Here is a 56,705-nt window from a genome sequence, read left to right as displayed (position 1 = left end):
GTCCCGGCCTTCCTGCTGAACCCCGTCGGCGTCGACAAGTCCAACTACCACAAGGTCCTCGTCGAGTCCGGGTACTACACCGACGACCAGCTCCGCTGAGCGTTCGTCACCACTGGACGATCACCGCCTCGTCGCCTTCTCGACCATGGCCACCACGGCGCGCGGGTCGTCCACCTCGACCACCAGCCGGGTGTAGGTCTCGTCGGCCAGCTCCACGACGACGGCCTTCTGCGCGTCCCGTACCGCCCAGAAGACCTTCTCGCCCTCGTGGTGGAACGTGCCCGCGGTGATCACCTTCGGCAGGTGCGTGCCCGGCGCCCGGACCCCCTTCGGCTCTCCCAGGATCCCCGGATCCACGGTGGCTCCGCGCACGTTCGCCAGAGGAATGGTCAACCTGCTCTTCAAGGCCCACAGCTTGTCCAGGCCCTCCATCTCCACGACCAGGTCCTGGCCCTGCACACTCACCACTGCCATGTCAGATCTCCTCACCAGGCGCCGTTTCCAGCGCGTCGTCCTCGGTCGGGACGTCGACGGAAGGCCGTCCGCGCAGCCACCGGCCCAGCAGCGCCTCCGTGACTCCCGGATCACCCGTGGCCGCGTCCAGCTCGGCGAAGACCGACGACACCAGCCCGGCCACCTCCGAGTCCTCCGGCGCGCGATCCACGGCGGCGAGCAGCAGCAGGTCCCACGTCAGGACGGCATCCGGCCGCGCCGCTAGAGCCAGGCGCGGTCGCACTTCCCGGTCGACGTGCCGGCGCAACGCCGCCAGGTACAAGCCGCGTTTGCTGCCGAACACGCCGTAGAGGCTGTTGCGGTGCACGCCGACCCACTTCACCAGGTCGTCGATCGAGACACCGTCGTAGGTGCGGCGGGCGAACAGCTTCGCGGCCGCCTCCACGACCTCGTCCTCGTCGAAAGACCGTCGTCGTCCCATGTCACGACCCTAGCGTTTTCAGGAACGATCAGTCAAGAACGGCCGTTCCTAAATATCCTCCGCGTTGCCTGGGTCACATCGGGTGGAAGTTGACACCTGTGTCAACGAATAGCTTCGAGTTGTCCCGAACAGACGGCGAAGGAGCAGGACACCATGGGCAAAGCGTTGGGGTACAAGGAATTCGGCGGCGCCGACGTGCAGGAGTTCTTCGAGCGGCCGGACCCGGCGCCCGGCCCCACGGAGGTCCTCGTCCGAGTCGCGGCGGCCGGGGTCAACCCGCTCGACCACAAGCTGCGGTCCGGCCACGGCACCGCCCTGAACGGCCACCTGCCCTTCCCCCAGGTCCTCGGGATGGAGGCGGCCGGCACGGTGCTGTCGGTCGGCGACGAGGTGACCGGGCTGAGCGTCGGCGACCGGGTCACCGGGTTCGCGCTGACCGGTGCGGGCACGTACGCGGAGACCACGCTGCTGCTCGGCGAGTCCACGGCGCGCATCCCGGACGCGCTGCCGGAGACCTGGGCGGCGACCATCCCCGTCGCCGGCACGACCGCGCTGGACGTGCTCGACCAACTCGACCTGCCCTCCGGCGCGTCGCTGCTGGTCAACGGCATCGGCGGCGGCGTGGGCAGCGCACTGGCCCAGCTCGCGCGAGACCGGGGACTGGTCGTCACCGGCACCGCCGGCCCGGCCAAGCGGGACCTCGTGACGGCGACCGGCGCGACCTTCGTCGACTACACCGAAGGCGATCTGGCCCGCCGGCTCCGAGCGCTCGCACCAGACGGCTTCGCGGCGGTGGTCGACAACGTGGGCGGAGAGTCCCTGCGCACTGTCGCCACGCTGGCGGCGAAGCAGGGCGCGGTCATCTCCGTCGGGGACCCGGCCGTGACCGAACTGGGCGGCGAGATGGTGCTCCGCCGCGTCGACCGGGCGAACCTCGAACGCGTGGCCGAGCTGATGACCACCGGTCGCCTGGATCCGCACATCACGCGGACCTACCCGCTCGCACGGGCCGACGAGGCACTGGCTCTCGTCGAATCAGGTCACGCCCCCGGCAAGCTCGTCCTCGACCTGAGCCTCTGACCCGCGCTCAGGCGGCGCCGGCCTGCTGCCGGTACCGCGTGTTGATGTCGATCAGCTCGTCGAGGACGGACCTCGCCTCGACGAGCCGGCCGATGTCGGCGGTCAGCCGATCGCGTTCCCCGAGCATGGTGGCGAAAGCGTCCTCCGCGACCTCGGTGTCGTCACTGTCGACGCAGGGAAGCAGCCGGGCGATCACCTTGCTGCTCAACGCGGCGTCGAGCAACCGCCGGATGATCTCGACCCGCGCGACCTCGGTGGCCGCGTAGTGACGTTGCCCGCCGGCCGACCGCGTGCTGTGCAGCAGCCCCTGCTGCTCGTAGTACCGCAGCGAACGCGCGCTGACGCCGGTCAGCCGTGCCAGTTCGCCGATCTTCATCGTGTGGGCGCCGGAACTTGTGGTCACGAATCCAGCCTACGGCGCGAGGACGCGCTTGACCGCGGGCCGTCGTGGCGAGCGCTCAAGGTTTTGCGCAAGGTTTTGGGCAAGGTCGACGACGCAGACTGGGGCGGCGCAAGCGAATTCGACCCTGAGGGGGGACGAAAGTGAAGATCACTTCAGTAGTCGCGGCCGTGCTGTTCGCAGCCTCGACGTCACTCGCGTTGGCAGGCACGGCGAGTGCCGCGGACGAGAAGCCGCTGCCCATCGCCACGGGCGCCGCGGACACCAACCAGTCCGGTGTCGGCATCCTGGCGTGCACCGGCCACGCGCACTCCAACAAGGACTCGCGGACCGGCCGGCTCTTCGACGGCAGCAACGTCAACATCCGCCGCGGCCCGCACACCTCGTGCACGTCCGACGGTCAGGGCCAGCTCACCCACAACGTGGACTACCACTGCTACGCCGTGGGTGACTCGGTCACCAGGAACGGCATCACGTACACCACGTGGACGTACCTGCGGAACACCACGACCGGTGTGCAGGGCTGGGTCAGCGACTCGTTGCTGGACCTCAACCCCAGCGGCGCGACGCGGGGCAGCCTGCAGCCGTGCTGACGCCGGCCACGACGCCGCACGTGATCAGCTGCGGGTGAGCTCGGCCAGCAGGGTCGCGGTGGCGTCGTGACCGAGGCGGTGGCCGGTGCCGAGGTGGATTCCCATGGCCTCCTTGCACCTGGCCACCGCCGCGTCGACGGCACCGCACGCGGACCAGGCGCGAGCCAGGGCCGTGAGAGCGCGGCCATGGAGCACCCGGTAGCCGGACTCCGCCGCCAGTGAGACGGCCAGCGAGGCCGGGGCGGGGTCGGGGGAGCCGAGTGCCTCCACCGCGACGCTCAGTTCGATCAGGGACTCCACCTCCCCGCGCCGGTGACCGTCGGCACGGGCGAGGTCGAGTGCGTGGCGGTGGCGTTCGGCGGCCTGGGCACAGCGGCTCCACCTGCGGTCGACGAGACCGAGCGCGTTGTGGGCGGCGAGCTCGGCGCCGCGAGTGCCGGTGTCGCGGGCCAGCACGAGGGCCTCCTCCGCGTGCTCGGCGGCCCGGTCGTGTTCGCCCTGTGCGCACTCGGCCAGTGCGAGGTGGGCGAGCGTCGTCGCCTCCAGGCCGCGCGCCCCGAGGTCCAGCCGAAGTGCGGTGGTGAAGAACGCGACGGAACGGGAGATCGCGCCCAGTTCGAAGCAGATCCTGCCGAGCAGGCTGAGACCTGTGAACTCACCGATCCGTGAGGCGTGCGCGCGGTGAACGGCAAGTGCGCGCCGGCAGTACCGTTCGGCGAGGCGGAGGTGGCCCATCTCGTAGAAGACGGTGCCGAGGTCGCCCAGCACCTCGGCCTCCCCGACCTCCTCGCCGACCGACCTGGCCACGGCCAGCGCCCGCGCGTGGCACCCGGCGGCGGCGCGCAGCCGGCCGCGGTGGCGGTGGACGACGCCGAGGTTGCCCAGCGCGGCCGCCTGCGCCTCGTCCCAGCCGACCTGTTCGCTGAGCGTCCTGGCGAGTTCGAAGTGCTTCTCCGCGAGCAGGTGGTGGCTCAGGCTGAGCCGCGCGGTGGCGATGCCGTGATGCATCGCGGCCTGCGCGCGAAGGTCACCGTCCACAACGGACGCCCGTAGTCCCTCGTACGCGGTGTCGAGCCAGTCGTCGTGGTGCTTGCGCAACCAGAAGTAGCCCCGGAGCGCGTCCGCCAGCCGCCACGCCACCGGGCCACCGGCGGTGCGGACGAGCGCGACCAGGTTGTGGCGCTCGGTCTCCAGCCACCGCAGTGCCTCGGCGCGATCGGTGAGCGCCGTGCGCACCTCGGGCCGTGGCAGGCGCAGCATCGCCGGGTTCACCAGCTCGGCGGCGGCGCAGGCGGTCTGCAGGTACCAATCGGCCAAGCGCCCCAACGCCTGTGGATCCGCGCCGAGCTGCCGTGCGTACAGCCGCAGCAGGTCGTGCATCACGAACCGGTCCGGCGCGGTCTGCTCGATCAGGTGCGCGGCTCTGAGCACGTCCAGCAACCGCCGCGCGGCGGGCAGGTCCGCTCCGGCCAGCGCGGCGGCGGCCGCGGCGCTGTGCTCGGCTCCGGGATGCCACCCCAGCAGGCGGAACAGCCGCGCGGCAGGCAGCGGCAACGCCCGGTAGGACCACGAGAACACGGTCCGCACCGACGAGGCCGGGTCACCGGGCACGTCCAACGCGGCAAGGTCACCCAGATCGTTCAGCCCCGCCAACAGATCCGCTGGCCCGGACGACCGCCGCGCGACGACGCGCAACGCGAGCGGCAGTCCCGCGCACCGCCGGGCCAGCTCGACCGCCGCCGGGAACTCCGCGTCGACCCGGTCCGCGCCGAGCACCTGCCGCAGCAGCTCCAACGCCTCCGGTTCGGTGAAGCGTCCCAACGTGATCCGATGCGCTCCGGTGCGGACCACCAGCCCGGCCAGATCGTCCTGGCTCGTCACCAGCACGACACCGCCGTGCCGGTCCGGCAGCAACGGCCGCACCTGCTCGGCCGACCGCGCGTTGTCCAGCACCACCACCATCCGCGACCCGGCCAGCGTCGAGCGGTACAGCGCGGCCCGCTCGTCCTCCCCCGGCGGGATCCGCTCCACCCCCAGCGCGCGCAGAAACCCTTTCAGCGCCTCGGATGCGGACAACGGCTCGGCGGCGTCGCAGCCGCGCAGGTCCACGTACAGCTGTCCGTCCGGGAAGTCGCGGCGGTGCAGGTACGCCCACTGCGCCGCGAGCGCGGACTTCCCCACGCCCGCGGTGCCCACGATCACCGACACCGGACGGCCGAGTTCCCGCAACGCCTCCGCGCGGCCGACGAAGTGCGGGACAACGCCTGGCACCTGCACCGGTGGCGGGACCTCCACCGGCGGCGCCACCTCGCGCGTCTGCCGCAGCAACGCGGTGTGCAGTCGTTGCACCTCGGGCAACGGGTCGACACCGAGCGCGTCGGCCAGCCGGTCGCGCAGCCCCTGGTAGGCCGCGAGCGCGTCCGCCTGCCGCCCCGACCGGTACAGCGCCAGCATGAACTGCCTGGTCAGCCGCTCGTCCAAGGGGTGCTCCCGCACCGCCGCGGCCAGCTCGGTCACCAGCTCACCGTGGCGGCCCGTGGCCAGCCGCAGGTCGACCCGGTCCAGCTCGACGCCGAACCGTTCCTTCGCGAGGTTCTCGCGCACGTCGTCGAGCCACGGCGTGCTCACCCCGGCGAACGCCTCGCCGCGCCACAGCGCCACCGCCTCGTCGAACAGCGCGAGGCGTTCCGCGAGACCGCTCTCAGCCCGCCCCTGTGCCAGCAGGCCGTGGAACCGGTGCAGGTCCACGGCCTGCGGGTCCACCGCGAGCACGTAGCCACCGGACCGGCGCGTGATCGCCACGTCCAGGCCGCGAAACACCTGCCGCAACCGGGAAAGGTACGTGTACAACGTGTCGCGCCCCTGCCGCGGCACGCCGTCTCCCCACGCCCGTTCGAGCAGTTGCTCCGCCGACACCACCTGGTTCGCGTCGACCAGCAACGCGGCCAGCACACACCGTCTTCGGCCGTGCCCGAGCTGGACGGCCTGTTCCCCACTCCAGGCCCCCACAGGTCCGAGCAGCCGGAACCCGACTTCCCCCACCCGACTGGGATAGCACGCCGGTGAGGCGCGGCGGGCCGGGTTGCCGCGCCGTTCGCCCGACCAGACCAACACCGCGGGGCGAGATTCGTGATCGTCCGACCGCGCTGAGTCATGGTCGGAACACGCGGGAACTGAACGGGCTTCGCGGACGACTACTGCTCCAGCCCCCGCATTCCGTCCCCACCACAGAGGTGTCCCCGATGTCCGCTCCCCCGCTCGAGCTCGAACGAACAGACGAGACACCCCGCACCAGCCAGATCTCGGTCGTACCGCTGCTGCGCAGGCTGCACTTCTACGCAGGCGTCCTCATCGGACCGTTCCTGGTCGTGGCGGCCGTGACCGGCATGCTCTACGCGTTCGCGCCCCAGATCGACGACGTCCTCTACGGCGACAAGCTGTGGGTCGAACCCGCGGGCACCGCGCGTCCCGTCTCCGAGCAGGTGGCGGCTGCCCAGGCGGCGCTGCCCGAGGGCACCGTGACGGCCGTGCAGCTCTTCGACGACCCCGAGGCCACGACCCGTGTCGTGTTCGCGGCTCCCGGGCTGGCGGAGGAGTACAGCAAGACCGTCTACGTGAACCCGTACACCGCCGAGGTGAAGGGCGAGCTGACCACATGGGCGGGCTCGACCCCGGCCGTCACGTGGCTCGACCAGTTTCACCGCGACCTCCAGCTCGGCGCGGTCGGCAACCTCTACTCGGAGCTCGCGGCGAGCTGGCTGTGGGTGCTGTCGCTGGTCGGTCTCGTGCTCTGGCTGGCCCGCCGCCGCACCGCCAAGCGCCGGGTCCGTGCGCTGCTCGTGCCGGAGAAGGGCGCCAAGGGCGTGCGCAGGAGCCGCTCCTGGCACGCGAGCCTCGGCGTCTGGGCGCTGGTCGGCGCGCTGTTCCTCTCCGCGACCGGCCTGACCTGGTCGAACTACGCCGGCGAGAACTTCAGCGCCGTGCTGACCGCCCTCAACGCCAAAGCGCCCGCCCTGGACACCGCGCTGCCCGGTTCCACGCCTGCCGCGACCACGCCAGGCGGGCACTCCGACCACGGCGGCACCGCCGGCACCGGTGAGCCCGTCGACGCCGAGACCTTCGACAAGGTGCTCGCCGCCGGACGTGGAGCGGGCCTCGACGGACCCGTCGAGCTCTCCCCCGCCGCCACACCGGGGTCCGCCTGGTCGGTGGGGCAGACCGACCAGCTCTGGCCGGTCCGCCAGGACAAGGCCGCCGTCGACCCCGCCACCGGCACCGTGACGGCCCGCGCGAACTTCGACGACCGGCCGTTCCTCGCCAAACTGTCCACTTTGGGCATCCTGGCGCACATGGGCCTGTTGTTCGGCCTGGCGAACCAGATCGCGCTCCTCCTGCTGGCCGCGACGATCCTGACGCTGATCTTCTTCGGTTACCGGATGTGGTGGCAGCGCCGCCCCACCCGGGCCGACCGCAAGGCGTCGTTCGGCACGGCGCCGAAGCGCGGAGGGTGGCAGCAGCTGCCGCTGTGGTTCGTCATCCCCGCGCCGCTCGTGCTGATCGCGGTCGGCATCGCCATGCCGTTGCTCGGCATCAGCCTCGTGGCGTTCCTGGTCCTGGACGGGATCATCGGCATCGTGCGGTCCCGCAAGCAGGAACGCACACCGGCGGCCGCGGAGAACTGAAGTTCAGAGGTCGCGCGTCTCGGCGTGTCGGGGGTGTCCGATCACCTCCGCCACGCGGGACGCCGTCACGAAGTGCGGCCTGCCGGTCAGCGGATGCGGGACGTGACGAAGACGCGGTCACCGGCCCACCGCATGCGCACGCGGTCCAGCGCGTTCTGGACGATCCGGCGGTCCGACGCGGTTCCCCGGTCCAGCACGACCAGTGTTCTCTGTGCGCCCACCACTTCAGTGGTGACGACGTGAGGAGATCCCGCTCCGTCAGGAGATCCGCCGTCCGGAGCGGTCGTCGGCCAGCAGGGCGACCAGGTCCTCACGTGCCCTGGCCAGGCGGGACCGGATCGTGCCGACAGGACACCCGCACACCTCGGCGGCATCCACATAGGACAGACCGAGCTGCTGGGTGAGCACGAACGCCGTCCGCCGTTCCGGGTCGAGCGTGCCGATCACGTCGTCGAGCACGACGCGGTCCGCGAAGCCGGGCTCCACCTGCTCCGGCACCTCCGCGCTGCGGTGCAGCCGAGGCCTGATCCGCACCGACCGGATGTGGTCGGCGACCACCCGGCGAGCGATGGTGAGCAGCCACGTGCGGGCGGGAGACCGTGCTTCGAAGCGCGACAACGACGCCAGGGCCCGCAGGTAGGTCTCCTGCGTGAGGTCGTCGGCAAGGCGCACGTCGGCGGCCAGGTGCGCGACGAACCGCCACACGTCGGCCTGGGTGGCGCGCACGAAGTCCTCCGCGGCGGTGCGCTCCCCCGCTCCGGCACGCAGCGCCAGAGCGGTGATGTCCGCGTCGTCGCAGCGCAGCATCCTCACAAGAGGGATTACGGACGCGGCACCGAACGGGTTCAGCCCACGTCACCGCCGAGCATCCGGTGCCTCAGACGACGTCGACGTCCTCGTGGTCACGGCCGTTGGTCAGGTCTTCTCGCGCTCGCGCCACCCTGGACCGCATGGTGCCGACCGGGCAGCCGCAGACCTCCGCCGCCTCGGCGTAGGACAGTCCCAGCACCTGGGTGAGCAGCAGGGCCTCCCGGCGTTCGGGGGCGAGGCCTGCGAGCAGGACGTTGAGCTCGACGACGTCCTCGAACCCGGCGGACCGCGCGTGCTCGGTGGCCTGGCCGGTCTCCGAGGCCAGCTGGTGGTCGGCGGACCACGCGATCGACGGCCGCACGACCGCCGCCCGGATGTGGTCGACCACGGTGCGGCGCGCGATGGACAGCAGCCACGTTCGCGCCGAGGACCTGCCCTCGAAACCGGGCAAGCTGCGCAACGCACGGAGGTAGACGTCCTGCGTCAGGTCGTCCGCGACACCGACGTCGGCGAGGTGCGCGCCCAGGCGCCAGACGTCGCGCTGCGTCGCGCGGACGAACCGCTCCACCGCGTCACGATCACCGGCGGTGGCGGCCAGCGCGCTCGCCGCCACCGCGTCGTCGTCACGCCTCGAGGTCGACACGGTCGGGGAGCGCAACCCGGAGTTCGCCGGGAACTATCGACACCTCTGGGCCGACAACCCCTGTGTGGACTGCTGCACCTGCCGCGAGGCTCTGTCCGCGCGACTCGACGGCGAACCCGGAGGCGCACCCGCCGGCGAGGTCGACGCGCACCGGGAAACCTGCACGTCGTGCCGGGCCTGGCACGACAACGCGGCGTCGCTCACCCGCACCCTGCGCGTCAGACCGGCCACCCCGGTTCCCGACCTGACCGCCGCGATCCTCGCCGCCGCACCCCCGTCCGCACCGCGGGGCTGGACACCCAGGGCCCTCCTCGGTGGCTTGGCGGTCGCGCAGCTCACCCTGGGCATGGCCCAGGTCGTCGGCACCAGAGGCGCGTCGGCGCACGGCAGCCACACGACCGGCGTCGACAGCGCCCACCTGTTCAACGAGAGCACGGCCTGGAACCTCGCCGTCGGACTCGGTCTGCTCTGGACCGCGCTCCGCCCGGCGGCCACGTCCGGGATGCTGCCCGTCGTCGGCGCGTTCGTGGCCGTGCTCATCCCCTACTCCGCCAGCGACCTGCTCAGCGGCACCGCGACCGCGGGCCGCGTGTTCAGCCACGCGCTCCTCGTCGTCGGCCTGGGTCTGCTGGCGCTCGTGCACTTCGCCGACAGCGGCCCCAGCGGCCGCACACCGCTCGCACGCGGCGACTCCGACGACACTGCGGGCGACGCCCCGGCCACACCGGAACGCGCCGAACTGCCTCAGGCCCAGCGTCGCGCGCGGCTGCGTCCGGTCAGCAGGCGGCGCGCCGCCTGACTCCCGTCAGTGGCAAGTGGACGTTCGGGAACCGGCGCGCCCTTGTGATCGACTACTTCAGTGCCGGTGTAGCTCCTGTGCCGGCGGCTTGGGAGGGTGGGAGGTGGCGCGTCGGGGGACTCGTCGCCTCCCACTCCGCTGCCCGCGAGCAGCTCTCCGGTCCACTTCGGACACAGTCGCGTCCGTCACACGAGCGGATCAGGCCGGGTTCGCCGGGAACCACGGGACCCGATTGCACGACTGCTCTCTGTGTGAGGGTGAGCAGGGCCGCTGTTGTCGCGTCGGTCGTTTCCGTTGTGTGCGTTGCCGTTGTCGTGTTCTGGGCAGGCGACGTGCACGCCGCGCTGGGCGACAGTGATCCGGGCAGACTCACCTCGCTGGCGTTCGGGCTGGTGCGCACGCTCGCCAACGCCGCCGCCACGGTCACGCTGGGCGCGCTGGTGTTCGGTGTCTTCGTGGTGCCGGCCCGTCGCACGAAGCTGACCGCGCACGCCTACGCCGCCGTCCGCATCGCGGCGACCGCGGCGGCCGTGTGGGTCGCCGCGGCGGCGTTCGCCGTGGTGCTGTCGGTCTCCGACGCCACCGGGCAGCCCGTGAGCGTCGCGCTGAGCCACCTGCCGAGCCTCGTGGCGGCCACGGAGGAACCGAAGGCCTGGCTGATCACGACCGTGGCGGCGGGGCTCGTCGCGGCCGGCACGCGGATGACGCTGACCTGGGTCACGTCCGTGCTGTGGCTCGTACCGGCGTTGGTCGGTGTACTGGCCCCGGTCATCGCCGGGCACGTCGCCAACGGGGCCTGGCACGACGTGGCGACCAACGCCGTGGTGTGGCACGTTCCGGCCGCCGCCGTGTGGGTCGGCGCGCTCGTCGCGTTGCGCGGCTACCTGCGCCACTCCCCCGGCGACACGTCCCCGGACGAGGTCATCAGGCGCTACCACCGGCTCACGACGGCCTGTGCGGTCGTGCTCGTGCTCAGCGGCGGTGTGGTGGCTGCGGTACTGGTCGGACCGGCGGCGCTGACCGGCGGATACGTGGTGCTGCTGCTCATCAAGCTGGCCGTGGTCGCGGTCGTCCCGCTCCTGCGGGCGCGGTGGGGCACCCGTCGGCCGCTCGGCGTCGAACTGGCCGGACTGGGCCTGGCGCTGGCCGCCTCGACCGGTCTCACCCACCTGGTGCCGCCCGCGTGGGCGTTGTCGCGGGCCTCACCGCAGGAGACCGTGCTCGGCTACGAACTCCCGGACGGCCCCTCCGCGGCGGAGCTCGTCCTCGGCTGGCGGCTCGACCTCGTGCTCGGTCTCGGCGCGGTCCTCGCCGCGGCCGTCTACCTGGCCGGCGTGCGGACTCTGCGGCGACGAGGAGACGGCTGGCCGGTCGGGCGGACGGCAGCCTGGACCGCCGGGTGCGCGGTGGTGCTCGTGATGACCTCGTCCGGCCTGGGCCGGTACGCGGCGGGCATGTTCAGCACGCACATGGTGGCGCACATGGCGTTGAACATGCTGGCGCCGGTGTTGCTGGTGCTCGGCGGGCCGATCACGCTGGCACTGCGGGCTTCGCCGCCCGGACCGCGCCAGTGGGTCACCGCGCTCGTGCACTGCCGTGCGGCCCGCGTCGCCGCCCATCCGGCGGTCGCGGCGATCGTCTTCGTCGGCTCGTTCTACGTCCTGTACTTCTCGGACCTGTTCGGCGAGATGATGCGGTTCCACTGGGCGCACCAGCTCATGAACATCCACTTCCTGGTCAGCGGGTACGTGTTCTTCTGGCTCGTCATCGGTGTCGACCGGGCGCCCCGCGCGCTGCCGCACCTGGCACGGCTGGGCCTTCTGTTCTCGGTCATGCCGTTCCACGCGTTCTTCGGCGTGATCCTGATGAACAAGCAGGCCGTGATCGCCGAGGACTTCTACCGCACCCTCGGCCTGACCTGGATGCCCGACCTGCTCACCGACCAACGCCTCGGCGGTGGCATCGCCTGGGCCACCGGGGAGATCCCGATGCTCGTCGTCGTGATCGCCCTGCTGCACCAGTGGGCACGGGCGGACCGGCGGGAGGCCGTGCGGTTCGACCGTGCCGCCGACCACGGCCACGACGACCGGCTGGCCGCCTACAACGCCATGCTCGCCGAACTCTCCGGACGAAGGAACTGAACTCACCATGACCACCACGACGGACCTGTCCGTCGAGCTCTCGGTGTCGGGCATGACCTGCGCCGCGTGCGCGACCCGCATCGAGCGCAAGCTGAACAAGGTCGACGGCGTGCGCGCCACGGTCAACTACGCCACCGAACGCGCGATCGTGCACCTGCCCGACGGCATGCGCGCCGACGACGCCGTGCGGGTCGTGCGCAACGCCGGCTACGACGCGACTCCCGCCGGACAGGACGGGTCGAACGCCGCCGACGTCGTGACGGGGCTGCGCCGCAGGCTCGTGGTCGCCGCCGTGCTGGCGATCCCGCTGGGCAACCTGTCGATCACTCTCGCGCTCGTGCCGGCGCTGCGGTTCCCCGGCTGGGAGCTGTTGTGCGTGCTGCTGGCGTTGCCGGTCGTGGCGTACTCGGCGTGGCCGTTCCACCGCGCGGCGCTGCGCAACCTGCGGCACGGAGCGTCCAGCATGGACACCCTGGTGTCGCTGGGAGTGCTCTCCTCGTTCGGCTGGGCGGTGTGGTCGCTCGTCGCCGGGTCGTCCGGTGGCGGCTACTGGCTCGGCTTCGGCGTCACCGACGGCGGCGCGGACGCGGTGTACCTCGACGTGGCCGCGGGCGTGACCACGTTCCTGCTCGCCGGGCGCTACTTCGAGGTCCGGTCACGGCGCAGCGCCGCCGGGTTGCTCGAAGCGCTCGCGGGCATGGCGGCCAAGGACGCGCGGGTGCTGCGGGACGGCGTCGAGACCGCGGTACCGGCCGCCCGGGTCGTCACCGGTGACCTGCTCGTGGTGAAGCCGGGCGAGGCGCTGCCGGCCGACGGGGTGGTGACCGACGGCTTCTCCGCGGTCGACGCCTCCTCCATGACCGGCGAACCGGTCCCGGTCGAGGTCGGCCCCGGCGACCCGGTCACCGGCGGCACGATCAACCGTTCCGGCCGCCTGGTCGTGCGGGCCACGGCGGTGGGCGCCAACACCCAGCTCGCCCAGATGCGCGCACTGGCCCAGCAGGCCGCGGAACGCAAGGCCCGCGTGCAACGGCTGGTCGACCGGGTGTGCTCGGTGTTCGTGCCGGTCGTGCTGGTGCTCTCGGCGCTCACGCTCGCCGGGTGGTTGCTCACCGGGCACACCACGCGCGAGGCGTTCACGTCCGCGGTGGCCGTGCTGATCATCGCGTGCCCGTGCGCCCTCGGGCTGGCCACCCCGACCGCGTTGATGGTGGGCGTGGCACGGGCCGCGCAGCTCGGCGTGCTGGTGAAGGGGCCGGACGCCCTGGAAGCGAGTCGCGCGATCGACACCGTGGTGCTCGACAAGACCGGCACGGTCACGACCGGCCTCATGCAGGTCACCGGCACCACCTCATTCTCCCCGCACACCGAGCACGACGTGCTGCGGTGGGCGGCGGCGGTCGAGGCGGCGTCCGAGCACCCGATCGGCGTGGCGATCGCGGCGGCGACGGAGGCTCGCCCCGCCGTGACGGAGTTCGAGGCACTGGTCGGCGCAGGCGCACGGGGGCAGGTGGAGGACGGGCTCGTGCACGTCGGCTCCCGCGATCTGATGACCCGGCTGGAGATCACGCTTCCAGCCGGGGCACAGGGTTGGTCAGCGGCACTCGGGTCCGCGACAGGGGTGTTCGTCGCCCGCGACGGCGTGGTGATCGGCGGAATCACCCTGCAGGACGCGGTCCGGCCCTCCGCTCGTTCCGCCGTCGAACGCCTGCACGCGCTCGGCCTGCGCACCGTGCTGCTCACCGGCGACCACGAGCAGGCCGCCCGCGCGGTCGCCGACGACATCGGGATCACCGACGTGATCGCCGGAGTGCGGCCCGCGGACAAGGTCGCGACGATCGAACGGCTGCGCCGCGAGGGGCACCGGGTCGCGATGGTCGGTGACGGCATCAACGACGGTCCCGCACTCGCCGCGGCGGACCTCGGGATGGCGATGGCACGGGGCAGCGAGATCGCCGCGCACGCCGCCGACATCGTGCTCGTGCGCGACGACCTCGGCGTGGTCGCCGACGCGATCACGTTGTCCCACCGGACCCTCGCGACGATCCGCGGCAACCTGGTGTGGGCGTTCGCCTACAACGCCGCCGCGATTCCGTTGGCCGCTCTCGGTCTGCTCAACCCGCTCATCGCCGGTGCCGCGATGTCGTTGTCCTCGGTGCTGGTCGTGGCGAACAGTCTCCGGTTGCGCGCCCACGGCTGAATTCTCTCTGACGGGATGTAGACACGGCACGGCCGGCTCCGACGTCCCACGCGAGGATGTGGCCGACCGGCCGCGTCCACGACGAAGACCAAGGGGCCGATGGTGAAGTACGTGCTCATGATCCACTCCAACCCGCAGCCGTGGGGCCACCCGACCTCCGACTACCTGCCCGAGTACCAGGTCATGTCGAAGGAGCAGCTGGAGCGGCTCAACGCCGACTTCGAGACGATGCTCGGGGAGCTGCGGGAGAAGGGCGAGCTGCTCGGGGGCGAGGCGCTCGGAGCGCCCGAGTCGTCGCGGCTCTACCGCTGGAGCGACGGGAAGCCGCTGGTCACCGACGGCCCGTACTCGGAGGCCAAGGAGCACCTGGCCGGGTTCTTCCTCATCGACGTCGAGAGCCAGGCGCGCGCGGAGGAGATCGCGGCACGGTTCGCGGGGCCGGGCGAGACCGTCGAGCTGCGGCCCGCGATGTGGCCGGGCGGTTCCGACCAGTGAGCGCACGGGTGGTGGAGGACGTGTGGCGGCGCGAGTCCCCGCACGTCCTCGCCGCCCTGCTGCACCGGTACGGCGACCTGGGCGACTGCGAGGACGCGGCGCAGGAGGCGGCCGAGGCGGCGGCGCGGCAGTGGGATCACGACGGCGTGCCCGAGAACCCCCGGGGCTGGCTCATCCGGGTCGCGTCCCGGCGGCTGATCGACCGGGTGCGGGCCGACGGCGCGCGGACGGGGCGGGAGAACGCGCTCAGCGCCGCACTTCCCGTCGACGCCCTCCTCTCCCCGGCCGCCGACCAGGCACCTCGTGACGAAGGCGACGACACGCTGCGGCTGTCGTTGCTGTGCTGTCACCCGAGTCTGAGCCGGTCCTCGCAGGTCGCGCTGACGTTGCACGCCGTCGGCGGACTGAGCACCGCGCAGATCGCCGCCGCGTACCTGGTGCCGGAGCGCACGATGACGCAACGCCTCACCAGGGCGCGGTCCACGTTGCGGACGGCGGGTGCGGTGTTCGGGCTCCCGGCCCCGGCCGACCTGCCCGCGCGCATCGCCGCCGTGCTCGACGTCTGCCACCTCATGTTCACCGAGGGACACACCCGATCCACCGGCGACGCGCTGGTCGACTCCCCGCTGGCGGAGGAGGCCATCCGGCTCACCCGGCAGCTGCACGCGGTCGTCCCCGACCACGACGAGGTCGCCGGCGCACTGGCGTTGATGCTGCTGACGCACGCCCGCGCGGCCGCCCGGACCGAGAACGGCGACCTCGTGCCGCTGGCCGAGCAGGACCGGTCCCGGTGGGACCACCGGCGGATCGCGGAAGGCGTGCGCATCCTCGAAAGGGTGCTGCCACGAGGGCACGTCGGCAGGTTCCAGCTGCAGGCCGCGATCGCCGCCGTCCACGCGGAGGCCGGGAGCGGGGAGGAAACCGACTGGCGGCAGATCACCCTGCTCTACGCCATGCTCGCGCGGGTGGCGCCGAGCCCCGTCGTGACGCTGAACCAGGCGGTCGCGCTCGGGATGGCGTTCGGTCCCGAGCACGGCCTGGCCCTCATCGGCCCGTTGCTCGACGACCCTGCGATGCGGCGTCACCACCGCACTCACGCCGTGCGGGCGCACCTGCTGGAGATGAGCGGCGACCTGCCGGGCGCGCTCGAGAGCTACCGGCAGGCGGCCGGGCTCACGGCGAGCCAGCCCGAGCAGCGCTACCTCAACGGCCGGATCCGCCGCCTCGACCCGAGGTGACGGCCGGCCAGGACGCGTTCGACGTCACCGTCCGGGCTGGAGCACCTGCTCAGCCCTGGTCCGGGTCGTCGGCGGCCGAGTAGTCGGAGATGCCGACGTTGCCCGTCGGGTTCGGTTCGGGGTGCACGGAGCCGGACCCGCTCCGGCCGGGAACGGTGTCCGCGTCGTCCGCGCCCGCCTCCTCCAGCGAGGTGCGGCTCTCGTCGTCGTAGGCCTGCTCGGAGTCCTGGCGTTCCGTGCTCATGCCGGTCGGCTACCCCGGATCAGCCCCGGCGAACGTGGCAGGAGCGGCCTGGTCGAGAGACCGCCGCCCTGGGCGGGCCCGGCTCCGTTTGTGCGGGCAGAACGCGGGTAGCCGGGCTCGACCGAAGAGATTTCCTGCTCTCCTTTGGAGTGGTCATGTCCCGAACCGGAGTCGAGGTGCGGACGCCCGTGCAGAAGGCCGCGCTGGCCGTCAGCATCGTGTTCGCGCTAGTCGGCGTCGCCGGATTCATCCCGGGCGTCACGACCAACTACGACACCATGATGTTCGCCGGCCACGAGTCGCAGGCCATGCTGCTCGGCGTGTTCATGGTGTCGATCCTGCACAACATCGTGCACCTGGGGTTCGGTGTCGCCGGGTTCCTGATGTCCCGCACGGCACACGGCGCCTACTGGTACCTCATCGGTGGCGGCGTCGTCTACCTGTTGTTGTGGCTGTACGGCCTGTTGATCGACCACGACAGCGCCGCCAACTTCGTGCCCCTCAACACCGCCGACAACTGGCTGCACCTGCTGCTCGGTGTCGGCATGGTGGGCCTCGGGCTCGCCCTCGGCCGCGGCGCCGGGGCTCGCGGGCGCCGGGTGTAGAGCTCACCGGTGATCACCGCCAGCGCGGCCGCGCTGGCGGTGCGCTGTCATTCACGCGCCACACCGAGGGCGGTGGGCGGCGGCAGATGCCCAGCACCTCGTGGTCTTCGGTGTCCGCGGCCAATGCCCGCAGCACGCCGGTCCCGACGTTGCCCGACGCTCCGGTGATCACAACTCTCACGACAGCTCGTCTCCTCGGTGGCCGGCCTCGCGCTCGGCTATCCGGCGATCGAGCCGCCAACCTCACCGCAGCGGATCCGGCAGCGAGAGGCTCCAGCGGCCGGCGTGCTCGGTGGCGCTGGGCACGACCACCACCGGACCGTGGGCGTCGCCGGTGAGCAGCCGCAACCGTTGCCCGGCACGGCGGTAGAAGCGCAGCTGCGTGCGGCGGCCGAACCAGCGCCATCCCCGCTTCATCCACCACGGCGCGAGCGGGTGCAGCTGGGAGTAGCTGCGGGCGAAGAACTCCACGGCACCGGTGTCGTGGGTCTTGACCAGTTCGTAGTCGACCCTGCCGCGTTCGAGGTGGCCTTCCAGCGTCTCGTAGCTCCAGCCCCACCGGGGTGCGGCCGGCGGAGGACTCGTCGAGCACCTGCGTCACGCGCACCCCCATCAGGAACCGGAGACCGGGCAACCGGGCCTGCAAGAGGATGTCGCGTCCCATCAGCTCGGTACCGGCCTCGTAGAAGCCGCGGATGATCTCCGGCGGGGTGAACTCGTAGTTCGCCACCAGGGTTCGCGCGCGGTGCCACAGCCCGTTCTCCTCCGGCGGTCCCACGGCTTCGGTTCCCAGTTCGTGCCGATGCACGTCGAACGTCCACGCGGGCCGCTTGACCTCGTCCGGCGAGTAGTTGAACCCCTTCTCGCGCAACCCGTGCAGCATCGACCTGACGTCCACCCGACCGGACGGAATCACTCGCACGACCACTCCTGGGTCTTGACGGCAATGGGGCGCGCAGGGCGGCCATTGCGGCGGAGTTGCCCACCGCGAGGCGGTGAAACCAGCGGTGGCGTCACATCTCGGCGGCCCGCGTGCGGTCCTCCTGCGCGTCGGCCCGGTGCCGGCGGGCTGCGGCGAGGTGTCCCGCGGCGCCGCGGCCACCCAGCGCCGCCGCCCGCGTGTGCGCCTCCGCGGCTCGTTCGTGGGCGGTGGCGGCGTTGGCGAAGCTCCGGCGCAGCCTCTCCCGTGCTTCCGCGGCGTGGCGCCGGGCCAGGGCCAGCGCGGCCGCCGCGGTCTCCACCTGGCAGGCGGTCGACGCCCTGCCGGCGTGCGTGCGCAACTCGGCTCGGCGCGACTCCAGCAGCCGGATGCGTTCCGCCAACTCCCACGCCCGCTTCTCAGACGCCATGAGCACATGGTTTCCCTTGTGACGACGACGGCACAAGCACCTGGCAGCCTCTTCATCCTGGTGGCTCGTCGCGCAGGGGTCACGGTCGCGCCTGGGCCGTCGGGCATGCGCACCAACGGCTGCGACGCAGCTTCACACCGTACCGGCGGTGCGCGGCCGCCCGTGTCTTCTCACGGGGCCAGTTCGCCGCGCTTGATCCACCGGGCCAGCAGAACGGTCGCGTCGTCCTGCAGGACGCCGTTCTGGTGTGCCAGCACGGCCTTGGCCAATCGGCGCGTGGTCTCCGGCGGCGGGTGCGCGGCCGCGGCCTCCCGCTCGAGGAAGTCCGTCAGCCGCGTCTCGCCGAAGAACTCCCCGTTGGCGTCGCGCGCCTCCGTGACGCCGTCGGTGTGCAGGAAGAGCCAGTCGTCGGACTGCAGCGGCTCCTCGGCGATGGTCAGCTCACCGGTGCCCAGCCCGAACGGCAGCCTGCGACCGCCCGTCAGCTGCTTGACGACCTTGCCCGACCGCATCAGCAGAGGCGGCGGATGGCCGGCGTTGACGTAGCGCAGGCGACCGCTGAGCAGGTCCAGCTCGGCCAGGACGCCGGTGGCGAACGCGCCGCGCGGGAACTCGCCCGCGATCGTCTCGTCCATGGCCCTGGCCTGCTCGTACAGGCCGTGCCCCGCGCGGCGGCTGCTGCGGCAGGCGGCCAGTGCCGCAGCGGCCACAAACCCGCTGCGCATCGTGTGCCCGACGGCGTCGAAGATCGCCAGGAACGCCGTGGTCTCCGACAGGGCGTAGTCGAAGGCGTCACCGCCGACCTCGTAGCAGGGTTCCAGGACCCCGGCGATGGCGAAGCAGTCCGTCGCGGCGGTGAGCGGTGGCAGCAGCTGCCAGATCAGGTCGGCGGCCGGGGTCCTCGGCCTGTTCAGGCGCAGGACGTCCAGGCCGTCGCCGTAGTGGGTGGTGATGGTGACGAGGTGACCGATGAGGGCGGACAGCCACCGGCACCGCTCGCGCAGGCCGGCGTCGTGCGGGTCCGTTCCCTCCGGCAGGGTCACGCCGAGCACGCCGAGCCGTTCGACGCCGTCGAGCAGCGGCACCCACAGCCGAGGCCGTCCGTCGGCGCCGGAGAACACCGTCTCGATCATCCGGAACGCCCTGCCGGGCAGCGTGGAGTCCACCCCGAGCGGCACGAGGCCCTGGTCCGGCCGATCGCTCAACGGGTGCAGCACGCCCTGCTCGTAGTCGACGAGGTAGATCGTGATCTCCAGGCCCAGCGCCCTGCCCGCGGTCGCCGCGACGAGCGGCAGGCGTTCCGGGGGCGCCTGGTGCATGCCGTCGAGCAACCTGACCAGTGCCGCCAGGGAGCCGGTGCGCGGACTGCTCGCGGGCGGGCGGAACGTGTAGGGGACGCGGTGCGGCCAGGTGAGCTCGTCGAGTCGCTCGTTGATCGCGTGCGCCAGGACGTCGCGCTGCGACGGTGGTAGCGGCATCAGTCCGTGCAGGTAGGCCTCGACCTCGATCAGGCCGCTGTTCCCGCCCAGGGCGAAGTACCGCGTCCACAGGTCCTGCGCGGTCAGGCCGGAGCGGGCGAGGGCGAGCGAGAACGCCCGGAGCTGCTCGTCCTGCCCCGCCGACTGCTGGTCGTAGGACATGGCGGTCAACGATCCCGGCGGGCGGTCGACCGCACCAGCACCGCGGCCAGGTCGCGCAGCCTCTTGTTCTCGTCCAGGGAGTCACGCGCGAGCAAGGCGAACGCGGTTCCCTCGTCGACGTGCTCACGCGCCATGAGGATCCCCTTGGCCATGCTGATCACGTCCCGGCCGCGCAACTGCTCGGCGAGCGCGTCGCTGAGCCTGCGCGCGTTCTCGAACGAGCGCACGTTGGCGACCAGGATCGCCGCCTGCGCGGCGAACATCGTGAGCAGGTACTCGTCGCGTTCCCCGAACGTGGAGGGCTTGCGGCCGTACACCTTGATCGCACCGAGCGCGTCGCCCCCGGCCACCAGCGGCGCGCTCAACGCCGCCCGCATCCCCGATCCGAGCGCGGCCCCCGCCCAGCGCGGCCAGCGCGGTTCCCCGGCGAAGTCGTCGACGCGCAGCACCCGCCGCTGTTCCCACGCGCTCAGGCACGGGCCCTCGCCCAGCTCGTACTGGAGCTCGTCCAGCCCCAGCACGAGCGGGTCGGTGGCCGCCGCGGTCACCCTTCGGCCGTGCTCGTCGAGCAGCGTCACACCCGCGCCCGCGGCGCCGGGCAGTGCTTCCCCCGCCAGCGACGTCACCAGGCTCAACGCCGTGTGGACCGTCTCCCGGGACAGCAGCAGGCCCGACATCCGCGCGGACACGGCCGCGAGCTCGTCGGCGAGCGGCAGGTCGTGGTCCATGTGCCTGACTTCCCCGCGAACACCGCCGCAAACGACGCGCAGGTACTGGCCGAGGCGCTCCTCGGTGAGCGGCCACGCGCCGACGACCGACCGGTGGTCCCGGCGTCAGTTCACGCGGCGCAGCACGACCAGAGACCGCGCCGCCAGGAGCAGCTGGCCGCACGCGGTGATCGGCTTCTCCGCCTCCCCGACCTCGCCGGTCGCGGTGTCGGCCACGACCACCCACTCCGCACCGTAGGTCGCATCGGGCAGCGTCACCTCGATGTCCTCGTGGTGGGCGTTGAACGCGATCAGGAACGAGTCGTCGGACACCCGCTGGCCGCGCTCGTCGAGGTCGGGGATGCCGTCGCCGTTGAGGAAGATGACGATCGACCTGCCGAAGTCGTCCTCCCAGTTCTCGTCGGTCATCTCGTCGCCCGACGGCGTGAACCACGCGATGTCGCGCAGCTCGTCGGCCTTGCGGATCGGCCGCCCGACGAAGAACCGCTTGCGCCGGAACACCGGGTGCGCCTTGCGCAGCGCCGTGAGCCCCGAGGTGAACTCGACCAGCTCGGCGTTCTCGCCCAGCAGCGACCAGTCGACCCACGCGATGTCGCTGTCCTGGCAGTACACGTTGTTGTTGCCGTGCTGGGTGCGGCCGAACTCGTCGCCGTGCAGGATCATCGGCACTCCCTGCGACAGCAACAGGGTGGCGATCAGGTTGCGCCGCTGCCGTGCCCGCAGCTCCAGGACCCCGGGATCGTCCGTCGGCCCTTCCGCACCGCAGTTCCAGGACCGGTTGTGGCTCTCGCCGTCCTGGTTGTCCTCGCCGTTGGCCTCGTTGTGCTTCTCGTTGTACGACACCAGGTCGTTGAGCGTGAAGCCGTCGTGCGCCGTCACGAAGTTGATCGACGCGTACGGGCGGCGCCCGTCGTTCTGGTAGAGGTCGCTGCTGCCGGTGAAGCGGGAGGCGAACTCGCCGAGCGTCGCCGGCTCGCCGCGCCAGAAGTCGCGCACGGTGTCGCGGTACTTGCCGTTCCACTCCGTCCACAGTGGAGGGAAGTTGCCGACCTGGTAGCCACCGGGACCGACGTCCCACGGCTCCGCGATCAGCTTGACCTGCGACACCACCGGGTCCTGCTGCACGACCTCGAAGAACGTCGCCAGCCGGTCCACGTCGTAGAACTCCCGCGCCAGCGTCGCCGCCAGGTCGAACCGGAAACCGTCCACGTGCATCTCGGTGACCCAGTACCGCAACGAGTCCATGATCAGCTGCAACGTGTGCGGCGACCGCACGTTCAACGAGTTGCCCGTACCCGTGTAGTCCGTGTAGTACTGCGGGTTCTCGTCCTCGAGCCGGTAGTACGACTCGTTGTCGATACCGCGCATCGACAACGTCGGCCCGAGGTGGTTGCCCTCCGCCGTGTGGTTGTAGACCACGTCGAGGATGACCTCGATCCCTGCGGCGTGCAGGGCCTTGACCATGCCCTTGAACTCCTGCACCTGGTTGCCGGAACCGGCCAGCGAGGCGTAGGCGTCGTGCGGGGCGAAGAAGCCGATCGTGTTGTAGCCCCAGTAGTTGGAGAGCCCCTTCTCCTGCAGGGTGTGGTCGCTGACGAACTGGTGCACCGGCATCAGTTCGACCGCCGTGATCCCGAGCCCGGTGAGGTGGTCGATCATCGCCGGGTGCGCGAGACCCGCGTAGGTGCCCCGCAGCCGCTCCGGGATCTCCGGGTGGGCGATGGTGAGCCCGCGGACGTGCGCCTCGTAGATGACGCTCTGGTGGTACGGCGTCTTGGGCAGCCTGTCGTCCGCCCAGTCGAAGAACGGGCTGACCACCACCGACTTCGGGATGTACGGCGCGGAGTCGTCGTCGTTGCGCTCCTCCGGCGACCCGAACCGGTAGCCGAACAGCGACTCGTCCCACTCGAGCCCGTCGCTGATCGCCTTCGCGTACGGGTCGATCAGCAGCTTGTTCGGGTTGCACCGCAGGCCGCGCGCGGGGTCGTACGGCCCGTGCACGCGGTAGCCGTACCGCTGTCCCGGCCCGACGCCGTGCAGGTACCCGTGGTGGACGAAACCGTTCACCTCGGAGAGCTGGACACGCGTCTCGTGGCCGTCGTCGTCGAACAGGCACAGCTCGACGCGGTCGGCGACCTCCGAGAACAACGCGAAGTTGGTGCCGACGCCGTCGTAGGTGGCGCCGAGGGGGTAGGAGGTTCCAGGCCAGGCTTTCACGGGCGAGGTATGCCCAGATCGGCTGGTTTCAACCGGGTTGTGCTCATGGTCACCGCGGGCACGGACGCCCCAGCGCCGCCCCTGCCGTCGTCGCCGCCGCGGTGGCTCTGGTGTGAGCCGCGGACCCGCTTCACCGGCGGATCGCCTGCACGGCGGTGTCGTAGAGGTCGAGCATGTCGGCCTGTCCGCCCAGGCGCACCCACTCCTCGTTGGCCGCGTGCAGGCACACGATCGCCGCGGCCGCGATCGCGCGGGCCTGCAGTGTGCGGTGGCCGGAAGCGGGCAGTCGTGGCTCGATCAGCGGGGCGAACAGGTCCTGCCAGCGAGCCTGCTTCACCGAAGAGGACCCCGACCGCCTGCAGAGCATGATCGCGCTCAACGTCAGCGCGCTGGTCGACCTCAGCCGCGCCTACATCGACCCGCTGAGCCGCACCGACTCCGGCATCCTGGTCAACGTCGCGAGCCTGCTGGGCTTCCAGCCGACGCCGTACCTCAGCGTCTACGGCGCCACCAAGGCCTTCGTCCTCAGCTTCACCGAATCACTGTGGGAGGAGACCCGCGGCACCCGCCTGCGCGTCCTCGCGGTGTGCCCCGGCGCCACCAGCACCGAGTTCTACGACGTCGCCGGCAGCCAGTCCGCCGACTATGGCACGAAAAGGGCGACCCCCACGCAGGTCGTGAAGATCGCCCTCGACACGCTCGACCGCCGGTCCGCTCCCCGTCGGTCATCACCAACGGCCGGCCGCTCGCCGTCCTCGGCAAGCTCCTGCTGCGCCGCAAGATGGTCCGGCTCATGGGCTGGATGGCCCGCCGTCAGACCGCGATCAGCGCTGCCTGACTCCCGGCGAAACGCATGAGGAGCGAGCGGGTCAGCAGGAGACCTTGACGGTCGCGTTCGCCTGGAACGATACGTGCACGTGGTCCATGTGGTTGGCCGTGGGACTACCCCGGTCCTCCATCACCGACCAGCCGCTGCCGTCGTTGTAGCGCTGGCGCCAGATCACGTAGGTGACCCCGAACGCCTTGCGGTTGGCCAGCACGTAGTCGGCCAGGGGGTTGCCGGTGGCGGTGTCGACCATGAAGTCCAGCGCCAGACCGGTGGGGTGGTCGCCGGAGCCGCCACGGCCGGCCGCGCCGCCGATGTCGTCGACGCCGAACTTGCCCGCGATGTGGTGACCCACCTGTGCCACGTGCGGCTTCACTCCGTCCAAAGTGGTCGGACAGGGCGGCGGCGGCGGCGGTGGTGGCGGCGGAGGTGGCGGTGGCGGTGGAGTGGTCGTGGGGACCGTCGTGGTCACCGGAGGCTGCGAGGACGGCGGCGTGCTGGCCGACGACGACGGCGCGGCGGACGACGGGTCCTGGCTGGCGGAGGTCGACGGGGCGACCAGTTGGGCGGCCGCTCCGGTGGGATCGACCTGCTGGTCGGTGGTTCGGACGACCCAGAAGGTCGCGACCAGGCCCACGGTCAGGGTGGCGGCCACCGCGATGGGCAGCTTTCGACTGGCTGTCTGCTCGGTTCTATGTCGGCCCGGCATTCGGGAACACCTTGCGTTGGGGACAGGGCATGCTCACACGGGCCGCCACATTACGAAATGAACACGGGAACGTCACAGGCGAGTGTTCATGGTCACATCTCTGCTGGTGAGCGAGCCGCTACACAAGGTGAGGTCTCCACGTCCGCCGAGGTCACCGGCCCGGCCTCGCCGGGGTCGATCGGGGACAAATATTCGTGAATTCGGCGGAATGACCGCCCTGCGGCCCTGAAGCGCCGCACACGCGTCGGCCGATCACCTCCCGAGACCACCAAGCCCCCGCACCCCGTGCCGGCCCATCACCGTCCCCAGAAATCGCGGAGTCAGCCCGCCACCCACGCGAGACCCGAGCCGGGCCACGGCGCGGGGCTACGCTTCGCGGGTGGAGCCTGCCGACCGAGACGCGGGGATCGACCTGGCCGAACTGCTGGCCGCGTTCTCGCTGGCCACCGACCTCGGGCTGGGTCAGCCGATGGAGCACGTGCTCCGGTCGTGGCGGATCGCGGAACGGCTCGCGCAGCACGTGGACGTGCCTGAGGAGCAGCGGCGCTCCCTGTTCCACGTCTCGATGCTGGCCTGGGTCGGCTGCGTCGCCGACTCCCCCGAGGTGGCCGCGTCGTTCGGGGACGACATCGCGTTCCGCGCGGACAGCTACACGGCCGACCTCGCCGGGCTGGCCGGGATGGGCTTCTTCCTGCGGCGTGCCGGGCGTGGCGGGCCGATGTGGCACCGGTTGCGGGTGGCGACGACGCTGGTGCGGACCGGCGGCCAGAACGTCGTGCGGGGCATGCAGTCCCACTGCGTCACGACCTCGACGCTGGCGGAGCGGCTCGGGCTCGGGCAGGACGTGGTGACGGCGCTGCGGCAGTTCTTCACCCGCTGGGACGGGCGCGGTGTGCCGAACGGGGTGGGTGGCGACGACATCGCGCCGGCCGTGCGCCTGCTGCACTTGGCCGACGTCGTCGAGGTCCGGTATCGGACCGGCGGGATCGAGGACGCGCTCGAGGTCGCCCGCGCACGGCGTGGCCGCCAGTTCGCGCCCGGCGTGGTGGACGCGTTCCTCGCGCACGCGCCCGAGGTGCTGGCCGAGGCCGGCACCGGGATCGACCCGCTCTCGGCGGACCCGCGGCTGCGCCGTCCGCTGACCGGGGGTGAGCTGGACGCGGCGCTGGAGGCGTTCGCCGACTTCACCGACCTGCGTTGCGCCTCGCGGGCCGGGCACTCCCGCGGTGTCGCGGAGCTCGCCGCCGCGGCGGCCGGGTCGATGGGGCTCCCGGCCGGTGACGTCGTCGCCACGCGGCGTGCGGGGTTGTTGCACGACATCGGGCTGCACGGCGTACCGGTGACGGTCCTGGACCAGGCCGGACCGCTGTCGGCCACCGACCGGGAGCGCGTGCGGCTCAGCTCGTACTACACCGAGCGCGTCCTGGCCCGGCCTGCGGCGCTCGCCAGGCTGGGTGCCATCGCGGCGACGGCCCACGAGCGCATGGACGGCAGTGGGTACCACCGCGGCCTGTCCGGGGCGTCCGTGCCGATGACAGGGCGGCTCCTGGCCGCGGCGTGCGCCTACCGGGCGATGCTCGAGCCGAGGGCGCACCGGGCGGCGCTGAGCACCAAGCAGGCCGTCGACCTGGTCCGGGACGCGATCAGGGGCGGCGCGCTCGACGGCGACGCGGCCGAGGCCGTCCTCGCCGCCGCGGGCAACGGCAGCAGGCGGCGCGTGACGGGTCCGGCCGGGCTCACGCCGCGCGAGGTCGAGGTGCTGGTCCTCATCTCCCGCGGCGCGCGGACCGGCGAGGTCGCGGAAAGGCTGAGGATCTCGCGCAAGACGGCGGGCTCGCACATCGAGCGGATCTACACGAAGACCGGGGCGTCGTCCCGCGCGACCGCGACGTTGTTCGCGCTGCGCAACGGCCTGCTCGACCCGCTCGATCTGTAGGGAGAACGCCCGACGACACGGCCCCGGCCCGCTCCTAACGTCCTGTTCCCGACGAATAAGGAGCAGATCATGCCGAACAAAGCCGTCATCAGCCTCTGCACCGGTCTCGAGGACGCCGAGAAGGTGACCGTCGCGTTCCTCGTGGCGATCGGCGCCGCCGAGACCGGGCGGGAGACGCTGATGTTCCTGTCCAAGGAGGCGGTGCGCCTCTCGCTGATCGGCACCGCCAAGGGCACCGCGTGCGAGGGCTGCCCGCCGCTCGCGGACCTGCTCCAGCGCTACGAGGCGGCGGGCGGCCGGTACTTCGTCTGCCCGCTCTGCTTCAACGCGAAGCAGCTCGACGCCGACGCGCTGATTCCGGGCGCGGAGATCAACGGCACGATCCCGATGTGGAAGTGGATCGGCGACGAGCCCGCGACCACGTTCAGCTACTGAGACCGGTCACGGTCCGCCGTAGCCGAGCCAGTCGAGGTTGACCGCCCCGGTGTCACCCGCGCCGTAGGACAGCGTGACCACCGGGTCGCGGCCGCTCAGCGGGACGTCGTCGAAGGTCACCGTGCCCCAGGCGTCCCAGCTGTCGGAGACCTTCGGGAAGCTGACCTGGCGCACGGCACGCCCGTCCACCGACAACGTCATCGTGCGCGCGTCGTCGTGGGCGTTCGCGTACCGCAGGGTGAGCGCGCCCGAGCCTGGTGCCGCCGACGCGCGGTGCAGTGTGAACGACGACGCGGCGCCCTGCGCCCAGAGTCCGTCGACGAACGCCCGGCCGGAGTAGCCGGTGTGGTTCACGTTGGTCTTCACGCCGCCGGTGTTGCGCGCGTCCTCGGCCTCCAGGCGGCCGGGGGCGGGGCAGCCGGAGACCGTGCCCGCGGTGTCTGCGCAGCGGTCCCGCGCGTCGGTCACGCCGTCGCCGTCCCGGTCGCCGCCGGTCGCTCCCGTCATCGTGATCTCGACGGTGTGCGCGCCTGTGAGCGTCGCGGGGATCTCGGCGCGGGACGGGCGGCCGTCGACGGTGACCGAGCGGACCGTGCTGCCCGCCCCGCGCAGCGCGATCGTCAGGTCGGCGCCGCGGTAGCGCACGTCGCGCAGGGTGACGTCGCCCCAGCCCGCCGGCAGGTTCGGCGCGAACGTCAGCCCCCGGTCGGTGTACCCGAGCCCGAAGAGTCCGGTGTGGACCATGTCGAGGAACGCCGTGGCCGACCAGGTCTGGTCGGGTTCGGAACCCCAGTGGAACTTCACCGTGTCGCCCAGTCGCTGGAAACCGCCGTCGACGACGCCGGTGGTGCCGTTGTAGATCTCCCAGAAGCCGCTGTTGTTGTTCGCGAGCTTCGCGAGGCGCGCCGTCTCCGCGGCCAAGCGGTTCTGGTCGCCCTGCCGCGCCGCCGCCTTGGCCCACAGGCCCTGCACGAGCGGCCACACGATCGCGTTGTGCCGGCCGGGCTGCGCCTCGGAGTAGCGGTCCCAGTGCGGGAACGTGTCGGGCATGCCCCAGGTCATCCCGCGGGCGTTCTGGAGGATCGACCGCGCCTGAGCGGGGTCCGCGATGCCGAAGAGGATCGCGAACGCGAGCCCGGTGCCTTCCTGGTGGGCGCCGGGCGTGCCGTCGGCGAGCAGCTGGTAGTTGTACAGGCCGGTCGCCGGGTTCCAGAAGTACCGGTTGATCGCGGTCTTCAGCGCGGCGGCCTTCGCCCGGTGGCCGGCGGCCTCCTGCGGTTGTCCCAGGCGCTCGGCCATGTTGGCGGCGTTGACGTAGGCGGCGTAGTAGACCTCGTTGGTGCTCAGGTACATCCCGCTCGCGATGCCCGGCCACGGCATGCTGCCGGTGCTGACCGACTCGGTCGCGTCGGCGGGAGGCGCGGGGTAGCCGGCGATGCCGTCGTTGAAGAAGGACGCGCCGGTGAACAGGCCGTAGGCGGGGTTGAAGCCGGCCGTGGTCGCGTTCTCCCTGATCGTCAGGGTGTTCCTGGCGGTGCGGTAGGCGTCGCCGAGGAACTCCCGGTCGCCGGTGACGAGGTAGTGGTGCCACGCGGCGGTGAGCCAGATGACCTGGTCCCACTGCTGGTCGTCCTGCTGCACCCGCAGGGCGCCGGCGGTGTCCTTGTCGACGACGGCCCACAGCGTGTTCCTCGCCAGTGCCGGGGACAACAGACTGGCCGCGTTCCAGCTGTTGATCGACGCGTCCCGCGTCCACGGCTGCTCGTAGCCGCCGCCCGCGCGGACGATGCCGACGGCCGGGTCCAGCAGACCGCTCCTGTTGTGGCGTTCGTCGTAGCCCACCGTGTTGACGCGCAGCAGATTGTCCAGCGCGGCCGTGTAGGCGGAGCCGTACAGCGCCTGACTTCGCGGGTTGGTGAAGGTGAGCGAGGGTGTGGTGGCCGCTGTCGCGGGTGCGGCACCGGTGACCACGCCGCACATCGTCATCAGGGCCACGAGGACACGACCGACCGCCCGCCGGGAGCTCATCCGGTGCACCTTTCCCGGCACCCGGACCCGACCGGAGCCGCAAGGGCAGCGAACCATGAAAGCGCTCCCACACACCGGATCGCGGAGGTTCCTGTCCGCTTCTGTCAGAGCCCGGCACAGGCGTCACGCCGCAGGGGATCGACACTCATCGGCCCCTGATCGACATCCCCTCCTGCGCGATCGACGCGGAGGGTGTAACCTGATGGCATCTGGAATGGTTTGGACGTACGGTCGCCCGTGACCACAGTCACGGGCATTTTGCTGTTCACCGTCTCCGACCAGGGCAGATCACCCCGGCTCCCGCACAGTGCGGGCGCCACATTCATGCTTGGAGTGCACCATGGCCACCGGAACCGTCAAGTGGTTCAACGCCGAAAAGGGATTCGGCTTCATCGAGCAGGACGGTGGCGGCGCCGACGTCTTCGCCCACTACTCGAACATCGTCGCGCAGGGCTTCCGTGAGCTCCAGGAGGGCCAGAAGGTCTCCTTCGACATCACGCAGGGCCAGAAGGGCCCGCAGGCGGAGAACATCGTTCCCGCCTAGTCCCCTGCCGCCGTCGGACCACCGACGGCATGCGCGCGGACTGCACCAGAGCCCGGCCGGATGGATCATCCAGCCGGGCTCTGTGCTGTTCGGTGGTGGCTATTCGAGGAACTCCGTGACGGTGAGGACCTCGTCCAGCCGGAGGGCGGCGAGGTCGTCGTGGCGGACCAGGAAGCGTCCGACGTGGAGTTCGTCCGCCCTGAACTGGGCGAGCGGCACCCACTCCCGCATCACGCGGTCGAGTTCCTCCTCCATGGCGAACATCATCTCGTCCGGCGTCGTGCCGGCCTTCCGGTCCTTGATGTTCTCCCAGGCCATCCCGGCCTCCGGGGTCGCGTGGACGTTCTTGCCGGAGAGGCCCCCGGTGTGCCCGGAGTAGCCGCCGATGCGGATCTCGGCCTGCTGACCCTTCGGCCAGAGGCTGCCGACCAGGGCGACGAGCTCGTGCCGGTGCGGTAGATCCCGCGCCTGGTGCTGCTGGTAGCCGGACAGGGCCTGCTCGTCCATGCCGAGCCAGTGGGGCAGTTCCGGCCGGACTCGGGCGAAGAGGTCATGGCCCCCGTCGACGGACACGGCACCCGAGTCGGCCGGCACGTGCACCACTCGCGCGAACCTCTGCGCGTCCTCGGCGGAGTCGGCCTCCACCGCCTCCTCGTGGTCGAGGAAGAAGAGCAGCGAGCCGTCCTTCGGCAGCGCGAGGTCGTCGATCCCCGGCAGCGCCGCGCAGTCGAACGACGCCACGAACGGCAACGTCCCCGCTCCGGCTAACAGCCGTTCCGCGTCCCCGTGGAGTGGCCGCCCACCGCGGCGGCCGACCGGGGAGCCGTGGGGCTCGCTGCCCGTCCAGATGGCGAAGCGGAGGAACTGGCCGAACCTCGCGACCTCGTCGTCCGGGACGCCCAGTTCGAGTGCGGAACGCCGGAATTGCTCGTGAAGATCCATGCGCCTCATGATCACAGATCCCGATCACGGCCCTCGCGACGGAGTCCTTCGCGGACGCCTCGATCGAGTCGAACGGATCGCCTGCGAGATGTCGAATCTCGTCGAACGCCGCGTCGATTCGACCGTCACTGCGCCAACACCCTGGGAAAACGCTTTCCTCCTTGTACATCAACAAATCTGACACTTGCGCGCCGGGTGGGAACGGTTCATGGTAACCAGCGTGGTGATGCGACGAGGTGTCCTGCTCGCGGTGGTGACCGCCGCCCTCCTGACCGGCCCGCTGCCTGCCACCGCACAGGCGTGGCAGCCCTCCCCCGCACCGCTCGAGCACCTCGACCGCGGGCTCGTCGCGTCCACCACGGCCGGTGGTGTGCACCTGAGCTGGCGCCTGCTCGGCCGGGAGGCCACCGGCGCGGGCACCACCGGTCTGCGCGGACCGGACTTCGTGGTCTACCGCGACGGAAAGCGCCTGGCGACCGTCACGGACAGCACCACCTACCTCGACCCGTCCCCCACCGCCGGTGCGCGGTACCAGGTCGCGCCGGTCGTCCACGGTGTCACGCTCGGGCGTAGCAAGGCCGTGACGGCGTGGACGAACCACTACCACGATCTGCCGTTGCGCAAGCCGGCGGACGGCGTGACGCCCGCGGGCGAGAGCTACACCTACTCGGCCAACGACGTGAGCGTGGGCGACGTGGACGGCGACGGGCAGTACGAGTACGTCGTGAAGTGGGATCCCAGCAACTCCAAGGACGTCTCGCAGGTCGGCTACACCGGGCCGGTCTACCTCGACACCTACCGGTTCGACGGGACGTTGCTGCACCGCGTCGACCTCGGCGTGAACATCCGCGCGGGCGCGCACTACACCCAGTTCCTCGTGCACGACTTCGACGGGGACGGGCGCGCGGAGCTGATGACGAAGACCGCGCCGGGCACGAAGGTCGTCGGCCGCGACGGCCGGAGCCGGTACGTCACGATGCCGCGCGAGGACGTGCGGGCGGGGTACTCGCATTCCGACGACCACCGCCTGAGCCCCGACGGCTACCGCGATCACCTCATCGGGATGTTCCGCTCCTGGCACGCGCATCCCGAGGTCGTCGCGGGTCGCTGGCCCGCGACCATCGAGCAGGCGCTGGGAATCGAGCCGCGGTACGCGTACCCGCTGTCCCAACAGGACGCCGCTGCCCTGGCCGACCACTTCATGGACGTCTACGCGCCGAGCCGCAGCGCCAACAACAAGCTGCGTCAGTTCGCCGGCTTCGTCGTGAGCGGACCGGAGTACCTGACGGTGTTCGACGGCGCCACCGGCCGCGAGCTCCAGACGGTGCGCTACGAACCGGGTCGCGGCGACGACGGGCTGATGTGGGGCGACTACGCGATGAGCCGGATCGAACCGGGCAACCGCGTCGATCGCTTCCTGGCCGGAGTTGCCCACCTGGACGGCAAACGCCCGTCCGCGATCTTCGCTCGCGGCTACTACACCCGGTCCGCGGTCGCCGCGTACGACTGGAACGGTCGGCGACTCACGAAGCGCTGGCTCGCCGACAGCGGCTGGGTGCCGATGACGAACCCGTTCCGCGACAGCCCGCACGGCCGTGACGGCACGAACCCGAGCCACGCCAAGATGACGACTCAGGGCGCGCACTCGCTCAGCGTCGCCGACGTGGACGGTGACGGCAGGCAGGAGATCGTCTACGGCGGCGCGACGCTCGACCACGACGGCTCGCTGCTGTACAGCTCCACCGGCGTGCTGCCACCCGGGAGCGCGGATCCGGGAGCGGCGGTCCGGGTCGGTCACGGTGACGCCCTGCACGTCACCGACATCGACCCGAACCGTCCCGGCCTCGAGACCTACATGGTGCACGAGGGAGCGCGCTCCGCCCCGTACGGCTACACGCTGCGCGACGCGCGGACCGGCGAGGTTGTCTACGGCGCGTACTCCGGCATGGACACCGGCCGCGGCATGGTCGGCGACGTGCGTCCCGACGTACCCGGTCTGGAGACGTGGGCGTCGATGCCGGGCGGTTCGGACTCGGCCGGCATCCGGAGCGCGGACGGACGGCAGCTCGACACCCGTTCCCCCGGAACGAACACGAGCATCCGCTGGGCCGGCGACATGACCACCCAGATCGTGAACGGCGCCCAGGACGTGACGCCGACCATCGACGACTGGAGGCGCGGCACGCTGCTCACCGCCACCGGGACCCGGACCAACAACGGCACCAAAGGCACGCCGTCGCTCGTGGCCGACGTCTTCGGCGACTGGCGCGAGGAGCTCGTGGTCCGCACCCAGGACAGCTCGGCCCTGCGGTTCTACACCAGCACGGAGCCCACGAACCGCAAGATGTACACGCTGATGCACGACCGCCAGTACCGCGTCGAGGTGGCCCGCCAGCAGACCGCCTACAACCAGCCGTCCTACCCGGGCTTCTACCTGGCGTCCGACGTCGACTGGTCGCGCGTGCCCCTCCCCTCCCGACCGAGGAAGAACACCGCTACCCGAGGGGACGCGCCGGTGAAGGTTCTCGTCATCGCCGCCGTGCCGTGCCCGCGTGGGTGGCAAGCCAAGTTCGGCGTATCCGTCGGCTGTTCGGCCGACGAAGTCACGCGGTCACGCCACAGGGAATCGTCGACGCCATCATGAGCGGCCTCCGCTAGCCGGTACCGCACAACCGAGTCTGGAGGTCCTCATGGTCACCCGCAGGACGATGCTGGCCGGAGCGGCCGCCGCCGTCGCCACCGCGATGGGCGCGGCAAGCGCTCAGGCGGACGAGACCGTCACCGTCGACCCCGGCACCGACCACGGCACCTGGGAAGGCTGGGGAACCTCGCTCGCCTGGTGGGCCAACGTGTTCGGCGACCGCGACGACTTCGCGGACCTGTGGTTCACCACCAAGAACGTCGTCTACAACGGACAGTCGCTGCCCGGCCTGGGGATGAACATCGCGCGGTACAACCTCGGCGCGTGCAGCTGGAACTCCGTCAACGGCGAGACCATGGTCACCTCGCCGAACATCCCGCGCTTCAAGCAGATCGAGACCTACTGGCAGGACTGGCGCGACACCGATCCCGCCTCGCCGGCGTGGAACTGGGCCGCCGACGCCAAGCAGCGTGCGGCGGTGGTCAAGGCCGCGGCGCGCGGTGCGATGACGGAGCTGTTCTCCAACTCCCCGGCGTGGTGGATGTGCCTCAACCACAACCCCTCCGGTGCCGCCAACGCCGCGAACGACAACCTGCAGTCGTGGAACCAGCGCAACCACGGCGTGCAACTGGCGGAGGTGGCCAGGCACTTCCGCGACCACTGGGGTGTCACGTTCCGCACGATCTCCCCGTTCAACGAGCCGGCGTCGAACTACTGGTCCGCGACGGGGAGGCAGGAGGGCTGCCACTTCGACCCGGCCACCCAGCGCCCCGTCCTGCAGTACTTGCGCCAGGAGATGAACAACCGGGGCCTGTCCGGCATGCGCATCGCCGCGTCGGACGAGACCAGCTACGACGCGGCGCACAGCACGTGGACCTCTTTCGACGCCACCACGAAGTCCGTCGTGAACCAGATCAACGTCCACGGCTACCAGGGTTCGGGCGGACGGCGTGACCTCGTGCACGGCGACGCCCGGTCGGCGGGCAAGGTCCTGTGGAACTCCGAGTACGGCGACAAGGACGGCACGGGGCTCTCCCTGGCGAGCAACCTGTGCCTGGACTGGCGCTGGCTGCACCCGACGGCGTGGTGCTACTGGCAGGTGATGGATCCGACGCCGGCCTGGGCGTTGATCGACTACAACCCGGACACGCTGCGGGCCGGCTCCGTGCAGAACAAGCTGTACGTGCTCGCGCAGTTCACCCGGCACATCCGGCCGGGCATGCGCATCGTCTCGGCCTCCGCCGGGAACACCGCCGCCGCGTACGACCCGTCGTCGCGCCGGCTCGTCGTCGTGGGGGTCAACACCGCCACGTCGGCGCAGACGATCACCTACGACCTCTCCCGGTTCGGCACCCTGCCGACCGGCCTGATCACCCGCTGGTCCACGTCGACGACCAGCGGCAGCGACCGCTACGTCCAGCGCACCGACGTCCGGCTCACCGGGAACCTGCTCCGGGTCCCGTTCGCCGCGGGCCAGGTGCAGACCTTCCACCTCGACGGCGTGTCTGCCTGACCGCGGTGAAGCCCTCGCCTGGCCTCAATTCTTCTGGCGCCGGCCCACGAACAGGGCCACTGCGAACAGGAAGGTGAGCGCACCGAAGGCGATGCTGATGAAAGGGCTCAGACCGGCCACCGAGGTGCTGGCGTTGGCCACCGCGCTGACGACCAGAGCCGACCAGAGGGCCGCGCGGCGAGATGACTGGGACTGGGCGGAGTTCGTTTCGTTCGTCATGGTTCGAAGCTAGCCGCGACGACACGTCGTTTCCGATACCACCTGCGCCCGTTCTGGAGGTAGAGCCTGCTCCACTGGACTTCAGCTGAGCAGTTCCGCCATGTGCACGACGTGGCAGGAGGCCCACGAGAGGTGTCCTCCGCCGTGAAAGACCACCTGAACGTCCTCGTCTCGCGTCACCTCGGCCACCTGGCCGACCGGCCCGATCGACCCGTGCAGCCGGACAACGTCTCCCGGCGCGAGGTCGTCCGCGGACTTCTGCCCGATGTTGCGCGCGGAGGAGGACGGCCTCAGCCAGGCGGTGACGACCCACCACACCGCGCCGGACACCACCGGCGCCGTGACCACCAGGATCCCGGCCGCCACGGGAAACGCGGGCACCACCGCGACCGCCACGATCGGTGCCCACAGGAGCCCGACGGTCGCGGCGACGTACACGGAGCTCACCGGCCGGTCCCCGACCTGGAGCCAGCCCGTGGTGCGCACCCAACCGGCCTTGGTCAGGCCGCGAGGCACCCCGCCGTCCGCGAGGCGGGGCGCCGCGGGGCTCTCACTTCGCACGCCGCCACCTCAGCTCGCCCTTGTCGTTGCGGGTGCAGACCAGCTCCCGGCCGGCGATGGTCGTGCCGCGCTCTCCCTCCCGGTCGCACCGCGTGCCCGCCAGGGCGGCTGGCCGCGGGCCGTCGGCCTGCGAGGACGACGTCGGTGAGGGCGGTGACGACGACGGCTGAGGGCTGGCCTCGGTCGTCGTGACCGGAACCGTGGTCGTCGTGGTGGACGTGCTCGGCGCGGTCGAGGACGGCGCGCTGGACACCGGCGTCTCGACGACCTCGCACCCGGCCGCCCACCGGCCGCGACGGTCCTGACGCGCGGCGGCCTCGACCGGCGCGAGCTCCTCGCGGCTGGACGGGTCCGCCGGCGCCGCGCCGTCCCGCACGACCGTCCGCGCGTAGTCCCGTCCGTCCGGCAGCACCACGTCCACCACGACCTGGTCCCCTCCGGAGGTGCCGTCCCTCCGCACGAGGAGCCGCACCTCCTTGCCCAGCAACAACTCCCGGGCGGCGGCGCGGGACTCGGCGAGCCAGCAGTCCGTGTCCCGGCGCACCCCCGCGACACGGGCGCGGAAGGGAAGACCGGTGTCCGGTTCCACTCCCTCGAAGGAGTCCACTTCGGACACCTCGCGGACGGTCGCCTCGACGGAGTCGCCTCCCCGTGCGGATTGTTCGAGCCCGGAGCTCCCCCGCGCGACCGGGAACGCGTCACCGCCGAACGTGACCGCTCCCGTGGCGGCGACCGTGGTGATGACGCTCAGGCCCGCGACGGCGAGCCTCGGACCCTGACCGGAACGCCACCACAGGCGGCGGACGATCCCAGGACGCGTGAGCGGTGTGGCTGAAGTGTGCAACGGCGATCCTGCCTCGACGAAGGTCGGAAATGGTATGGACCAGGCAGGCCCGCGTCGACCCCCAGAAGGTCACAGCTTCGGCTTTTCACCTGGCAGAGCGACTGCGCGCCGCCACCAGGCCAGTGTTGTCAGCAACAAATGTGTTCGTCAAGAATGTAAATGGTTCAATCAAATTTCGTCGTCATCTTGACGGAGGCGCTGCTGTGATTGCCGCTGCACGCTGTTCTGCCGTCGGCGGCGGGCGCGATACTGCTCCGATGACGGCGAAAGCGGGCGCGGTCGTGACCGGGGCCGGGCGCGGCGTGGGCAAACTGGTCGCGCGGATGCTGGTCGAACGCGGCCACACGGTGCTGGTCACCGACGTCGACGAGGCCACCGCCACCGCGACGGCCACCGAGATCGGCGCGATCGCACGCGTGCTGGACGTGCGCGACGACGCGGCGGTGGCAGCGGCACGCGACGACATCGTCGCCCGCGCGGGCAGGCTCGACGTCTGGGTCAACAACGCCGGGGTGCTGGTGACCGGGCCCGCGTGGGAGCAGGACGCCGCCACCCGCAGACTGATGATCGAGGTCAACACCCTCGGCACCATCAACGGGACCGTCGCCGCGATCGAGGCCATGCGCGGTCACGGCGGCGGTCACGTCGTGAACGTCGTGTCCCTCGCGGGCATCACGGCCGTCGTGGGCGAAGCGGTGTACGCCGCCTCCAAGCACGCGGCCCTCGGCTTCAGCCTCAGCACCCTCGCCGACCTCCGCCAGGCGGGCATCCGGGACATCGACATCTCGTGCGTCTGCCCGGACGGCATCTGGACGCCGATGCTCCACGACAAGCTCGACGACCCGGCTGCCGCGCTGTCGTTCTCCGGCACGCTGCTGCAGCCCGCCGACATCGCCGCCGCCGTCGCCGCCGTGCTCGACAGGCCCAGACCGGTCACCATCGTCCCGAGGTGGCGCGGGGCACTGGCCCGGCTCGCCGACACGTTCCCGCGCTTCGGGCTGCGCGCGCTCCCGTTCATGGTGGCGCAGGGCCGCCGGACCCAGCGCAAGCTGCTGGCGCGCGAGCGGCGGGACTGATCGTCGTGCTCATGAGTCCGGACTTGCCCAGGTGGCTGCCAGCGCGAGCAACCGTTCGGCGAAGGCGTCGCTGCCGCACCGTTCCGGGTCGAGCCCGAAGTGGTCCTCGACCTCGGTCCACAGGTACTCCGACAGCGATGCGCGAGTGGCACCGCGGGTGAGCCGCTCCCAGAGCGGGGCGAGCAGGCAGTCGTACTCGTCGTCGACGACGTCGGCGACGCCGATCGGGTCCCACTCGTTGAGCAGGTGACGCAGATCGGCGTGGCGGGGGCCGCGCACCCCGGGGTTGTCGATCATCCAGAACGCCGTGACGTGGCGCCGCCGGTGAGGAAGTTGTTGGGACGACGCTATTCACACGGCGTCCACGGCGTCAACGCCAATACCGTCGCGCTCTCAGCCGTACCGCTCGACGAGCGCACCGCCGATCGAGGCCAACTGGTCCCGCACCCCCGGCGGACCAGTCACCTCCAGCCACTCCACCAGCCCGGCCAACTCGCCCGCGAGCGCGTACTCGTTGTACCCCCGGATCACGACCTCGACACGACCGTCCGGTGTGGACGCTCCCACCTGAAGTCGGTCGCCGATCACCATGCGCAGACGGCTCATCGCGTGGGGCACGCACACCGCCTGGACCTCGAGGGGCGTTCGCCTGCGGTCGACCTCGTCCGCGATCTCGCGCCAGCTCTCGGCGAGGTCGAAGTCCTCTGGCCGGCGCACGGGCTCGCCGGTCGGGTCGGCGAACGACACGCGGTCGATGCGGAAGGTCCGCCGGCCGGCGTCGGTGGTGGCGACGAGGTACCACCACGGGCCCTTCGCGACGACGCCCAGCGGGTGGACGGTTCGCACGGTCTCGGCGCCTTTGCCGTCGACGTAACCGAACCGCACCTGGACGCCGCGGATCACCGCGTCCTGCAGTTCGTCGAGGAAGCGGGGTGACCGGCGCTCGACCCTGCTCGTCCCCCAGCGTTGCGGGTCGACGACCAACGACGACGCCGCAGCCTCGGCCTGCACGCGGAAGGGTTCCGGCAGGGCCTGGACGAGCTTGCGCAGCGCAGCTTTCACGGCGGGCGTCGCGGCCGAGGCCTGGCCGGCGACCAGGAACAGGGCGCGGGCCTCGCCCGCGGTCAAACCGGACAGGTCGGTGCGGGCGCCGCCCACGAGACGCCAGCCGCCGCCCCGGCCCTGCGTCGAGTAGACGGGCACCCCGGCCATCGCCAGGGCGTCGAGGTCCCGGCGGGCGGTGCGCTCGGAGACCTCCAACTCCTTGGCGACCTCCGCCGCGGTCACCTGTTCGCGCCGTTGCAGCATCAGGAGGACGGCCACCAGCCGGTCGGTTCCCACGCCGGTAAGGCTGTCACGGAAACCGGTCATGGGTTGACCGGTTTCGGTCGCAGGATGGCGTCATGACCTCACTGAAGATTCTCCCGGCCGACTTCCCCGAGCCCACACTCGTCCGAGTCAACGGCGTGGAGCTCGAAGTGTTCGAAGCAGGCCGGGAGAACGCGGGCGGAGCCGTCGTGCTCTGCCACGGCTGGCCGGAGCACGCGTTCTCCTGGCGCCTCCAGATGTCCGCTCTCGCCGCGGCGGGGTACCACGTCATCGTCCCGAACCAGCGCGGTTACGGGAACTCGTCGCGCCCGGCCGCGGTCACGGACTACGACATCGCGCACCTGACGGGTGATCTCGTCGCCCTTCTCGACCACCACGGCTACGAGGACGCCACCTTCATCGGCCACGACTGGGGCGCGAACGTCGTCTGGGGACTGGCCCTGCTGCACCCGGACCGCGTCAACAGGGTGATCAACCTGAGCCTGCCCTACCTCGAACGCGGCGAGAAGCCCTGGGTCGAGTTCCTGGAGGACCTGCTCGGCGGCGACTCCCACCTCGTCCACTTCAACCGGCAGCCCGGCGTGGCGGACGCGGTGTTCGACGCGAACACCTCCCGGTTCCTGCGCAACCTGTTCCGGAAGAACGAACCTCCTCGTGAGCCGCAGCCGGGCATGGCGTTCATCGAACTCGCCCACGCGGAAACGCCACTGGGCGATCCGGTGATGAGCGAAGACGAACTGGCCGTTTTCGTGTCCGCGTTCGAAACGTCGGGGTTCACGGGAAGCCTGAACTGGTACCGGAACCTCGACCGCAACTGGCACCTGCTGGCGGACGTGGATCCCGTCGTCCACCAGCCCGCGCTCATGGTCTACGGCGACCGGGACGTGATCGCGAGGTCCGCGAACCTGGCCGAGTTCGTGCCCGGCGTCGAGGTGACCAGCCTGGATGCCGGCCACTGGATCCAGCAGGAGAAGCCGGACGAACTGAACCAGGCGATCCTCGAATGGCTCGGACGGGCCCGGAGGTCGTGAGCAACTCGCCTCCAGCCCGCGAGGCGCACGTCACGTGAGGCGGCGCCCGGCGCCGATCAGCGTGGTGGCGTCGAGCTCCGTCACGCCCCCGTCCCGCAACGACGCCAGATAGGTCTCCCGCACGGTGTCCACCAGCTCCGCGGGCACCTTCGCGAGCGCTCCCCGGAAGCCGGAGCCGACGATGACCAGCCACGCCACCTCCGGCGTCATCGTCAGCGCCCTCTCGTGCACGGTCACCTCGACGTCAGCGAGACCGCGCTCGGTCAGCCACACCGCGTACGGGTCCGCCTGATTGACCCGGTCGATCAGGTGAGGCGGCCGGGGCGCCGGCACCGGGGTGTTCGTGACCTCGGCGATCGCGAGGCCGAGATGACGACCGGCCGCGGCCATCGACTCACCGCGCCAGATCGTGAACACCACCCGCCCGCCAGGCCGCGCCCGGCTGATCAGGTGGTCGGTCCCGGCCGTCATGTCGGGGAAGAAGAAGATGCCGAGGGCCGACTGCACCAAGTCGTACCCCTCATCTGGCCACGTCGTCACGTCCGCCTGGTGCGCCCGCAGCTGGGGCAGGTCTGCCGAGAGCCGGCGCAGCTCGTCGACCATCGGACCGGAGACGTCGACCGCGTCGACCTGCCCGTCCGCCCCGACCAGCCTCGCGGACGGGATCGCCGAGGCACCGGTGCCGCAACAGGCGTCGAGGACGCGTTCGCCGGGCCTCGGGTCGGCCACCGCGAGTGCCGCCGCGGCGATCGGCTCCCACAGGTGACGTCGCAGCGCGGTGAAGTCCGCCGCCGCGGCGTCGAAGGCACCGCGGATCTCGGTCTGCCGATCGTCAGCCATGAGCTCCCCTGTTCGCTCCCGTGTGGACGGACCCGGCGGCCGACGACGTCAAGCCGACCCAGCCGACCCAGGGGCAGCCGACCCAGCCACCAGCGACCGGCCTGGCGATCCATGCCTCTGGGTCATCCTTGCTCATGAAGACGCCCGCCTGTACGACCGAAAACCCGGCGGCGCCTTGTTTCGGTCGACACTGAAATCATCGTGGAGACGAGAATCCATGCTGAACAGCCACCATCGGCGTGTCGATCAGCCCCGGCAGCACCGCGTGGGCATCAGCTGAGACCGAGACGCTGCTGTTCGGCCCGCACCACGCGCTGCTCCACCGACACAGCTGAGTCCAGTGCGCTCGCGTGCGAGTGCTTCGTGTCGCTCTCGCGCGCGTAGTGGTCGAACAGCAGGGTCTTGTGGTCCCGGACCTCCTGCACGCGCGCGTCCACGCTGTCCTTGACCAGCAACCGGTGCACGTGGACCTTGCGGACCTGGCCCATCCGGTGGCACCGGGCGATCGCCTGGTCCTCCGTGCTCGGTTTCCACTGCGGCTCGGCGATGATCACCACGGACGCGGCCTGGATGTTGAGGCCCACGCCGCCCGCCTCGATCTGGGCCACCAGCACCGCGTGGTCCTCGCACGCCGTGAACTCGTCCACCAGGTTTTGACGGCCCTGCGCCGACGTCGCGCCGGTCAGCGGACCGAACACTTCCACGTGCTCCGCGACCGCGTCCAGCACGTCGTGGAAGTACGAGAACACCACGACCTTCCAGCCGTTCTCCCTCGACTCCTCGATGATCTCCAGCAGCCGCTCCAGCTTCGCCGAGCCGCTGGGCGTGGCCGGCGCGTAGGCGGCGCGGCGCATGGCCATCAGGTTCCCCTCGCGCACCGCGTCGAGGTACGCGCCCCGGTCCTGGTCACCGAACTCGACCCAGTCCTCCACCTCGAGCAGCTCCGGCAGCTCCCCCAGCACGTCCTCCTGGTTGCGCCGCAGGTACACCGGCGCGACGACGCGACGGAAGGCCTTCGCCCCCACCACGGCGTCGATCGAGCCCGTGCGAGCCGCGACGCCCGGCTGGAGGTAGCCGACGAGGTTGCGGAACTCCTCGACGCGGTTCTCCATCGGCGTGCCGGTAAGCAGCACCGCCCGCTCCGCGCGTTGGACGATCTCGTCGACCGCCTGGGAGCGTTGCGTGTCCGGGTTCTTCACGTAGTGCGCCTCGTCGACCACGACCAGCGCCGGGCGGAACTTCTTGGGCAGCACCAGTTTCGGCAACGTGCCGAACGTCGTCACGCCGACACCGCCCTGCGCCAGCCACTCGCCGACCGCGCCGTCACGGCCCGCGCCGTGCATGCGGTGCGGCACCAGGTCGCTGTGCCGGGCGATCTCGTTGACCCAGTTGACGACGACGCTCGCCGGGCACACGACCAGGAACCCGCGCCGCCCTTCAGCGGCGAGGCTGGCCATCACGGCGATGGCCTCGATCGTCTTGCCCAGGCCCATCTCGTCGCCGATGATCACGCGTTTGCGGGCCAGCGCGAACTTCGCCCCGAACACCTGGTAGCCACGCAGCGACACCTTCAGCAGGCTGGTGTCCAGCGCGGTCGCGTCGACCTCGTGCTCGATCTCGGCGGGGACGAAACCCTTGGCGGCGCTGCGATCCGGTACCGCCTCCGCGCCGGCCAGGTCGGCGAGGAGCGTGTTGTAGGCGGCCGCGTCGAGCTCGTAGTCGCGCCACAGCGCGCGGTGGTCCAGGTCCGGCACGCGCAGCTGCGTGTCCACCGCACGCAACGCCGCCGCGTCGCGGCTGCCCAGCAGCGCCTCGAGCCGGCCGAGCGAGTCGAGGGCGGCCTGCCGGTTCTTCCGCAACGAGAAGAACATCCGCACCCGGCTCCAGGTGCGGGACGCGGCACGCACGTCGGCGTCGACCCTGTCCAGCACGTCCGCGAGCGGCTCGCGCAGCGGGCCGACGAGCTGAATCGCCCTGCGCAGCTTGGACATCAGCTGCAGCAGGTCGGTCTGGTCGCGGCCGGCGCGGTCGGGGTCCAGCCGGACGGTCGTCTCGCGCGCGACAGCCTCGGCCACGGCACGGGCGATCCGCACGATCTGCTCGGCGGACTGCCGGCCGATCCCGGGCACGCCGTCGAGCTGTTCCGGGCGCGCGTGGACGACGTCCGCGACGGTCCGGTACCCGGCGTCCTTCAGCGTGCTCAGCCGCAGGTTCGCCTTGGTGTCGCGGAGTTTGTCCACCGGCATGGCGCGCAGCCGGTCCGCCACCAGCGAGTCCAGCACCGCCTGGTACCGCGCGACGGCGAGCGCGCGCAGCCGATCCGGTTCGGCGCGGACTCCCGCGGCCTCGGCGCGAAACGCCTCCGCCGCGGCCAGCACCGCGCGAGCGTGCCTACCGACCTTCGACGACTCGTCCACCCGTGTCCTTCCGTCAGGCGGTGCGAGACTACAGAGGCGGTCCTGGCCGATGTCGCGGAGTCCGGATCACCCGGCAGGAGTCGGGACGGGAATCGCTTTGGTGTGCAACAGCTCCAGCGTCTCGCGGCCGATGTCGGCGATCTGCACGCGACCGCCGTTCACGGTCCACGTCTGCACGATCACCTCGATCACGTTCATCGTGCTCGCGGCGGTCAGCGCGGCGAAGAGCGGGTCCACGGCCCCGTCCTCGCGCCGGAGGATCTCCTGGGCCAGCCGCTGACGCCAGCTCCAGCACAGGTCGGCGAGACCGGCCCGCAACCCCGTGGTCTTGTCGAAGATCTCGTACAGGGCGAGCAGGCGCGCCGAGTTCGTGCCGATCGTGTGCTCGACGCTGTCGACGACCGCGTGCAGCGCCTCGGCCAGCGGCAGTGCGTCGGGCTGGGCCAGGAAGGCGTCCATCGCCGCGGTGAGGCCGTTCTCGACGAAGCTGACGACCAGCGCTTCCTTGGTCGAGTAGTAGCGGTACACGGTCCGGGTCCCGACCTCGGCCGCGGCGGCGATCTGCTCGATCGTCGTGTCGTCGTACCCCTGCGCGACGAACAGGTCGAACGCCGTGTCGGCGATGAACCGCCGGGTGCGCTCCATTTTCACCTCACGCAAACCCATCCGCGCACCTCCTGGCCCTGTCGTTCGCGGACCGCACGGTAGCACTGCCACATGGCAGCCACTGCCACATGACGCTCCCGCCAGTTGCGGCATTCAATGCGATCTGGCAGCCTCAGCCATATGACAGCGACTGCCATATTTTCCTTCGAAGGTGGGCCGCGCCATGACTGAGACCGCCACCGACCTGCGGTCCGACCTGGCCTCCTTCCCCACCGCACGCGACCCCGAGTGCCCGTTCGATCCGCCCGCCGAGTACGCGGACCTGCGCGAACAGGAGGGCACCCCGTCGCTGGCGTGTCCGGTCGGCGTCAACGCCCGCGTCGTCAGCCGGTACGCCGACGTGCGTGCGGCGCTGGCCGATCCCAACCTCAGCTCGCACGCGGCCCCGTCCACGCACGTCGTGCCGGGCGGCCTGCTCGACCGGCCGGTCGCACCCGGCAGCCTGCTCAACATGGACGGCGCCGGCCACGCCCGGCTGCGCCGCCTGCTGACGCCGGAGTTCACCGTCAAGCGGATCCAGGCCCTGCGCCCCTACGTCCAGGGCCTGGTCGACGACCACCTCGACGCGCTGCTCGAGCACGGCGGGCCGGTCGACCTGGTCGAGCACTTCGCGCTGCCGATCCCGTCACTGGTGATCTGCGAACTGCTCGGGGTCGACTATGGCGACCGCGACCGGTTCCAGGAGCAGACCGCGGTGCTCATCGGCACGAACAGCGACCCCGCCGCGCTGGAACAGGCGAACCTTGAGGTCGTCGGGTTCATGACGCAGCTCGTGCTGACCAAGCTGGCGGCACCGGGCGACGACCTGCTGGGCAGGCTGATCGTCCGCGCCGGGGAGAACGGCCAGGAGCTGTCCGTCGAGGAACTGGTCACCCTCGGCATCACGCTGCTCATCGCCGGGCACGAGACCACGGCCAACATGATCGGCCTCAGCACGCTCGCCCTGCTGCGCCAGCCCGATCAGCTGGCCGCGCTGCGGGCCGACCCCGGGCTCGCGGGCACCGCCGTCGACGAGATGCTCCGCTACCTGTCGATCGTGCAGTTCGGCGTGCTGCGCCAGGCCACCGGCGACGTGACGGTCGGCGACGAGACGATCAAGGCGGGCGAGTGGTTGGTGGCCGCGTTGTCGGCGGGCAACCGCGACGAGTCGGTGTTCCCCGACCCGGACCGCATCGACCTCCGGCGCGGGGCGACCGCGCACCTGGCGTTCGGCTACGGCATCCACCAGTGCCTCGGTCAGCAGCTGGCCCGGGTCGAACTGCAGGAGGTGTTCGTCCGCCTGCACCAGCGCATCCCGACGCTGCGGCTCGCCGTGCCGTTCGAGGACGTCGAGTTCAAGAACGACGCACTGGTCTACGGCGTGCGCGCACTGCCGGTCACCTGGGACGAGGAGGACAACCGATGAAGGTCCGTGTAGACGTGGACGCGTGCGTCGGCGCGGGACAGTGCGTGCTCGCGGCACCAGACGTCTTCGACCAGCGCGACGAGGACGGCATGGTGGTCCTGCTGGTGGAGGACCCGCCCGCCGAACTGGAGGCGGCCACCGAGCACGCCGCCCTGCTGTGCCCGGCGCTCGCGATCGTCGTGGAGCGCTAGCCCGCAGGGTCGAACGGGTGGTCACGTCGGCGGCGGCGTGACCACCACCAAGAATCCTGGGAGCGTTCCCAGGATTCTTGCCACCGCACTGGCACCAGTCGGTCGACCACCAAACAGGTCCGGCCTGTACGCAGAACGCATCCAAACAAGTCGTTTCCCCTCCCGCGCAAGCTTTTGATGCGAGCACAGCTGAAGACTCGCCGATAAGCGCGAACCGCTTGACACCTCTGCCCGGCGATATCAGACTCCCTCAATCTGGGAGCGCTCCCAGCATCCGACGCCGCCGTCAGAGGAGTTTCGCCGTGCGCCCGAGCCGCTGGAGAACCGTGGCGATCTGCGCCGTCATGTCCGTCGCCGTCACGTCCTGCGGCGCGGGCGGAGCCGGGAGCCGGACCTCCGACGGCCGGATCGAGCTGACCGTCGCCACGTTCAACGAGTTCGGCTACGAGGAGCTGTTCAAGGAGTACGAGGCCGCCCACCCCGACATCAAGATCACCCAGCGCAAGACCGGCCAGGGCGCCCCGCACCACCAGAACCTCTTCACCAAGCTGGGAGCGGGGTCGGGACTCGCCGACGTCGAGGCGGTCGAGGAGGGCTACCTCAGCCAGGTCATGGCCAGGTCCGGCCAGTTCCACGACCTGACGGAGATCGGCCCGCGGGACGTGACGCCGGACCGCTGGCTGAAGTGGAAGGCCGAGGCCGCGACCACCAAGGACCGCAGGCTGATCGGTTACGGCACGGACATCGGCCCGCTGGCCATGTGCTACCGCAAGGACCTCTTCGCCGAGGCGGGACTGCCCTCCGACCCGGACGAGGTCAGGCAGCTCTTCGCCACGTGGGACAGCTACTTCGCGGCGGGTGACAAGTTCGTCGGCAAGGTCTCCGGCGTCGCCTGGTTCGACAGCGCGGCGCAGATCTTCAACGCGATGCACAACCAGCACGACGTCGGCTTCTACGACAGGGCGGACACGCTCGTCGTCGAGTCCAACCCCGCCATCAGGAGCGACTGGGCCGCCGTCACGAACGCCGTGGCGAGGGGGCAGTCGGCGAAGCTGGCCGCCTTCAGCAACGAGTGGAACACCGGCTTCAAGCTCGGCAGGTTCGCCACCAAGACGTGCCCGTCGTGGATGCTCGGCGTCATCGAGACCCAGGCGGGGCCGGAGAACGCCGGCAAGTGGGCCGTCACCGACGCGTTCCCCAACGGCGGCGGCAACTGGGGCGGCTCCTACCTGACCGTGCCGAAGCAGAGCCGCGACGCGCCCCGGGCGGCGGCGCTCGCGGCCTGGCTGACCGCTCCGGAACAGCAGATCAGGGCGTTCCAGTCCAAGGGGACGTTCCCCAGCCAGATCGACGCGCTGGAGAACAGGGCGCTGCTGGAGCACGTCAACACCTACTTCGACAACGTCAAAGCGGGAGCGCTGTTCGCCGCGCAGGTGCAGAAGGTGAAGGCAGCACAGCACAAGGGGCCCGCCGACGGGCAGATCCAGGAGAACGTGTTCGGCCCGGCGCTGCAGTCGGTCGAACAGGGCAAGCGCCCGGACGAGGCCTGGCGCACGGCGGTGCAGGAGGCGCAGAAGGCCGCCAAGTGACGCGAGTGCCGCGACTGGCGGCCTCGGTCAGCGCCGGTAGGAGTTGCGCCGCACGATGTCCAGCTGGTGGGCGATGTCCGCGGTCAGCGGGTCGTCCCTCCCGAACGCGCGCATGGCCGCGGCGAGGGCTTCCTCGAGCAGGTCGAGCGCGCCCTGCGCGTCGCCTTTCATGAAGAGGAAGACGCCCAGGGTCTTGGCGGTGGTGATGGTGGCCTCGTGGCGCATGCCGAGCTTGCGCCGCTGGCGTGCCAGCGTGTCCTCCAGCAACGGGATCGCGGACCGGTCCCCCATGACGACCATCGCGCAGGCCCTGTTGTGCGCGAAGGACAACGTCTCCGGGTGGTCGGCACCGAAGGTGGTGAGCGCCTGCTCGTGCGCCGCGCGGTGCATCGCCTCCGACTGCATGAGCTTCTTGAGCCGGAAGTACACCGAGCCGAGGCGGTCGACGTTCCTGAGCGTCTCCGGGTGGTCCGGGCCCAGTTGCTCCCTGCAGTCGAGCACGAGCGCCGTCCACTCGGGTTCGGCGTGCTGGTACTGGCCCGCGTCGAACAACGCCAGCGCGCTCTTGATGCGGCGGGCCAGTTCAGCGGGCACCGGCGTTTCCTTGCGACGTGAGAACCACACGGTCGTCTCCCCCTAAGGACCGGACTTCCTCAAACGGTCGTCGATCGCCTTGCCTTCGGTGACGCCGAGCGCCTCGCCCAGGGCGTGCAGGTGGACGTCGATGGCAGCCTCGACCAGGTCGGCGTGCTCGGTGAGCGTGTCGCGCGCCCGGCGCCACGCGGTGAGCCAGACCGCGCCGCCGATCACGAGCGCCGGCCACCACAGCACACCCGCCAGCAGGTAGAAGGTTCCCCAGCCGGTGAGGGTCACGGCGTCGGCGTACCGGGCGCGGGCGTCGCTGATCGGGCGGCGGGCGTCCTCGGTGAGCAGGAGCCACACGCGGGGCCACACCAGCGCCGCGCTCACGTGGTACTCGGCCCGCACCCGCGTCTCGACCAGCCGAACGCGATCACCGATCCACGTCGGGCGCTGCGGCAGGTACGCGGCGATGGGGACGATCTCGGCGCGTTCGGCGGCCTTCAACGCGCGGGTGCGGCGGGACCAGCGCGACCGGGTGAGCAGGCCGCCGGTGAGGAAGCGCTCACGCAGCCACCAGCGCTGCACCGCCTTGCCGATGCCTGCTGCCGCGGTCCCGAGCACACCCGCCGCGGCGATGCTCAGCGCGCCGGTCATGACCAGCTGACCCTGCTGCGCTTTGAGTAGCTTGCCGACCTCGCCGGTCAGGCGGGTCAGGTCCAGCGCGTGGGCGTGCCCGAGCGTGAACGCGGTAGCGCCGCAGGCGACGAGGACCAGGCCCGGCAGCAGGACCGCGGTGAACCAGTGGGCGCCCACCCGTTTGCTCGCCTCGGTCAGCAGGGCGGTCATGAAGGGCGCATGGTCTCGTCGAACGCGGTGCAGCGGGGCACGTGGCCGTGTTCGTCGCGGTGCGCGCGGCGGCCGCACCGGTCACGGGGACAGGTGTAGTTTCCGGCGCCGACTCCTGGTGTCCCCAGCATTCCCGGGAGCCCGGCCATGCCCGACGCCGGACGGTCCGCCCAGCCGCGCAACGCCTCGGCCGTCTCCGGCGAGACCCACTTGAGCAACGCCCGCTCCGGCGACGCGCCGTCGCGGATGCGGTCGACGTCCCGGTCGAGTCTCGCGAGAACCCCGTTGCCGCGGGCGTGTTCGCGCAGTGCGGGCAGCTGTGCGCACCAGAGCGCGAGGAAGTCCTGCTCGTTGCCCAACGAAACGTCCCTCTCTCCCGTTACGGTGAGCGTAAACCACGTCACAGCGTGGAGTTGGGGGATTCAGGCATGTTCGGGCGTCGACCCCGCGACCGGTACGAACCCGACCAGGACGTCGGGTTCGCGTTGCGCAACGCCCGCGGCTGGCTGGAGCGCTACCGGCAGAGCGGTGACCTGGGCGCGCTCGACGAGTCCGTCGCCGAGGCCCGTCACGCCCTCTCGCTGTGCCTGCCGGGCGCGGCGGAACGCCCGGCGGCGTTGCTCGTGCTCGCCGAGGCGCTGGGCATGCGCAACGACGACGTGCAGTGGCTCAAGGACTGCAGAGAGGCCTACTGGGAACTGGCCGACGTGGCGCCGGAGACGTCGAAACCGTTCGCGTTGAAGAACTTCGCCGTCCGCTCCCTGATGCTGGGCCGGGCGACCGGCGACTGGCGGCCGGTCGCGGAGGCAGCCGAGGCCGCCAAGTCGCTGGTGCTGCTGAGCGGGAAGCACGACGCCCAACTGGTGGCCCACGCGATCGAGCTGATGGACGCGTGCCTCGACTCGCTGCCGCCCGACCTCAACGGTCTCGGCTCGCTGTACGGCCTGCGGGGTAACGCCATCGTCACGTGGACCGAGATCACCGGTGACCTCTCGCCGCTCGACGCCGCCCAGGAGGACCTCGAACGCGCGTTGCGGCTGCTGCCGCCGGGCGACGGCAACCACTTCCCGTTCCTCGCGAGCCTCAGCCAGGTGCGCGGTCACCGGTTCCAGCGCACCGGCACCCTCGAGGACCTCGACGCGATGCTGGAGACCCTGCACCAGGTGGTCGACCTGTGCCCGCCCGAGCACCCGGTCCTCGCGAGCATGCTGTTCAACCTCGGCATCGGGTACCGCCACCGCTTCGAGGAGACGCGGGCCGGCGCCGACGTCGACGAGGCCGCGCAGTACCTCCGGATGGCGGCCGAACGCACCACCGACCCCGATCTCCGTGCCGCCGCGGAGGAAGCGCTGGACGAGGTCGTCGCGCTGCGCGGCCCTCTGGACCTCCAGCTGCCACCTGGCCTCGAGTACGTGGACAACCCCGAGTCGTTCGTCTCGCGCGGGAACCGGCTGATGACGTTCCTGGGAGAGTATGAGCAGACAGGGGACGTGGAGCTGCTCGACCGGATCTGCGCCGAAGGACGGGTCCTGCTGGCCGAGGCCGGACCGGACCGCTGGATGGCCGGCTGGGCGGTCGGCCCGGCTCTGATGCGGCGGTTCGAGGAGCGCGGAGAGGACGCCGACCTGGACGACTCGGTCGAGCTGTTGCGGGAGAGCCTCGGGCACCCCTCGCTCGGCGGCGACGTGCCGCTCGGCCACGGCAAGCTCGACTACCTGGTGAACCTCGGCGCGGCGCTGCTCACCCGGTTCCAGCGCGACCGCTCGGGCGCCGACCTAGACGAGGCCATCGGGTACGCCCGCCGGGTCGTCGAGCTGGAGCCGGAGCAGGGCAGGTACCTCAGCACCCTGGGCAGTGCGCTGGTGTACCGCTACGAGCACTCCTCGCGCCGCGCGGACCTCGACGAGGCGATCGAGGTCGGCCGCAGGGCGGAACGGTCGGCCACGTCGCCCGCCGAGCGCGCCCACGCCCGGGCCAACCTCGGCAACCGGCTCCGCTACCGGTTCTGGATCACCGGGGAACGCGGGCACATCGACGAGGCGATCGACTCGCTGCGGGCGGCCCTGGCCGTGCGACCGGTGCCCTCGGACCAGCTCAACCTGGGGCTGGCGTTGCGCGACCGCGGCCGTGCCACGAACAGCCGCGACGACCTGGCCGAGGCCGCCGAGCAGTTCCGCGCGGTGATCGCCGCACGACCGCGGGAGGCCCCGGACCACCAGAAGGCGTTGCTGGCGCTCGCGCAGGTGCTGGAAGACCTCGGCAGGACCGCCGACGCCGCGGAGGCACTCGCCCAGCAGGTCGTGGGTACGACGGGCCGCGCGCTCGACCGGATGGACGCGTTCGTCTCCCTGGCAAGGCTGCACGCCGGCCACGGTGAATGGGAGGCCGCGAGCCGGGTGTACGCCGACGCGGTCGACCACCTGCATCAGATCCTGTGGCGCGGCCTGGCGAGAACCGACCGGGACCGGCTGCTCACCCGCTGGCCCGCCGTCGCCCGCGACGCGGCGGCGGCGTTCGTGGCGGCCGGTGATCCCCGGCGGGCCGTCGAACTGCTCGACCACGGCCGAACGCTCTTCTGGGGCCAGACCCTCGACGCCCGTGCCGATCTGCGGGCCCACCCCGACCTCGCGGACCGCCTGGCGGGACTGCGTGCCGAAACCGATGCGCTGGGCTGGGCGGACAGCCGGGGCGCGACCGACGTGGCCGAACGCAGGCGGGTGCTGGCCCGCGAGTGGGACGCGCTCGTCGAGGCCGTCCGGGCCCGCCCCGGGTTCGAGCGGTTCCTCCGGCCGACGCCGTTCGCGGCCCTCGCCGAAGCGGCGGCGGACGGTCCGGTGGTGCTCGTCAACGTGAGCAGGCTGCGGTGCGACGCACTGGTGGTGGCCGACGGCGGTGTCCGGGTGGTGGAGCTGCCCGGCCTGACCCCGGAGCGCGCCGAGGCCATGGCCGAGAGCTACCTGGACGCGGTGGCGAAGGCGGGTGTCGGCGTCGGCGGTTCCGCCGGATCCCGCGAACAGGTCGTGTTCGCCGCCCTGGAGTGGCTGTGGGAGGCGGTGGCCGAGCCGGTGCTCGCCACGATCTCCGGCGAGCGCGTGTGGTGGTGCCCGACCGGTCCTCTCGCGCTGATGCCGTTGCACGCCGCCGGGTTCCACGACCCGGACGACGATCCGGGCCAGTCGGTCCTCGACCGCGTCGTCTCGTCGACGACGCCGACGTTGCGCGCGCTGCTGCACGCGCGGCGGGCAGCGGCGACTGGGCACCGGCCACCGCTGGTCGTCGCCTTCGCCGACCGCCCGGCCTACGTGCCCGGACTGGGTCCCCTGCCGTCGGCGGCCGACGAGGTGGCGCTGCTGCGATCGCGTTTCCCGGATGCGGTGGAGCTGACCGGGGCCGCGGCCACCCGCGCCCAGGTGCTGGAGTCGCTGCCGCGGCACTCGAGTGCGCACTTCGCCTGCCACGGCGGGAAGAACGGGCTTTACCTCGCCGACGCGGTCCTGAGCATCGCCGACATCGCGGGACTCCACCTCGACGCCGAGCTCGTCGTGCTGTCCGCCTGTGACACGGCCATGGGCGGCGACCTGCCTGACGAGGCGTCGCACGTCGCCGCCGCGATGCAGGTCGCCGGTGCCAGGCAGGTCGTCAGCACCCTGTGGGCGATCGGGGACGACACGGCGGTGCGCGTCGCCGCCACGATGTACGACCACCTCGCCCAGAATCCGGGCGAGGTGGCGCGAGCGCTGCACACCGTCGTGCGGCGGCTGCGCGACGAGGACCCCTACCGCCCGAGCAGGTGGGCCCCGTTCATCCACTTGGGACGGTGATCACCGCACCGTGATGTTGGAGTTGCCGCTGCTCCGGTACCCCTCGGTCGCCATGATCATGTAGTAGCTGAAGTTGCCGAGCCGCATGCCGGCGCGGCTCCACGCGTCGAAGTGGTTGCCGGTGGTGATCGACCCACCGGTCCGCTTCTGCTGCCGGACGCTCCAGAACTGCGGGAAGGTCTTGTTGTTGCCTTCGACGGACGGCGCGTTGTAGCGCATTGTCTGATAGATGTCGTAAGTACCGCCGTCGGTGGTGACCGTGCCCTTGTAGGTACCGGTGGGCCGGTAGTTTCCCCAGTTGTCGACGATGTAGTACTCGACGAGCGGGTTCGACGTCCACCCGTAGAGCGTCAGATAAGCGTTGCCCGACGGGTTGAAGCTGCCGGAGTAGTTGACGGTGCGCCGTGAACCGTTGCTCCAGCCCTTGCCGCCGACGAAGTTGCCGACGTTGCTCCACGACGTGCTGTAGTTGCCGCCTCCCCCGAAGTCCATGCAGACCCGGCCACCACCATCGGTCCAGAACGAGTAGTAGTAACCGCCGTTGTTGCCCGTCTGGCTCGAACAGGTGGCGGCGACACCCACGTCGGCACTGGCGACACCGGGAGTCAACGCCATGACCAACGCGATGCAGAAACCGCGGACAGCGACTCTGACCATGAGCGGCACTCCTCGTCATCGAGATCGGCGCGGCGGCGTGGCAGCACTGTGCGACCCGTGAGAGTGGTGGACTGTCGATTCTGTTCGACGATTCTGGTCGACAGTGGACCTTTGTCGACCGTAGCAGCGTCACAGCAAGCCCGAAAGGCCGCCGGAAAGTTTCGAAACTTCTCCGCTTTTCCGGACCGGGCTAAAGATTTAGCCTTTCCTCGCCATTGTTTCCGGACGCGACGAATTTCGGTCATCAGCCCCGACGCCCGCGGCAGCGGGACCGCCCGCCCCGTTGCAGGGGGCTCCCCACAGCCCTCGTTTCGCGAGCGCCGCCGACAGTTCGGCGTCGACGAAAGGACCCGAGGCACCCTCGGCGCGCAGCACGCCCTCGCGGACCGTGAGCAACGCGTAGTCCGTGCCGTCCGGGAGTTCCAGGTTGATCTCACCGGGTGTGACGCTGGAGAACCGCACGGGCGTGTTCAGCAGCGTCGCCTCGGCGAAAGCACGGGCGTCCTCCGCCCAGCAGGTGGCCGGCTCCGCGAGCAACGAGATCCGGAACCGCGCGCCGTTCGAGAACTGGACGGTGCGGCCGTCCACCACCGCCGACACCTTCAGGGCGCCTGCCATCGCCGAGCGCTCACCGGCCGCGCGGGACGCCGACGAGGGGACGGCGGGCGGCGGATCAGAGGGCGGACCGGCGCACGCGGTGATGAACAGAGCCACGAGCACGATGACGCACCTGCGTGCCACGAACCACTCCCACGGTAGTTGAAAGTTTTACTACCGTAGCCGCGCTCTCACGCCGATCAATCAGTCATTCGGTGTCGGACGAGCGGTCGAGCGGGCCACTGCCGGCCGGTCGGCCGCACGACAAAGGGACGCAGCGAGATCCTGGGTGCGTCGCTTGTGAACGCTAACAGCTATGGATCTTCCACGCGACCCTCTAGCCCAGAGTTCGCTGCTGGGTCGCAAGTTCACCATCATCGAATGTTCGATCGATTTGCGTTAGCGCTAACAAGGGCCGTTGACCGCGGCGTCACGTCGTGGCTAAGTTCGCTCGCAGGCTGTTCGTCACCGGTGCCGTTCGCCGAGCAACTGGAGTGCCCATGTCCCCATCGTTGAACCGACGCGGCTTCCTCAACGCCGCCGGCGTGGCCGCCGTCGCGACCACCCTGCCGTCACTGGTGGCAGGCCCGGCACAGGCGGCAGGCCCGGCGAAGGCGGCGGCGATACCTCCCGTCCGCGGTGACATCGGCGCGGCCGCGTTCGCCTTCGACCTCTCCGAGGTGCGGCTGACGGCGGGCCGGTGGCTGGACAACCAGAACCGGACGTTGTCCTACCTGCGGTTCATCGACGTCGAGCGGCTGCTGTACAGCTTCCGCGCCAACCACCGGCTGTCCACCAACGGCGCCGCCGCGCTGGGCGGCTGGGAGGCACCGGACTTCCCGTTCCGCACGCACAGCCAAGGCCACTTCCTCACGGCCTGGGCACAGGCGTGGGCGGTGCTGGGCGACGGCACGTGCCGGGACAAGGCGAACCGCATGGTGGCCGAACTGGCGAAGTGCCAGGCCAACAACGCGGCGGCCGGGTTCAACCCCGGTTACCTGTCGGGGTTTCCGGAGTCGGACCTCGACGCGATGGAGGCCGGGTCACCGAAGTCCGTGTCGTACTACTCGTTGCACAAGACGCTCGCCGGGTTGCTGGACGTCTGGCGCCTCGTCGGCAACACCCAGGCGCGGGACGTGCTGCTGCGGTTCGCCGCGTGGGTGGACTGGCGCACGGCCCGGTTGTCCTACAGCACGATGCAGAGAGTCCTGGGCACCGAGTTCGGCGGGATGAACGCCGTGCTCGCCGACCTGTACCAGCAGACGGGCGACGCGCGCTGGCTGACGGCGGCGCGGCGGTTCGACCACGCCGCCGTGTTCGACCCGCTCGCCGCGGGCCAGGACCGGCTGAACGGCCTGCACGCCAACACCCAGGTGCCCAAGTGGATCGGCGCGGCCAGGGAGTACAAGGCGACCGGGACGACGCGGTACCGCGACATCGCCCTCAACGCCTGGAACATCACCGTCGGCGCGCACACCTACGTGATCGGCGGCAACAGCCAGGCCGAACACTTCCGCGCGCCCAACGCCATCGCCGCGTACCTCAACACCGACACGTGCGAGGCGTGCAACACCTACAACATGCTGAAGCTGACCCGCGAACTGTGGCTGACCGACCCCGGCCGGTCCGCCTACTTCGACTACTACGAGCGCGCCCTGCTCAACCACCTGATCGGCCAGCAGAACCCGGCGGACCCCCACGGCCACTTCTGCTACTTCACCGGGCTGAACCCCGGACATCGGCGCGGCAACACCGGACCGGCGTGGGGCGGCGGCCACTGGAGCACCGACTACGGCACGTTCTGGTGCTGCCAGGGCACCGGGATCGAGACCAACACCAAGCTCGCCGACTCCGTCTACTTCCACAGCGGCACCACTTTGACGGTGAACCTCTACACGCCCTCGGTGCTGACGTGGTCGGCCCGCGGCATCACGGTCACCCAGACGACGAGCTACCCGGCGAGCGACACGACGACGCTGACCGTGGCGGGCAACGCGGGCGGGTCCTGGACCATGCGGTTGCGCATCCCGGCCTGGACCACGAACGCCACCGTCAGCGTCAACGGCGTCGCGCAGAACGTGGCCACGACACCCGGCACCTACGCGTCCCTGAGCAGGACGTGGACCTCCGGCGACGTGGTGACGCTCCGGCTGCCGATGAGCGTCATCGTCCAGCCCTCCAACGACAACGCCGACGTTGTCGCGCTCACCTACGGCCCGGCCGTGCTGGCGGGCAACTACGGCAACACCACCCTGTCGGCGTTGCCCTCTCTGGACACCGGTTCCGTCACGCGCACCAGTTCGTCGTCACTGGCGTTCACCGCCAGGGCGAACGGGACCCAGGTGAACCTCGGGCCGTTCCACGACGCGCACGGCTTCAACTACACCGTCTACTGGAACACCGGCAGTGCCGCCACGAGCTACCGGCTCGTCAACGCCGGCACCGGCATGGTGCTCGGCATCAGGGACATGTCCACATCGGACGGTGGACTGGCCGTGCAGTGGCACGACAGCGGCACCGCCGACCACAACTGGCAGCTGATCACCGACGGTGCCGACGTGCGGCTCCGCAACGTTCACAGCGGCAAGGTCCTCGGCGTCGAGAACATGTCCACCGCGGACAACGCGCGTGTCCTGCAGTGGTCGGACAACGGCACGGCCGACCACCGGTGGACCTTGATCGCCAATGGCGACGGCACGTACAAGGTCCGCAACGCCAACAGCGGCAAGCTGCTCGGCGTCCTCGGCGGCTCCGGCACCGCGGGGGCGCAGGTCGTGCAGGACGCGGACAACGGCACGGCGGACAACCGCTGGCGACTGGTCGCCAACTGAGCCCGCGCTCAGGCAGGGCTGCAGGTGATCGACACGATGCCGGGCGGCACTCCACTGCCGACGAGGTCGAAGGTGGTGGACCCGCCCGGTTCGAGCGCCGTGCCGACGACGCGGACCGCCGAACCGGACTGGGTCACCCGCACCGCGGCCGACTCCTGCACCCGCTGGCCGTCCGGGAACGTCCAGTCGAGGACCCATCCCCCGACCGGCGAGCCACCCACGTTGATCACCTCGACCACCGCGCGGAACCCGCCCTCCCAGGTGTCCTCCACGGTCAGCGCGGCGAAACACGCTGCGGGAGCGGGGGTTCCGATCGCCTTCCTGGGTTTCTCCCCCTCCACGGAGACCGAGAACTGCTCGATGGCGTTGCCCGCGCCGCCACGCCACAGGTTGAACCCGGCCTCGACCGCGATCAGGTACCAGTCCGGCGAGACCTGGCCCCGGCCGACGGAGTCCTGCGTGAACGCGCTGATGTCCAGGCCCTTGACGGACGTGACCTCACCGACGCGTTCGTAGGTGACCCGCACCCGGCCCTGGTCGCGTGCCAGCCACACGTTCCACTTCGCGTCCGAGATCGCCACCTCGCGGGCCAGCAACACCCCGCCGGGCCGCACACCGCCCCGGCTGCGGAGCCAGATCACCAGCTCGGCGCCGTCCGGTGTGCTCTCGGCGACGGGTCCGCTGTGGAACCAGACGACGTAGGCGGCGTTGAAAACCCCGGCGTCGACCTGGCTGGTGACCCAGTCGCTGGTGACGCGGGACATCGCCGACACCTGGACCGGCAGGTCGCCGACGTCCGTGCACTCGCGCCAGTGGCATCCCCTGACCAGC

At 71.0% G+C, this 56,705-nt stretch carries 55 protein-coding genes (2 of these 55 running past the window's edge); 23 read left to right on the top strand and 32 right to left on the bottom strand.

Annotation, left to right across the window (positions count from 1 at the left end):
• Positions 1-99, top strand: the end of a protein-coding gene (gene chvE, locus IEY88_RS13085; RefSeq protein WP_189154959.1) for a multiple monosaccharide ABC transporter substrate-binding protein. It extends 996 nt beyond the left edge of the window; 99 of the gene's 1,095 nt are visible here — the last part of the coding sequence; its start codon lies beyond the left edge, outside the window; its stop codon occupies positions 97-99.
• Positions 100-120: 21 nt separating this feature from the next.
• Here chvE and IEY88_RS13080 read toward each other — a convergent pair whose 3' ends face one another.
• Both IEY88_RS13080 and IEY88_RS13075 read right to left on the bottom strand, forming a co-directional pair.
• Entirely contained in the window at positions 121-474 is a 354-nt protein-coding gene (locus tag IEY88_RS13080) for a hypothetical protein (protein ID WP_189154958.1), read from the bottom strand.
• A 1-nt stretch (position 475) separates the two neighbouring features.
• Positions 476-934: a TetR/AcrR family transcriptional regulator gene (locus tag IEY88_RS13075; RefSeq protein WP_189154957.1), complete on the bottom strand. Its 459-nt coding sequence runs from the start codon at positions 932-934 to the stop codon at positions 476-478.
• A gap of 153 nt (positions 935-1,087) precedes the next feature.
• Between IEY88_RS13075 and IEY88_RS13070 the strand changes: the two genes are divergently transcribed.
• Positions 1,088-2,014 carry an NADP-dependent oxidoreductase gene (locus IEY88_RS13070; protein ID WP_189154956.1) on the top strand — a complete coding sequence of 309 codons (927 nt, stop codon included), beginning with the start codon at positions 1,088-1,090 and terminating at the stop codon, positions 2,012-2,014.
• A 7-nt stretch (positions 2,015-2,021) separates the two neighbouring features.
• On the opposite strand, the gene IEY88_RS13065 is transcribed toward IEY88_RS13070, so the two are convergent.
• A complete protein-coding gene (locus IEY88_RS13065; RefSeq protein WP_308425974.1) occupies positions 2,022-2,417 on the bottom strand; it encodes a MerR family transcriptional regulator in 396 nt (131 codons plus the stop codon).
• Between the two features lie 140 nt (positions 2,418-2,557).
• Here IEY88_RS13065 and IEY88_RS13060 point away from each other — a divergent pair, with 140 nt between their 5' ends.
• A complete protein-coding gene (locus IEY88_RS13060) occupies positions 2,558-3,007 on the top strand; it encodes a hypothetical protein (RefSeq protein WP_189154955.1) in 450 nt (149 codons plus the stop codon).
• 24 nt (positions 3,008-3,031) lie between these two features.
• On the opposite strand, the gene IEY88_RS13055 is transcribed toward IEY88_RS13060, so the two are convergent.
• Positions 3,032-6,049 carry an AfsR/SARP family transcriptional regulator gene (locus tag IEY88_RS13055; RefSeq protein ID WP_189154954.1) on the bottom strand — a complete coding sequence of 1,006 codons (3,018 nt, stop codon included), beginning with the start codon at positions 6,047-6,049 and terminating at the stop codon, positions 3,032-3,034.
• 200 nt (positions 6,050-6,249) lie between these two features.
• Between IEY88_RS13055 and IEY88_RS13050 the strand changes: the two genes are divergently transcribed.
• Complete coding sequence (locus IEY88_RS13050; RefSeq protein ID WP_189154953.1) at positions 6,250-7,689, top strand: PepSY-associated TM helix domain-containing protein; 1,440 nt, start codon at positions 6,250-6,252, stop codon at positions 7,687-7,689.
• 86 nt (positions 7,690-7,775) lie between these two features.
• Here the strand turns inward: IEY88_RS13050 and IEY88_RS45070 are convergent, their stop codons facing one another.
• The 3 genes from IEY88_RS45070 to IEY88_RS13040 form a co-directional block, all read right to left on the bottom strand.
• Positions 7,776-7,910, bottom strand: a complete 135-nt coding sequence (locus IEY88_RS45070) for a hypothetical protein (protein WP_268241231.1) — start codon at positions 7,908-7,910, stop codon at positions 7,776-7,778.
• 37 nt (positions 7,911-7,947) lie between these two features.
• Complete coding sequence (locus IEY88_RS13045) at positions 7,948-8,496, bottom strand: sigma-70 family RNA polymerase sigma factor (protein ID WP_189155409.1); 549 nt, start codon at positions 8,494-8,496, stop codon at positions 7,948-7,950.
• A 70-nt stretch (positions 8,497-8,566) separates the two neighbouring features.
• Entirely contained in the window at positions 8,567-9,142 is a 576-nt protein-coding gene (locus IEY88_RS13040) for a sigma-70 family RNA polymerase sigma factor (RefSeq protein ID WP_189154952.1), read from the bottom strand.
• On the opposite strand from IEY88_RS13040, the gene IEY88_RS13035 reads away from it, so the two are divergent.
• From IEY88_RS13035 to IEY88_RS13015, 5 genes are all read left to right on the top strand, one after another.
• A complete protein-coding gene (locus IEY88_RS13035) occupies positions 9,087-9,941 on the top strand; it encodes a zf-HC2 domain-containing protein (protein ID WP_189154951.1) in 855 nt (284 codons plus the stop codon). The genes IEY88_RS13040 and IEY88_RS13035 overlap by 56 nt on opposite strands.
• A gap of 257 nt (positions 9,942-10,198) precedes the next feature.
• Positions 10,199-12,082, top strand: coding sequence for a bifunctional copper resistance protein CopD/cytochrome c oxidase assembly protein (locus tag IEY88_RS13030; RefSeq protein WP_229693330.1), 1,884 nt, complete (start codon positions 10,199-10,201; stop codon positions 12,080-12,082).
• Positions 12,083-12,089: 7 nt separating this feature from the next.
• Positions 12,090-14,282 carry a heavy metal translocating P-type ATPase gene (locus IEY88_RS13025; RefSeq protein WP_189154949.1) on the top strand — a complete coding sequence of 731 codons (2,193 nt, stop codon included), beginning with the start codon at positions 12,090-12,092 and terminating at the stop codon, positions 14,280-14,282.
• 99 nt (positions 14,283-14,381) lie between these two features.
• Entirely contained in the window at positions 14,382-14,777 is a 396-nt protein-coding gene (locus tag IEY88_RS13020) for a YciI family protein (protein WP_229693329.1), read from the top strand.
• Positions 14,774-16,015 (top strand): RNA polymerase sigma factor, encoded by a 1,242-nt coding sequence (locus tag IEY88_RS13015; protein ID WP_189154948.1) that lies wholly within the window; start codon positions 14,774-14,776, stop codon positions 16,013-16,015. Before IEY88_RS13020 ends, IEY88_RS13015 begins: the two co-directional genes overlap by 4 nt.
• 49 nt (positions 16,016-16,064) lie before the next feature.
• Here IEY88_RS13015 and IEY88_RS13010 read toward each other — a convergent pair whose 3' ends face one another.
• Positions 16,065-16,259 (bottom strand): hypothetical protein, encoded by a 195-nt coding sequence (locus IEY88_RS13010; protein ID WP_189154947.1) that lies wholly within the window; start codon positions 16,257-16,259, stop codon positions 16,065-16,067.
• Between the two features lie 155 nt (positions 16,260-16,414).
• Here IEY88_RS13010 and IEY88_RS13005 point away from each other — a divergent pair, with 155 nt between their 5' ends.
• A complete protein-coding gene (locus tag IEY88_RS13005; protein ID WP_189154946.1) occupies positions 16,415-16,864 on the top strand; it encodes a DUF4383 domain-containing protein in 450 nt (149 codons plus the stop codon).
• A 13-nt stretch (positions 16,865-16,877) separates the two neighbouring features.
• Here the strand turns inward: IEY88_RS13005 and IEY88_RS44160 are convergent, their stop codons facing one another.
• From IEY88_RS44160 to IEY88_RS44155, 7 genes are all read right to left on the bottom strand, one after another.
• Positions 16,878-17,045, bottom strand: a complete 168-nt coding sequence (locus tag IEY88_RS44160) for a hypothetical protein (RefSeq protein WP_308425973.1) — start codon at positions 17,043-17,045, stop codon at positions 16,878-16,880.
• Positions 17,046-17,107: 62 nt separating this feature from the next.
• A complete protein-coding gene (locus IEY88_RS45065; protein WP_373294093.1) occupies positions 17,108-17,401 on the bottom strand; it encodes a DUF1990 domain-containing protein in 294 nt (97 codons plus the stop codon).
• A 476-nt stretch (positions 17,402-17,877) separates the two neighbouring features.
• Positions 17,878-18,213, bottom strand: coding sequence for a hypothetical protein (locus tag IEY88_RS12995; protein WP_189154944.1), 336 nt, complete (start codon positions 18,211-18,213; stop codon positions 17,878-17,880).
• A gap of 170 nt (positions 18,214-18,383) precedes the next feature.
• Positions 18,384-19,853: a PP2C family protein-serine/threonine phosphatase gene (locus tag IEY88_RS12990; protein WP_189154943.1), complete on the bottom strand. Its 1,470-nt coding sequence runs from the start codon at positions 19,851-19,853 to the stop codon at positions 18,384-18,386.
• 5 nt (positions 19,854-19,858) lie between these two features.
• A complete protein-coding gene (locus tag IEY88_RS12985; RefSeq protein WP_189154942.1) occupies positions 19,859-20,581 on the bottom strand; it encodes a GAF and ANTAR domain-containing protein in 723 nt (240 codons plus the stop codon).
• Between the two features lie 105 nt (positions 20,582-20,686).
• A complete protein-coding gene (gene glgX / locus IEY88_RS12980) occupies positions 20,687-22,798 on the bottom strand; it encodes a glycogen debranching protein GlgX (protein WP_189154941.1) in 2,112 nt (703 codons plus the stop codon).
• Between the two features lie 130 nt (positions 22,799-22,928).
• Entirely contained in the window at positions 22,929-23,135 is a 207-nt protein-coding gene (locus tag IEY88_RS44155) for a hypothetical protein (protein ID WP_229693328.1), read from the bottom strand.
• 28 nt (positions 23,136-23,163) lie between these two features.
• Between IEY88_RS44155 and IEY88_RS12975 the strand changes: the two genes are divergently transcribed.
• Positions 23,164-23,655 carry an SDR family NAD(P)-dependent oxidoreductase gene (locus IEY88_RS12975; RefSeq protein WP_229693327.1) on the top strand — a complete coding sequence of 164 codons (492 nt, stop codon included), beginning with the start codon at positions 23,164-23,166 and terminating at the stop codon, positions 23,653-23,655.
• Between the two features lie 12 nt (positions 23,656-23,667).
• Here IEY88_RS12975 and IEY88_RS12970 read toward each other — a convergent pair whose 3' ends face one another.
• The gene (locus IEY88_RS12970) at positions 23,668-24,279 is read right to left on the bottom strand and encodes a VldE C-terminal domain-containing protein (RefSeq protein WP_229693326.1); all 612 of its coding nucleotides are present in this window, start codon (positions 24,277-24,279) and stop codon (positions 23,668-23,670) included.
• A 433-nt stretch (positions 24,280-24,712) separates the two neighbouring features.
• Here IEY88_RS12970 and IEY88_RS12965 point away from each other — a divergent pair, with 433 nt between their 5' ends.
• Both IEY88_RS12965 and IEY88_RS12960 read left to right on the top strand, forming a co-directional pair.
• Positions 24,713-26,269 carry an HD domain-containing phosphohydrolase gene (locus IEY88_RS12965; protein WP_229693325.1) on the top strand — a complete coding sequence of 519 codons (1,557 nt, stop codon included), beginning with the start codon at positions 24,713-24,715 and terminating at the stop codon, positions 26,267-26,269.
• Positions 26,270-26,338: 69 nt separating this feature from the next.
• On the top strand, positions 26,339-26,704 hold the full coding sequence (locus tag IEY88_RS12960) for a DsrE family protein (protein WP_189154938.1): 366 nt from the start codon (positions 26,339-26,341) through the stop codon (positions 26,702-26,704).
• A 6-nt stretch (positions 26,705-26,710) separates the two neighbouring features.
• Here the strand turns inward: IEY88_RS12960 and IEY88_RS12955 are convergent, their stop codons facing one another.
• Positions 26,711-28,732, bottom strand: coding sequence for an MGH1-like glycoside hydrolase domain-containing protein (locus IEY88_RS12955; protein ID WP_189154937.1), 2,022 nt, complete (start codon positions 28,730-28,732; stop codon positions 26,711-26,713).
• A 340-nt stretch (positions 28,733-29,072) separates the two neighbouring features.
• On the opposite strand from IEY88_RS12955, the gene IEY88_RS12950 reads away from it, so the two are divergent.
• The gene (locus IEY88_RS12950; RefSeq protein ID WP_189154936.1) at positions 29,073-29,276 is read left to right on the top strand and encodes a cold-shock protein; all 204 of its coding nucleotides are present in this window, start codon (positions 29,073-29,075) and stop codon (positions 29,274-29,276) included.
• Positions 29,277-29,375: 99 nt separating this feature from the next.
• On the opposite strand, the gene IEY88_RS12945 is transcribed toward IEY88_RS12950, so the two are convergent.
• Positions 29,376-30,218: a DUF1963 domain-containing protein gene (locus tag IEY88_RS12945; protein ID WP_189154935.1), complete on the bottom strand. Its 843-nt coding sequence runs from the start codon at positions 30,216-30,218 to the stop codon at positions 29,376-29,378.
• Positions 30,219-30,444: 226 nt separating this feature from the next.
• Between IEY88_RS12945 and IEY88_RS12940 the strand changes: the two genes are divergently transcribed.
• Together IEY88_RS12940 and IEY88_RS12935 are read left to right on the top strand one after the other, a co-directional pair.
• A complete protein-coding gene (locus IEY88_RS12940) occupies positions 30,445-32,862 on the top strand; it encodes a rhamnogalacturonan lyase (RefSeq protein WP_229693410.1) in 2,418 nt (805 codons plus the stop codon).
• A gap of 46 nt (positions 32,863-32,908) precedes the next feature.
• Positions 32,909-34,372, top strand: coding sequence for a glycoside hydrolase (locus IEY88_RS12935; RefSeq protein ID WP_189154933.1), 1,464 nt, complete (start codon positions 32,909-32,911; stop codon positions 34,370-34,372).
• Positions 34,373-34,396: 24 nt separating this feature from the next.
• On the opposite strand, the gene IEY88_RS12930 is transcribed toward IEY88_RS12935, so the two are convergent.
• The 3 genes from IEY88_RS12930 to IEY88_RS12920 form a co-directional block, all read right to left on the bottom strand.
• Positions 34,397-34,591, bottom strand: coding sequence for a hypothetical protein (locus tag IEY88_RS12930; protein WP_189154932.1), 195 nt, complete (start codon positions 34,589-34,591; stop codon positions 34,397-34,399).
• An 81-nt stretch (positions 34,592-34,672) separates the two neighbouring features.
• Positions 34,673-35,152 (bottom strand): hypothetical protein, encoded by a 480-nt coding sequence (locus tag IEY88_RS12925; protein ID WP_189154931.1) that lies wholly within the window; start codon positions 35,150-35,152, stop codon positions 34,673-34,675.
• Positions 35,142-35,996, bottom strand: a complete 855-nt coding sequence (locus IEY88_RS12920; protein WP_189154930.1) for a hypothetical protein — start codon at positions 35,994-35,996, stop codon at positions 35,142-35,144. Before IEY88_RS12920 ends, IEY88_RS12925 begins: the two co-directional genes overlap by 11 nt.
• Positions 35,997-36,253: 257 nt before the next feature.
• Between IEY88_RS12920 and IEY88_RS12915 the strand changes: the two genes are divergently transcribed.
• Positions 36,254-37,072: an SDR family oxidoreductase gene (locus IEY88_RS12915; protein ID WP_189154929.1), complete on the top strand. Its 819-nt coding sequence runs from the start codon at positions 36,254-36,256 to the stop codon at positions 37,070-37,072.
• A gap of 9 nt (positions 37,073-37,081) precedes the next feature.
• Here the strand turns inward: IEY88_RS12915 and IEY88_RS12910 are convergent, their stop codons facing one another.
• Together IEY88_RS12910 and IEY88_RS12905 are read right to left on the bottom strand one after the other, a co-directional pair.
• Positions 37,082-37,369, bottom strand: coding sequence for a hypothetical protein (locus IEY88_RS12910; protein WP_189154928.1), 288 nt, complete (start codon positions 37,367-37,369; stop codon positions 37,082-37,084).
• Between the two features lie 96 nt (positions 37,370-37,465).
• Positions 37,466-38,413: a helix-turn-helix transcriptional regulator gene (locus tag IEY88_RS12905; protein WP_189154927.1), complete on the bottom strand. Its 948-nt coding sequence runs from the start codon at positions 38,411-38,413 to the stop codon at positions 37,466-37,468.
• 62 nt (positions 38,414-38,475) lie between these two features.
• On the opposite strand from IEY88_RS12905, the gene IEY88_RS12900 reads away from it, so the two are divergent.
• Positions 38,476-39,432 (top strand): alpha/beta fold hydrolase, encoded by a 957-nt coding sequence (locus IEY88_RS12900; RefSeq protein WP_189154926.1) that lies wholly within the window; start codon positions 38,476-38,478, stop codon positions 39,430-39,432.
• A 30-nt stretch (positions 39,433-39,462) separates the two neighbouring features.
• On the opposite strand, the gene IEY88_RS12895 is transcribed toward IEY88_RS12900, so the two are convergent.
• The 3 genes from IEY88_RS12895 to IEY88_RS12885 all read right to left on the bottom strand — a co-directional run bounded on the left by IEY88_RS12895 (position 39,463) and on the right by IEY88_RS12885 (position 43,355).
• On the bottom strand, positions 39,463-40,272 hold the full coding sequence (locus tag IEY88_RS12895; RefSeq protein ID WP_189154925.1) for a class I SAM-dependent methyltransferase: 810 nt from the start codon (positions 40,270-40,272) through the stop codon (positions 39,463-39,465).
• 272 nt (positions 40,273-40,544) lie between these two features.
• A complete protein-coding gene (locus IEY88_RS12890) occupies positions 40,545-42,689 on the bottom strand; it encodes a DEAD/DEAH box helicase (protein WP_189154924.1) in 2,145 nt (714 codons plus the stop codon).
• Between the two features lie 66 nt (positions 42,690-42,755).
• Positions 42,756-43,355 (bottom strand): TetR/AcrR family transcriptional regulator, encoded by a 600-nt coding sequence (locus IEY88_RS12885; RefSeq protein ID WP_189154923.1) that lies wholly within the window; start codon positions 43,353-43,355, stop codon positions 42,756-42,758.
• Between the two features lie 163 nt (positions 43,356-43,518).
• On the opposite strand from IEY88_RS12885, the gene IEY88_RS12880 reads away from it, so the two are divergent.
• The 3 genes from IEY88_RS12880 to IEY88_RS12870 all read left to right on the top strand — a co-directional run bounded on the left by IEY88_RS12880 (position 43,519) and on the right by IEY88_RS12870 (position 46,540).
• On the top strand, positions 43,519-44,760 hold the full coding sequence (locus IEY88_RS12880; RefSeq protein ID WP_189154922.1) for a cytochrome P450: 1,242 nt from the start codon (positions 43,519-43,521) through the stop codon (positions 44,758-44,760).
• The gene (locus IEY88_RS12875; protein WP_189154921.1) at positions 44,757-44,951 is read left to right on the top strand and encodes a ferredoxin; all 195 of its coding nucleotides are present in this window, start codon (positions 44,757-44,759) and stop codon (positions 44,949-44,951) included. The genes IEY88_RS12880 and IEY88_RS12875 overlap by 4 nt, the downstream gene beginning before the upstream one ends.
• 344 nt (positions 44,952-45,295) lie before the next feature.
• A complete protein-coding gene (locus IEY88_RS12870) occupies positions 45,296-46,540 on the top strand; it encodes an ABC transporter substrate-binding protein (RefSeq protein WP_189155406.1) in 1,245 nt (414 codons plus the stop codon).
• A gap of 27 nt (positions 46,541-46,567) precedes the next feature.
• On the opposite strand, the gene IEY88_RS12865 is transcribed toward IEY88_RS12870, so the two are convergent.
• Genes IEY88_RS12865 through IEY88_RS12855 form a run of 3 tightly spaced genes read right to left on the bottom strand, consistent with a single transcriptional unit; the run spans position 46,568 to position 48,327 of the window.
• Entirely contained in the window at positions 46,568-47,164 is a 597-nt protein-coding gene (locus IEY88_RS12865; RefSeq protein ID WP_189154920.1) for a tetratricopeptide repeat protein, read from the bottom strand.
• Positions 47,165-47,176: 12 nt separating this feature from the next.
• Positions 47,177-47,968 carry a hypothetical protein gene (locus IEY88_RS12860; protein ID WP_189154919.1) on the bottom strand — a complete coding sequence of 264 codons (792 nt, stop codon included), beginning with the start codon at positions 47,966-47,968 and terminating at the stop codon, positions 47,177-47,179.
• Positions 47,965-48,327, bottom strand: coding sequence for a hypothetical protein (locus IEY88_RS12855; RefSeq protein WP_189154918.1), 363 nt, complete (start codon positions 48,325-48,327; stop codon positions 47,965-47,967). Before IEY88_RS12855 ends, IEY88_RS12860 begins: the two co-directional genes overlap by 4 nt.
• A gap of 69 nt (positions 48,328-48,396) precedes the next feature.
• On the opposite strand from IEY88_RS12855, the gene IEY88_RS12850 reads away from it, so the two are divergent.
• Complete coding sequence (locus IEY88_RS12850; protein ID WP_189154917.1) at positions 48,397-51,789, top strand: CHAT domain-containing protein; 3,393 nt, start codon at positions 48,397-48,399, stop codon at positions 51,787-51,789.
• Here IEY88_RS12850 and xynA read toward each other — a convergent pair whose 3' ends face one another.
• Together xynA and IEY88_RS12840 are read right to left on the bottom strand one after the other, a co-directional pair.
• Complete coding sequence (gene xynA, locus IEY88_RS12845; RefSeq protein WP_308425972.1) at positions 51,790-52,446, bottom strand: endo-1,4-beta-xylanase XynA; 657 nt, start codon at positions 52,444-52,446, stop codon at positions 51,790-51,792. It lies immediately after the preceding gene.
• A 198-nt stretch (positions 52,447-52,644) separates the two neighbouring features.
• Complete coding sequence (locus IEY88_RS12840; RefSeq protein ID WP_189154916.1) at positions 52,645-53,187, bottom strand: hypothetical protein; 543 nt, start codon at positions 53,185-53,187, stop codon at positions 52,645-52,647.
• A 356-nt stretch (positions 53,188-53,543) separates the two neighbouring features.
• Between IEY88_RS12840 and IEY88_RS12835 the strand changes: the two genes are divergently transcribed.
• Positions 53,544-55,874, top strand: a complete 2,331-nt coding sequence (locus IEY88_RS12835) for a beta-L-arabinofuranosidase domain-containing protein (RefSeq protein ID WP_189154915.1) — start codon at positions 53,544-53,546, stop codon at positions 55,872-55,874.
• Positions 55,875-55,882: 8 nt separating this feature from the next.
• On the opposite strand, the gene IEY88_RS12830 is transcribed toward IEY88_RS12835, so the two are convergent.
• Positions 55,883-56,705: the 3' portion of a GH12 family glycosyl hydrolase domain-containing protein gene (locus IEY88_RS12830; protein WP_189154914.1), read on the bottom strand. 305 nt of this gene lie beyond the right edge of the window; 823 of the gene's 1,128 nt are visible here — the last part of the coding sequence; the start codon falls outside the window, past its right edge; it ends in the stop codon at positions 55,883-55,885.

Source organism: Lentzea pudingi, from assembly GCF_014646255.1.
GTDB lineage: Bacteria > Actinomycetota > Actinomycetes > Mycobacteriales > Pseudonocardiaceae > Lentzea > Lentzea pudingi.
This window is presented reverse-complemented; position numbering and strand designations above follow the sequence as displayed.

Bases quoted from the DNA above. Each gene is read 5' to 3' on its own strand.
- IEY88_RS13050 (WP_189154953.1), top strand. From the start codon at position 6,250: ATGTCCGCTCCCCCGCTCGAGCTCGAACGAACAGACGAGACACCCCGC.
- IEY88_RS12900 (WP_189154926.1), top strand. From the start codon at position 38,476: ATGACCTCACTGAAGATTCTCCCGGCCGACTTCCCCGAGCCCACACTC.
- IEY88_RS12940 (WP_229693410.1), top strand. From the start codon at position 30,445: ATGCGACGAGGTGTCCTGCTCGCGGTGGTGACCGCCGCCCTCCTGACC.
- IEY88_RS12955 (WP_189154937.1), bottom strand. From the start codon at position 28,732: ATGAGCTCCCGGCGGGCGGTCGGTCGTGTCCTCGTGGCCCTGATGACG.
- IEY88_RS12860 (WP_189154919.1), bottom strand. From the start codon at position 47,968: ATGACCGCCCTGCTGACCGAGGCGAGCAAACGGGTGGGCGCCCACTGG.
- IEY88_RS13010 (WP_189154947.1), bottom strand. From the start codon at position 16,259: ATGAGCACGGAACGCCAGGACTCCGAGCAGGCCTACGACGACGAGAGC.
- IEY88_RS12930 (WP_189154932.1), bottom strand. From the start codon at position 34,591: ATGACGAACGAAACGAACTCCGCCCAGTCCCAGTCATCTCGCCGCGCG.
- IEY88_RS12880 (WP_189154922.1), top strand. From the start codon at position 43,519: ATGACTGAGACCGCCACCGACCTGCGGTCCGACCTGGCCTCCTTCCCC.
- IEY88_RS12985 (WP_189154942.1), bottom strand. From the start codon at position 20,581: ATGGACCACGACCTGCCGCTCGCCGACGAGCTCGCGGCCGTGTCCGCG.
- IEY88_RS12910 (WP_189154928.1), bottom strand. From the start codon at position 37,369: ATGATCGACAACCCCGGGGTGCGCGGCCCCCGCCACGCCGATCTGCGT.
- IEY88_RS12850 (WP_189154917.1), top strand. From the start codon at position 48,397: ATGTTCGGGCGTCGACCCCGCGACCGGTACGAACCCGACCAGGACGTC.
- IEY88_RS12975 (WP_229693327.1), top strand. From the start codon at position 23,164: ATGATCGCGCTCAACGTCAGCGCGCTGGTCGACCTCAGCCGCGCCTAC.
- IEY88_RS13045 (WP_189155409.1), bottom strand. From the start codon at position 8,496: ATGCTGCGCTGCGACGACGCGGACATCACCGCTCTGGCGCTGCGTGCC.
- IEY88_RS12960 (WP_189154938.1), top strand. From the start codon at position 26,339: ATGCCGAACAAAGCCGTCATCAGCCTCTGCACCGGTCTCGAGGACGCC.
- IEY88_RS12885 (WP_189154923.1), bottom strand. From the start codon at position 43,355: ATGGGTTTGCGTGAGGTGAAAATGGAGCGCACCCGGCGGTTCATCGCC.
- IEY88_RS12875 (WP_189154921.1), top strand. From the start codon at position 44,757: ATGAAGGTCCGTGTAGACGTGGACGCGTGCGTCGGCGCGGGACAGTGC.
- IEY88_RS13005 (WP_189154946.1), top strand. From the start codon at position 16,415: ATGTCCCGAACCGGAGTCGAGGTGCGGACGCCCGTGCAGAAGGCCGCG.
- IEY88_RS12870 (WP_189155406.1), top strand. From the start codon at position 45,296: ATGTCCGTCGCCGTCACGTCCTGCGGCGCGGGCGGAGCCGGGAGCCGG.
- IEY88_RS12935 (WP_189154933.1), top strand. From the start codon at position 32,909: ATGGTCACCCGCAGGACGATGCTGGCCGGAGCGGCCGCCGCCGTCGCC.
- IEY88_RS13070 (WP_189154956.1), top strand. From the start codon at position 1,088: ATGGGCAAAGCGTTGGGGTACAAGGAATTCGGCGGCGCCGACGTGCAG.
- IEY88_RS12950 (WP_189154936.1), top strand. From the start codon at position 29,073: ATGGCCACCGGAACCGTCAAGTGGTTCAACGCCGAAAAGGGATTCGGC.
- xynA (WP_308425972.1), bottom strand. From the start codon at position 52,446: ATGGTCAGAGTCGCTGTCCGCGGTTTCTGCATCGCGTTGGTCATGGCG.
- IEY88_RS12990 (WP_189154943.1), bottom strand. From the start codon at position 19,853: ATGTCCTACGACCAGCAGTCGGCGGGGCAGGACGAGCAGCTCCGGGCG.
- IEY88_RS12945 (WP_189154935.1), bottom strand. From the start codon at position 30,218: ATGGATCTTCACGAGCAATTCCGGCGTTCCGCACTCGAACTGGGCGTC.
- IEY88_RS13020 (WP_229693329.1), top strand. From the start codon at position 14,382: ATGGTGAAGTACGTGCTCATGATCCACTCCAACCCGCAGCCGTGGGGC.
- IEY88_RS13075 (WP_189154957.1), bottom strand. From the start codon at position 934: ATGGGACGACGACGGTCTTTCGACGAGGACGAGGTCGTGGAGGCGGCC.
- IEY88_RS12995 (WP_189154944.1), bottom strand. From the start codon at position 18,213: ATGGCGTCTGAGAAGCGGGCGTGGGAGTTGGCGGAACGCATCCGGCTG.
- IEY88_RS13025 (WP_189154949.1), top strand. From the start codon at position 12,090: ATGACCACCACGACGGACCTGTCCGTCGAGCTCTCGGTGTCGGGCATG.
- IEY88_RS12835 (WP_189154915.1), top strand. From the start codon at position 53,544: ATGTCCCCATCGTTGAACCGACGCGGCTTCCTCAACGCCGCCGGCGTG.
- IEY88_RS13080 (WP_189154958.1), bottom strand. From the start codon at position 474: ATGGCAGTGGTGAGTGTGCAGGGCCAGGACCTGGTCGTGGAGATGGAG.
- IEY88_RS12895 (WP_189154925.1), bottom strand. From the start codon at position 40,272: ATGGCTGACGATCGGCAGACCGAGATCCGCGGTGCCTTCGACGCCGCG.
- IEY88_RS12915 (WP_189154929.1), top strand. From the start codon at position 36,254: ATGACGGCGAAAGCGGGCGCGGTCGTGACCGGGGCCGGGCGCGGCGTG.